The organism is Cellvibrio sp. OA-2007, assembly GCF_000953825.1.
GTDB lineage: Bacteria > Pseudomonadota > Gammaproteobacteria > Pseudomonadales > Cellvibrionaceae > Cellvibrio.
Genome location: NZ_BBUL01000088.1, coordinates 1 through 57671, shown reverse-complemented (window position 1 = coordinate 57671; position 57671 = coordinate 1). Strand labels below are relative to the sequence as shown.

The 57671-nt window shown below is 47.3% G+C and carries 47 protein-coding genes (1 of these 47 running past the window's edge); 37 read left to right on the top strand and 10 right to left on the bottom strand.

Annotation, left to right across the window (positions count from 1 at the left end; genetic code table 11):
* The 10 genes from AWU77_RS09555 to AWU77_RS09510 form a co-directional block, all read left to right on the top strand.
* Window positions 1-962 carry the 3' portion of a TonB-dependent receptor gene (locus tag AWU77_RS09555; RefSeq protein ID WP_062062332.1) on the top strand. Its footprint begins 2083 nt before the window's first position, so only the last 962 of its 3045 coding nucleotides appear in the window; its start codon lies off the left edge, out of view; the stop codon is at window positions 960-962.
* Between the two features lie 112 nt (window positions 963-1074).
* Window positions 1075-3327 (top strand): polysaccharide lyase 6 family protein, encoded by a 2253-nt coding sequence (locus AWU77_RS09550; RefSeq protein ID WP_062062329.1) that lies wholly within the window; start codon window positions 1075-1077, stop codon window positions 3325-3327.
* Window positions 3328-3378: 51 nt separating this feature from the next.
* A complete protein-coding gene (locus AWU77_RS09545; protein ID WP_062062326.1) occupies window positions 3379-5616 on the top strand; it encodes an alginate lyase family protein in 2238 nt (745 codons plus the stop codon).
* A 43-nt stretch (window positions 5617-5659) separates the two neighbouring features.
* Complete coding sequence (locus AWU77_RS09540; RefSeq protein WP_062062323.1) at window positions 5660-6007, top strand: cupin domain-containing protein; 348 nt, start codon at window positions 5660-5662, stop codon at window positions 6005-6007.
* Window positions 6004-7284, top strand: coding sequence for an MFS transporter (locus AWU77_RS09535; RefSeq protein WP_062062320.1), 1281 nt, complete (start codon window positions 6004-6006; stop codon window positions 7282-7284). Before AWU77_RS09540 ends, AWU77_RS09535 begins: the two co-directional genes overlap by 4 nt.
* Before the next feature lie 40 nt (window positions 7285-7324).
* Window positions 7325-8257 carry a sugar kinase gene (locus AWU77_RS09530; RefSeq protein ID WP_062062317.1) on the top strand — a complete coding sequence of 311 codons (933 nt, stop codon included), beginning with the start codon at window positions 7325-7327 and terminating at the stop codon, window positions 8255-8257.
* A 208-nt stretch (window positions 8258-8465) separates the two neighbouring features.
* Complete coding sequence (tpiA, locus tag AWU77_RS09525; RefSeq protein ID WP_062062314.1) at window positions 8466-9290, top strand: triose-phosphate isomerase; 825 nt, start codon at window positions 8466-8468, stop codon at window positions 9288-9290.
* A gap of 18 nt (window positions 9291-9308) precedes the next feature.
* Window positions 9309-10388 (top strand): class II fructose-bisphosphate aldolase, encoded by a 1080-nt coding sequence (gene fbaA / locus AWU77_RS09520; RefSeq protein ID WP_062062311.1) that lies wholly within the window; start codon window positions 9309-9311, stop codon window positions 10386-10388.
* Window positions 10389-10581: 193 nt separating this feature from the next.
* Entirely contained in the window at window positions 10582-11613 is a 1032-nt protein-coding gene (locus tag AWU77_RS09515) for a class 1 fructose-bisphosphatase (RefSeq protein ID WP_062062596.1), read from the top strand.
* 42 nt (window positions 11614-11655) lie between these two features.
* Window positions 11656-12513: an amidohydrolase gene (locus tag AWU77_RS09510; RefSeq protein WP_193747522.1), complete on the top strand. Its 858-nt coding sequence runs from the start codon at window positions 11656-11658 to the stop codon at window positions 12511-12513.
* A gap of 151 nt (window positions 12514-12664) precedes the next feature.
* Here the strand turns inward: AWU77_RS09510 and AWU77_RS20910 are convergent, their stop codons facing one another.
* Window positions 12665-12970: a lytic polysaccharide monooxygenase gene (locus tag AWU77_RS20910; RefSeq protein ID WP_304413294.1), complete on the bottom strand. Its 306-nt coding sequence runs from the start codon at window positions 12968-12970 to the stop codon at window positions 12665-12667.
* Between the two features lie 826 nt (window positions 12971-13796).
* Between AWU77_RS20910 and ppc the strand changes: the two genes are divergently transcribed.
* The 19 genes from ppc to AWU77_RS09405 all read left to right on the top strand — a co-directional run bounded on the left by ppc (window position 13797) and on the right by AWU77_RS09405 (window position 37545).
* Complete coding sequence (gene ppc / locus AWU77_RS09495; protein WP_062062299.1) at window positions 13797-16415, top strand: phosphoenolpyruvate carboxylase; 2619 nt, start codon at window positions 13797-13799, stop codon at window positions 16413-16415.
* 296 nt (window positions 16416-16711) lie between these two features.
* Window positions 16712-17971: a methyl-accepting chemotaxis protein gene (locus tag AWU77_RS09490; RefSeq protein ID WP_062062296.1), complete on the top strand. Its 1260-nt coding sequence runs from the start codon at window positions 16712-16714 to the stop codon at window positions 17969-17971.
* 9 nt (window positions 17972-17980) lie between these two features.
* Window positions 17981-18343, top strand: coding sequence for a response regulator (locus AWU77_RS09485; RefSeq protein WP_062062293.1), 363 nt, complete (start codon window positions 17981-17983; stop codon window positions 18341-18343).
* Between the two features lie 28 nt (window positions 18344-18371).
* On the top strand, window positions 18372-18677 hold the full coding sequence (locus tag AWU77_RS09480; RefSeq protein WP_062062290.1) for a lipid asymmetry maintenance protein MlaB: 306 nt from the start codon (window positions 18372-18374) through the stop codon (window positions 18675-18677).
* Between the two features lie 12 nt (window positions 18678-18689).
* Window positions 18690-20891, top strand: coding sequence for a chemotaxis protein CheA (locus tag AWU77_RS09475; RefSeq protein ID WP_062062287.1), 2202 nt, complete (start codon window positions 18690-18692; stop codon window positions 20889-20891).
* Window positions 20888-21397 carry a chemotaxis protein CheW gene (locus AWU77_RS09470; RefSeq protein ID WP_062062283.1) on the top strand — a complete coding sequence of 170 codons (510 nt, stop codon included), beginning with the start codon at window positions 20888-20890 and terminating at the stop codon, window positions 21395-21397. The genes AWU77_RS09475 and AWU77_RS09470 overlap by 4 nt, the downstream gene beginning before the upstream one ends.
* Window positions 21398-21437: 40 nt before the next feature.
* Window positions 21438-23105 carry a methyl-accepting chemotaxis protein gene (locus tag AWU77_RS09465; protein WP_062062280.1) on the top strand — a complete coding sequence of 556 codons (1668 nt, stop codon included), beginning with the start codon at window positions 21438-21440 and terminating at the stop codon, window positions 23103-23105.
* Window positions 23106-23231: 126 nt separating this feature from the next.
* Window positions 23232-24065: a protein-glutamate O-methyltransferase CheR gene (locus tag AWU77_RS09460; protein ID WP_238582366.1), complete on the top strand. Its 834-nt coding sequence runs from the start codon at window positions 23232-23234 to the stop codon at window positions 24063-24065.
* A 5-nt stretch (window positions 24066-24070) separates the two neighbouring features.
* On the top strand, window positions 24071-24568 hold the full coding sequence (locus tag AWU77_RS09455) for a chemotaxis protein CheD (protein ID WP_062062274.1): 498 nt from the start codon (window positions 24071-24073) through the stop codon (window positions 24566-24568).
* Window positions 24569-24696: 128 nt separating this feature from the next.
* A complete protein-coding gene (locus AWU77_RS09450) occupies window positions 24697-25743 on the top strand; it encodes a chemotaxis response regulator protein-glutamate methylesterase (RefSeq protein ID WP_062062271.1) in 1047 nt (348 codons plus the stop codon).
* Window positions 25740-26963 carry an EAL domain-containing protein gene (locus AWU77_RS09445; protein ID WP_062062268.1) on the top strand — a complete coding sequence of 408 codons (1224 nt, stop codon included), beginning with the start codon at window positions 25740-25742 and terminating at the stop codon, window positions 26961-26963. Before AWU77_RS09450 ends, AWU77_RS09445 begins: the two co-directional genes overlap by 4 nt.
* Window positions 26964-27221: 258 nt before the next feature.
* Window positions 27222-27629, top strand: a complete 408-nt coding sequence (locus AWU77_RS09440) for a VOC family protein (protein WP_062062266.1) — start codon at window positions 27222-27224, stop codon at window positions 27627-27629.
* An 82-nt stretch (window positions 27630-27711) separates the two neighbouring features.
* Window positions 27712-28599 carry a hypothetical protein gene (locus tag AWU77_RS09435; protein WP_238582365.1) on the top strand — a complete coding sequence of 296 codons (888 nt, stop codon included), beginning with the start codon at window positions 27712-27714 and terminating at the stop codon, window positions 28597-28599.
* A 72-nt stretch (window positions 28600-28671) separates the two neighbouring features.
* Entirely contained in the window at window positions 28672-30189 is a 1518-nt protein-coding gene (locus AWU77_RS09430; protein WP_152625325.1) for a hypothetical protein, read from the top strand.
* 148 nt (window positions 30190-30337) lie between these two features.
* Window positions 30338-32692, top strand: a complete 2355-nt coding sequence (locus tag AWU77_RS09425) for a YfiR/HmsC family protein (protein ID WP_193747521.1) — start codon at window positions 30338-30340, stop codon at window positions 32690-32692.
* 207 nt (window positions 32693-32899) lie between these two features.
* Complete coding sequence (locus AWU77_RS09420; protein WP_062062257.1) at window positions 32900-35092, top strand: TonB-dependent siderophore receptor; 2193 nt, start codon at window positions 32900-32902, stop codon at window positions 35090-35092.
* 35 nt (window positions 35093-35127) lie between these two features.
* Entirely contained in the window at window positions 35128-35922 is a 795-nt protein-coding gene (locus tag AWU77_RS09415; RefSeq protein WP_062062253.1) for a citrate/2-methylcitrate synthase, read from the top strand.
* Between the two features lie 5 nt (window positions 35923-35927).
* Window positions 35928-36761: a hypothetical protein gene (locus AWU77_RS09410; protein ID WP_152625324.1), complete on the top strand. Its 834-nt coding sequence runs from the start codon at window positions 35928-35930 to the stop codon at window positions 36759-36761.
* A gap of 61 nt (window positions 36762-36822) precedes the next feature.
* On the top strand, window positions 36823-37545 hold the full coding sequence (locus AWU77_RS09405; protein ID WP_062062247.1) for an SDR family NAD(P)-dependent oxidoreductase: 723 nt from the start codon (window positions 36823-36825) through the stop codon (window positions 37543-37545).
* A gap of 77 nt (window positions 37546-37622) precedes the next feature.
* On the opposite strand, the gene AWU77_RS09400 is transcribed toward AWU77_RS09405, so the two are convergent.
* The 5 genes from AWU77_RS09400 to AWU77_RS09380 all read right to left on the bottom strand — a co-directional run bounded on the left by AWU77_RS09400 (window position 37623) and on the right by AWU77_RS09380 (window position 45762).
* Window positions 37623-40160, bottom strand: coding sequence for an EAL domain-containing protein (locus AWU77_RS09400; RefSeq protein ID WP_238582364.1), 2538 nt, complete (start codon window positions 40158-40160; stop codon window positions 37623-37625).
* A 109-nt stretch (window positions 40161-40269) separates the two neighbouring features.
* The gene (locus AWU77_RS09395; protein WP_084618243.1) at window positions 40270-42081 is read right to left on the bottom strand and encodes a thiamine pyrophosphate-binding protein; all 1812 of its coding nucleotides are present in this window, start codon (window positions 42079-42081) and stop codon (window positions 40270-40272) included.
* A gap of 276 nt (window positions 42082-42357) precedes the next feature.
* Entirely contained in the window at window positions 42358-43218 is an 861-nt protein-coding gene (locus AWU77_RS09390; protein ID WP_062062244.1) for an ABC transporter ATP-binding protein, read from the bottom strand.
* An 86-nt stretch (window positions 43219-43304) separates the two neighbouring features.
* On the bottom strand, window positions 43305-44282 hold the full coding sequence (locus AWU77_RS09385) for an ABC transporter permease (RefSeq protein ID WP_062062241.1): 978 nt from the start codon (window positions 44280-44282) through the stop codon (window positions 43305-43307).
* An 82-nt stretch (window positions 44283-44364) separates the two neighbouring features.
* The gene (locus AWU77_RS09380) at window positions 44365-45762 is read right to left on the bottom strand and encodes a CmpA/NrtA family ABC transporter substrate-binding protein (RefSeq protein ID WP_375600837.1); all 1398 of its coding nucleotides are present in this window, start codon (window positions 45760-45762) and stop codon (window positions 44365-44367) included.
* A 601-nt stretch (window positions 45763-46363) separates the two neighbouring features.
* On the opposite strand from AWU77_RS09380, the gene AWU77_RS09370 reads away from it, so the two are divergent.
* Window positions 46364-47449, top strand: a complete 1086-nt coding sequence (locus AWU77_RS09370) for a tetratricopeptide repeat protein (protein ID WP_238582363.1) — start codon at window positions 46364-46366, stop codon at window positions 47447-47449.
* Window positions 47450-47466: 17 nt separating this feature from the next.
* Here the strand turns inward: AWU77_RS09370 and AWU77_RS09365 are convergent, their stop codons facing one another.
* From AWU77_RS09365 to AWU77_RS09355, 3 genes are all read right to left on the bottom strand, one after another.
* Entirely contained in the window at window positions 47467-47952 is a 486-nt protein-coding gene (locus AWU77_RS09365) for a DUF3833 domain-containing protein (protein WP_238582362.1), read from the bottom strand.
* A 194-nt stretch (window positions 47953-48146) separates the two neighbouring features.
* Window positions 48147-48998, bottom strand: a complete 852-nt coding sequence (gene ntrB / locus AWU77_RS09360; protein ID WP_062062225.1) for a nitrate ABC transporter permease — start codon at window positions 48996-48998, stop codon at window positions 48147-48149.
* A gap of 15 nt (window positions 48999-49013) precedes the next feature.
* Window positions 49014-50342 (bottom strand): CmpA/NrtA family ABC transporter substrate-binding protein, encoded by a 1329-nt coding sequence (locus AWU77_RS09355; RefSeq protein WP_062062222.1) that lies wholly within the window; start codon window positions 50340-50342, stop codon window positions 49014-49016.
* A gap of 527 nt (window positions 50343-50869) precedes the next feature.
* Between AWU77_RS09355 and AWU77_RS09350 the strand changes: the two genes are divergently transcribed.
* From AWU77_RS09350 to AWU77_RS09330, 5 genes are all read left to right on the top strand, one after another.
* Complete coding sequence (locus tag AWU77_RS09350; protein WP_062062219.1) at window positions 50870-51685, top strand: DUF1080 domain-containing protein; 816 nt, start codon at window positions 50870-50872, stop codon at window positions 51683-51685.
* 96 nt (window positions 51686-51781) lie between these two features.
* Window positions 51782-52267, top strand: a complete 486-nt coding sequence (locus AWU77_RS09345; RefSeq protein WP_062062217.1) for a glutathione peroxidase — start codon at window positions 51782-51784, stop codon at window positions 52265-52267.
* 19 nt (window positions 52268-52286) lie between these two features.
* Window positions 52287-53384 (top strand): aspartyl protease family protein, encoded by a 1098-nt coding sequence (locus AWU77_RS09340; protein WP_062062214.1) that lies wholly within the window; start codon window positions 52287-52289, stop codon window positions 53382-53384.
* Window positions 53385-53491: 107 nt separating this feature from the next.
* The gene (locus AWU77_RS09335) at window positions 53492-54007 is read left to right on the top strand and encodes a DUF2059 domain-containing protein (RefSeq protein WP_062062211.1); all 516 of its coding nucleotides are present in this window, start codon (window positions 53492-53494) and stop codon (window positions 54005-54007) included.
* A gap of 74 nt (window positions 54008-54081) precedes the next feature.
* Window positions 54082-54681 carry a DUF998 domain-containing protein gene (locus AWU77_RS09330; RefSeq protein WP_062062208.1) on the top strand — a complete coding sequence of 200 codons (600 nt, stop codon included), beginning with the start codon at window positions 54082-54084 and terminating at the stop codon, window positions 54679-54681.
* A 131-nt stretch (window positions 54682-54812) separates the two neighbouring features.
* Here AWU77_RS09330 and AWU77_RS09325 read toward each other — a convergent pair whose 3' ends face one another.
* Entirely contained in the window at window positions 54813-55964 is a 1152-nt protein-coding gene (locus AWU77_RS09325; RefSeq protein WP_152625321.1) for a hypothetical protein, read from the bottom strand.
* A gap of 250 nt (window positions 55965-56214) precedes the next feature.
* Between AWU77_RS09325 and AWU77_RS09320 the strand changes: the two genes are divergently transcribed.
* Both AWU77_RS09320 and AWU77_RS09315 read left to right on the top strand, forming a co-directional pair.
* Window positions 56215-56676, top strand: coding sequence for a GNAT family N-acetyltransferase (locus tag AWU77_RS09320; RefSeq protein ID WP_062062203.1), 462 nt, complete (start codon window positions 56215-56217; stop codon window positions 56674-56676).
* A gap of 203 nt (window positions 56677-56879) precedes the next feature.
* Window positions 56880-57611, top strand: a complete 732-nt coding sequence (locus AWU77_RS09315) for a sulfatase-like hydrolase/transferase (protein ID WP_084618241.1) — start codon at window positions 56880-56882, stop codon at window positions 57609-57611.
* Window positions 57612-57671: the final 60 nt, after the last annotated feature.

Sequence of the window (57671 nt, the reverse complement as noted above, 5' to 3'; positions counted from 1 at the left end):
ACTCGCTGGTCGCGGTCACTGGTGGCGATGTAACTGAATTCACCAATGAGCACAGCGTCACTACCGTGCTGCCAAGCTCTAATATCACCTTCTATCTGGAAGATGATTTATTGTTGCGCGGTGCACTTTATCGCGCTATGTCCCGCCCTAATTTGCAAGACATGGGTTCTGGTCGCTTGCTGGTTGAAGGTAGCGACAATATCACCAACCCCAACGACTTGATTGCTCGTGCGTCGGGCGATAATCCATTTTTAGAGCCATTGTTATCCGATAACGCCGATATATCGCTGGAGTGGTACCCGAGTAAAGATTCATCTATCTCGGTGGCTTACTACTACAAAAATTTCAAAGCGAATTTTCGGGAAGTGTTGATTCCTACTACAGTAACTATTGAAGGAGTAAATATAGAAACCGAATTACTCACCGGCACCTATACTGATGATTCGGCACGTCTTACTGGTTGGGAATTAGCAGGTCAGCATAGTTTTACTTGGCTACCTGCCCCGTTTGATGGTTTTGGGGTAAAGCTCGCCTATAACTATGCCGATTCTGATTTCGAAAACGAAGATCCGATCTTTGGTGCGCAATACGATGAGACTGGTGCAAAAATCGCAGAGGCTTATCCATTTGCTGAACCCGCCAATTTATTTGGCTTCTCTAAAGAGGTGTTTTCTGGCTCGGTATTTTGGGAGAACGAAGACTGGGAAATCCGCGCGCTTTATAAATCGCGCTCGCGTTACTTCCAACCTAATGAAGACCCGGCATCAAACCGTTATGTAGAGCCGTTTGAATATGTGGATGTGTCTATCTCTTACGACATTTTGGATAACCTGAAAGTATCTTTACAGGGCATCAATGTGTTGGAAGAGCCGCAATACTTCACTCGCGCGGTTGATGATTTGAATGCGGGTATCTCGGCTTCGGGTACTAAATACTATTTGAAATTAAAAGCTACTTTCTAAACTGGTTGTTGTTTTTGCTCGTGGAAGTTGGGTGAAACACGGATCGATTAAGGTGCGTGTTTCACCATTTTTATTCAACCCCAGCGCTACACAATGTTGATGAGGTAATGCAATGCAATGGTTCGGAAAAATCTTTAGTGTTCTGGTGCTTGGTTTGTCACTGAGTGGTCAGCTATTGGCAAAAGATGTTCTGGTTGAAAGCCAAAGCGCGTTTAAGTCAGCACTGAAAAAAGTAGTGCCGGGCGATGCCATAGTATTAAAAAATGGTGTCTGGTCTGATTTTGAAATTGGTTTTTTTGCTGAGGGTACGGCCCAGCAACCCATTACCTTGCGCGCTGAAACACCCGGCAAGGTAATCATCTCCGGGCGTTCCAACTTACGTTTGGCTGGAAATTATTTAATTGTAGAAGGGTTGGTGTTTAAAAACGGTTACACCCCGACCGAAGAGGTAATTGCGTTTAAGCGCAACGACAGCCATTTGGCAAACAATTCCCGTGTCACCCAAGTGGTGATTGAAAACTTTAATAACCCCGATCGCGACTCCTCCGATTATTGGGTTGCTTTATATGGCAAGCACAATCGCTTTGACCATAGTTATTTAGCCGGCAAGCGCAATTTGGGTGTCACTATGGCAGTGCGTTTGGATAGCGCTGATAGCCAGCAGAATCATCATCAAATTGACCACAACTATTTCGGTCATCGCCCAATTCTTGGATCCAATGGTGGCGAAACCTTGCGCGTTGGCACAAGTACCTATTCACTGACCGACTCTCATACGGTCATTGAAAATAACTACTTCGATCGCTGCGACGGCGAAGTAGAAGTTATTTCAATTAAGTCGGGCAAAAACGTTATCCGCAACAATGTATTTTTTGAGGCGCGCGGAACCCTGACCTTGCGTCACGGTAATGGCAATTTAGTTGAAGGTAATGTGTTTTTCGGCAATGGCGCAGCGCACACCGGTGGTATCCGCGTTATTAATCGCGACCAAATTGTGCGCAATAACTATTTGGAAGGTTTAACTGGAACCCGTTTCGGCAGTGGTTTTGCAGTAATGAATGGCACAGTCAATGCGCCTATCAATCGCTATGGCCAAGTGGTTAATGCTCAGATTGAAAATAACACGTTTATCAATGTTGATAATATTCAGTTAGGTGCCGGTAGTGATGCGGAGCGCAATGCGCCGCCGGTAAATAGCCGTATGCAGAAAAATTTGGTGTTCAATGATACCGCTGCCGACGTATTTAAAATTTTTGACGACATGAGTGGAATTGCCTTTGCGGAAAATGTTCTGCACAACGCAGACTCAGCGAGTTTAAAACAAGGCTTTGGCAGTAAAAAAATAACCATGAAGCGCAATGCAGCCGGGCTGTTAATGCCGCAAGGTGATGCGTATAAAAATATTGGTGCGGCTGCGTCATTGCAACCTATTAAAAAATCAGCAGTAGGGCCGCAGTGGTATGAGAAAAAAGCGGATCGTGTAGAGTTTGACTCAGGCAAAGTGATTGCTGTGGACGCAGGAGTGGAAGACTCTCTGTTTAGTGCTATAGCGGCAGCGGAAACCGGTGACCAATTAGTGCTAGCGCCTGGCCGTTATAAAATTGCCAAGCTTTTGGAAATTAATAAGGTGCTGAGTATTCGCGCTAAAAAATCTGGCACTGTAGTGATCTTGCCGGGGCGTACTACCTTATTTGAAATCCAAAATGGCGGCTCCTTAAAGCTGAGCAATCTTACTATTGATGGCAGTGAAAGCCCGGATTCGGCAGGCAATATTCTGATTCGCACACTGAAAAGCGGAATGTATGTCAGTTATCGTTTGCTTGTTGAAAATACCAAAGTGGAAAATTTAAACATCAATCACTCCCATCATTTTCTAAATGCGGGTAGTCGCAGTCTGGCAGAAGAAATTCGTATCCAGAATTCAGAAATTAACAAGATTACTGGCGATCTGTTGAAGTTGGATAAAGAGATTGATGACCTCGGTAACTACAATGCGGAAACACTCATTGTGGATAAGAGCCGTTTTACCAATATCGAGGGTGCATTGCTCAGCATGTATCGCGGTGGTACCGACGAGAGCACCTTTGGGCCGCATCTGCTTTTTACCCAGAACCATGTTGAAAAAGTGGGGCAGGGTAGTCGCAATAAGCTTCAGGCGTCACTTTATTTACACGGTGTGCAATACACGCGTATTGGCAACAATCAGTTTGTGGGTACGGCAGGCATTGTGATTGAGCATACGGTTGGCGATCCAGATACCGAAATTAACGCCAATCGTTTCAGCAAGGTCCCCGCACTCAAGGTAAGTGAGTTGCACACCAAGGGCGACTCCACTGTGAAATATGTGGGTAATCGCGAAGAGTAAAGTTGGGCTAATCCCTATTGCCTCGGTCGTTAAATAAACGTGGATTTCTTTATGAAAAAAGCAACGATAACAAAGCATAAAAGCCTGCTTTCTCGCCTCGGGTTAATTGCACTTTTTGTTTGCTATGGTCTTGCTGAATATGCACTTGCGGATGATGCGAAAGCGCATCCAGCGTTGGTCATCACTGCGCAAGATGTCAAAGAAATGCGCGCAGAAGTGACGCATGCTGGGCGTTTTCAATCCGAATTTCAAGCCAAAAAAACGCAGCTTGATATAAAACTAAACGAACCCAAACAAGTGCCGGTGCCGCGCGATGCCGGTGGTGGCTTTACCCATGAAGTGCATAAAAACAATGCGCAAACTATGTACGATGCGGCAATTGTCTATCAATTAACGGGCGATAAAAAGTACGCAAACTATGTGCGCGACCTATTGTTGATGTACGCCGATTTGTACCCGACTCTGCCTCTACATCCGCAGCGTAAAACTGATTCGGTTATATCGGCGGGAAAACTGTTTTGGCAGAACCTGAATGAATCGGTTTGGTTGGTTTATACCATTCAAGCTTACGATGCCGTAATACCTGCACTCACAGCGACCGAACGCAAAAAAATTGAAGCGGGAATTTTGCGCCCGGTAGCACTGTTTTTATCCGAAGGTTCACCGCATACCTTTAATACCATTCACAACCACGCGACCTGGGCAACCTGTGCGGTGGGCATGACCGGTTATGTGTTGGGTGAACAGGAGTGGGTGGAGCAAGCGCTTTATGGTGCGGATAAATCCGGTAAAGGCGGTTTTCTTCGTCAGCTAGATGAATTGTTTTCGCCGCAGGGTTACTACACTGAAGGTCCCTACTATCAACGCTATGCACTGCTGCCTTTTGTGACTTTTGCCAAAGCGATTGCCGTGAATGAACCGCAGCGAAAAATATTTTCCTATCGCGATGGCATAGTGTTAAAAGCGGTCAACACCACCATTCAATTGAGTTACAACAATTTATTTTTCCCTATTAATGATGCGATCAAAGATAAGGGCTTGAATACGATCGAATTGGTGAATGGTGTTGCTATCGCTTATTCCGCAACAAAAGATGCGGGCTTGTTAGCGATTGCCAAACAGCAGGATAAAATTATTCTCACTGGCGATGGTCTGCGTGTTGCGCAGGCATTGGATCAGCATTTGGAGCAGCCTTACGCATTTTCATCCATGGTCTTTCAGGATGGTGCCAAAGGCGATGCTGGTGGTTTGGTGGTGATGCGCGAACAGGATCAAGCTTTGGTATTTAAAGCAACTGCTCAAGGTATGGGGCATGGCCATTTCGATAAATTAAATTGGCTGTTTTACGACAAAGGTGCAGAAATTGTATCCGATTATGGCGCGGCGCGTTTTTTAAATGTCGAAGCAAAATTTGGTGGGCGTTATTTGCCCGAAAATAAAACTTACGCCAATCAAACCATCGCCCATAACACCTTGGTGGTGGATGAAACCAGTCATTTTAACGGTGACACTGATGTGGGTGATCGCAACCACCCAGAACTGCTCTATTTTGCCAATGAAGGTGCGTTAAAAATTACCGCTGCACGGGTAGACAATGCTTACCCGGATGTTGAATTTGTGCGCACTATGGCACAAGTCAGCCATAAAAAATTAGCCCAGCCGGTAGTGTTGGATGTATTGACGGTGAAGTCTAATAAGGCGCATCAGTTAGATTTGCCCCTGCAATATAAAGGGCACTTGGTAGAAACCAATTTCAGCTTAAACACGGCTACTCAAACGCTGGCGCCGCTGGGGAAAAAATTTGGTTATGAACATTTGTGGTTGAAAGCCACAGCCACCGCCGAAAAGCCGCTGAGTCAAATCACCTGGTTAAATGATAATGGTCGCTTTTATACACTCAGCACACTTGCTCAAGCAGATATGAAAGTACTGTTTACGCAAATTGGAGCGAATGATCCGAATTTCAATTTGCGTACTGAAAATGCTTTTGTGCTGCGTATTCCCAGTGCAAAAAACACTGTGTTTGCCAGTGTATTTGAACCGCATGGCGAATATAACCCGGTCAGTGAATTTACCACTGCTGCCAATAGTAAGGTCAGCTCTATAGCTCATCAACAACAGGGCGATATAGATCAATTGAGTGTTGAATTTAACAATGGTTTGAAATTGTTACTGTTGCTAAACAATGCTCGTAAATTTGATGAGCAAAAAATAAATAAAGTTACAGTTAAGGGTAAGTCGTATTCGTTTCGCGGACGTTTCCGTCTGGTAGACCTTACCGAAAACTAAAAATACCAACAATTAACAGTCTTTCCACGAAGGGGATAATTTTATGACAACAAGTAAAGATTTCATATTTAGCGAAGAAACTCCCAAGGTAGATTTGGGCGGCGGCATGGTTCGCCAAGTGCTTGGCTACAACAAAGATTTAATGGTGGTGAAGGTCTGGTTTGCGGCGGGCACTGAAGGTTATGTGCACAGCCATGTTCACTCGCAAGTTGCCTATATCGCCAAAGGTGTTTTTGATGTGAATCTCGGCGGTGTTATCAAGCGCATGAAAGAGGGCGATAGCTTTTTTGTTGCACCCTATGTTGAGCATGGCGCGGTGTGTATTGAAGAAGGTATTTTGATTGATACGTTTAGTCCTTATCGCGAAGATTTATTAGAGGCAAAAGTATGAGTCAAAAAACCGTAAAAAACTTACGCTGGCTGGTTATTACCTTAGTGGGGATTGCTACGGTTATTAACTATATTGACCGCACTGCGCTCTCCGTAATGTGGCCGGGTATAGCCGAAGAACTGGGCATGGGAAAGCAGGATTACGCCAATATTATTACGGTGTTTATGATTTCCTATGCAATTGGCCAATCGCTGTTCGGCAAGATTTTTGATGCCTTGGGTACTCGCATTGGCTTTTTATTGTCGATTGTAGTCTGGTCGGTTTCGATTGCATTGCATGCTGTTGCCAGTTCGGTAATGAGCTTCAGTATTTTTCGCTTTTTCCTCGGTTTGGGTGAAGCGGGTAACTGGCCTGGTGCAACCAAAGCGAATGCTGAGTGGTTTCCGGTGCGCGAGCGCGCTTTGGCGCAGGGGATTTTTGGTGCTGGCGCCTCTATGGGGTCGATTATTGCACCACCGCTCATTGCATTTATGTATGCTTTTCTCGGTTGGAAAGCGACCTTTTTGATTATTGGTGGCCTTGGTTTTCTGTGGATAATTCCTTGGTTAATTATTTATAAATCCTCACCAGACTCGCATCCTTGGATTACTCCTGAGGAGCGTGAATATATTTTGTCTGGTCAGAAAGTTACTGATACCACCGAACAAGAATATGTACCGGGTTGGTTGGAATTATTAAAGCATCGTCAAAGCTGGAGTGTTATCTCAGCACGCTTTTTTATCGATCCAATCTGGTGGTTATTTGTGGCCTGGTTGCCGTTATACCTGAATGAAAAATTTGGTTTTGATGTAAAACAAATCGGTATCTTTGCCTGGGTGCCCTATGTGGGCGCTGCTATTGGTGCGCTGTTTGGTGGTTGGTTAGTTGGCCATTTGATCAAACGCAATTGGTCAGTTAATAAAGCGCGTAAATCAGTGATTAGTTTGGGATGCGTGATTATGTTGCCCGCGTTGATTTTGACCTCTATGGCCAATACACCGTTGCTGGCAGTGTTATTAATTGCCGTTATTTTGTTCGGGTTTCAAGCGGCCATTAGCAATATTCAAACTATGCCGAGTGATTTCTTCTCGGGCAAAAGCGTGGGTTCTTTGGCGGGCATGAGTGGTACCTCGGCTGTACTGAGTGTGATTATCAGCATCCAGTTGGTACCTATGCTGACTGCCGGTGGAAATTACGGCCCCTTCTTTGTACTGGGCGCGGCGCTAGTGCCATTAGTATTGGCTTCGGTGTTTCTTGCTGGGCGTATTGAGCCAGTGGCAAAACCCGACAGCAAATAGTCAATGGTGTGCGGATTAACGGTTGAGTAAAGAGTTATTTATGAGTCAGATATTTCTCATGGGCGAGTGCATGGCAGAGTTGCAAGAGATCGAACCCGGTCACTTGCGTCAGTCATTTGCAGGCGATTTTTATAATACTGCGGTGTATTTAAAGCGTGCCTTTGCCCACATAGATACTTGCCTGTTAACCGCAGTAGGTAATGATAAATTAAGCGAGGCCATGCTCGCACACTGTGCAAAAGAGCAATTGGATTGTGCATCAGTAGTGCGTTCGCCGACCCGTATTCCAGGGCTCTATTGGATTAATACCGATGCGGAAGGCGAGCGCACCTTTACTTACTGGCGTGAAAATTCTGCCGCACGACAACTTATGTCGCTGATGGATGAAGTGGTCCGCGAGCGCTTGCTGCACGCAGATTGGTTTTTCTTTTCAGGCATTTCACTGGCTGTTTTGGAGCCGCAGGATCGCCCATTATTTTGGGCGCTACTGGCCGATTTAAAACGCGCTGGTGTAAAAATTGCCTTTGATCCTAATTACCGCGCGCGGTTGTGGCCAGATGCGAATACCGCCAAACAAAACTTTGAAAAAGCATTTGGCTTTTGCGATTTGTTGTTACCCGGTGTCGATGATTTTGTGCAGCTCTATGGTTTGGCCGAGGTGAACCAAATTCGCGCTTTATTAAGCCAATTTCATATCGCTGAAGTGGTATTGAAAAATGGTCCAGCTGAAATTTGTTATATCGCTGGCGATGCCCTAGACATTTATCCGGTCACGCCTGCCAGCAAAGTTGTTGATACCACCTCTGCCGGCGATTCATTTAACGGTGTGTTTTTGGGCGCGCGTATGTCGGGCAGGTCTGTAGCGACCGCTATTGAGTGGGCGGCACGCACGGCAGGTTTGGTGATCCAACACCCTGGTGCCATTATTCCGGAAAAAGTATTTACCGATTTTTGGGTTGGCCTCACTGCTTAACAATCAATGAGTGATGTGTTGCGTAGCAATAGATCACTCATCGATTTTATATGTAGGGTTTTATCCAAAAAGTTCTGTTCGTAAGTCAATTTTACGTTGGATGTTAGCTTCAGTCGTGCATTGCACAGCTGCGGGTAACTATTGCCGATCACTTTGTACTGAATAACCTTGTTCCGAATCAGTATTCGGTATTGTCAGGAAGAAAAAGATGAATGCTCAACAGCACAAGCGTAAGCCTATGGTTATCGCCAATTGGAAGCTCAATGGCGGTATAGATTTAATTTGTACCTCGGTGGCTTCCTTTATCGGCAAGCATTTTGAAACGCAAATTGCGATTTGCCCGCCCTATATTTATATGCGCGATATGCTCACCTTTTTGCAGCATTCAGAGATCAGTATCGGCAGCCAGAATGTCAGCAAGTTTGAATCGGGCGCTTACACAGGTGAGACCTCGGCGCAAATGCTAAAACAGGCGGGTTGTAAACTTTGTTTGATTGGCCATTCAGAGCGCCGCGCTATGTTTCGCGAAAATAATCAGAGCTGCCAGATTAAAGTGCAAACCGCACTTAATCATGGCCTGTTGCCGGTGTTGTGTATTGGTGAAAACCTGGAAGAGCGCGATGCCAATATCACTAAAGACGTTATATTCCGTCAACTCAGTGAAGGTTTGGAAAATATTAATCTGGACGGCAAAGATTTATGTATCGCCTATGAGCCAGTTTGGGCAATTGGTACCGGGCTTGCTGCGACGCCGGAAATGGCGCAGGAAGTGCATCAATTTATTCGCCGTGAATTAGCGGTGTTATTGGGTGAAGCGACGGCTGAGCGTATTCGTTTGTTATACGGCGGCAGCGTTACTAAAACTAATGCCAAAGAGCTGTTGGCGCAAACCGATATCGACGGTTTGTTAGTGGGCGGTGCAAGCCTGGACCCAGGCCATTTTTTAGCGATTTGTCAGCAGGTATCCGAGCAGGCCATTGCCAAAGGTAATCAGCCGGGTAGTGCGCCACAATCTGCAGCTTCAGTTAATTAATCGGGACAGGTGATCATGATGAGTAATCTTGTGAATGTAGTACCTGCCGGTGTCGCAACCGGTGATCAAGTGCAAATGTTATTTCGTATTGCCAAGCAGCAGGGGTTTGCATATCCCGCTGTCAATGTTGTGGGCACTAACTCGATCAATGCGACCTTGGAAGCGGCTAAAAAAATTAGCTCGCCCGTTATTGTGCAGTTATCCCAAGGCGGCTCGGCATTTTTTTTAGGTAAGGGTTTGTCCTTGCCTGGTTTGGAAAGTTCGGTATTGGGCGCAGTGGCTGCGGCTAAATATGTGCATACCGTTGCTGAAGCCTATGGCGTGCCAGTAATTTTGCATACGGATCACGCGGCGAAAAAATTATTACCCTGGATTGATGGTTTGCTTGATGCGGGTGAAAAATTTTTTGCTGAAACCGGCAAGCCTCTATTCAGCTCGCATATGCTGGATTTATCGGAAGAGTCGCTGGAAGAAAATATTGATATCTGCTCGCGCTATTTGGTGCGCATGAGCAAGATGGGCATGACCTTGGAAATCGAATTAGGGTGCACCGGTGGTGAAGAAGACGGTGTAGATAATTCTGGTATGGATAGCTCGGCGCTTTATACCCAGCCTGAAGATGTGGCCTATGCCTACGAGCGTTTAAGTGCAATCAGCTCGCGTTTCACTATTGCTGCGTCATTTGGCAATGTGCACGGTGTTTATAAACCCGGCAATGTAAAACTCACTCCGGAAATTTTGAAAAATTCACAAACCTATGTGAGTGAAAAATTTAATATTCCGCACAATAGTTTGGATTTTGTTTTTCATGGCGGTTCAGGTTCTGACCCGGCTGAAATCGCCGAGTCAATTACTTATGGGGTAATCAAAATGAATATAGATACAGATACCCAATGGGCGGCCTGGCAGGGAGTGATGGATTATTACAAAACCAATCAAGATTATTTGCAGGGGCAGATTGGCAACCCCAAAGGTGCCGATGCACCGAATAAAAAATATTATGATCCACGAGTTTGGTTGCGCAGCCTGGAAGAAAGCATGGTGTTGCGTTTGCAGCAATCGTTTCGCGATTTAAATTGCGTTGGTCGCTATAGCTAAATCAGATCCGCTGTTTGAACGGGTCTATATCAACCCCTTGTTAACCCAATGAAGCATTATTTTTATGATTAATTCAGCGCAATACGCAATGCATTCTATTAGTAATGAACTGGCTAAGCGGTCAGCGGCCAATAAACAGAATCCAGCGATTGTTGCTAGCTCAATTAATCGCAATTTCAGAAGGTATATGCCAATGCAAGACCTGGAAAATTGTCTCAATCACGATAAGGCTAGCGCCGAACTGAAGAGTGTTGTTACCACACTGATTGACGTCACCAAAGAAATAGCATTCGCAGTTCGTCAAGGTGCATTGGCCGGGGTACTGGGTTCGGCGCAAGTGGAAAATGTGCAAGGCGAGACGCAAAAGAAATTGGATGTCATCGCCAATGATTTATTGAAATCCGCATTGAGCGAAAATAGTTGTGTACGCGCCTTGGCCTCTGAAGAAGAGGAGCATGTGGTCGCGCTGCATCAATCGGGTAAATACATTGTTGCGTTTGATCCGCTGGACGGTTCATCGAATATTGATATCAATGGTCAGATCGGCACCATCTTTACTATCTACCCGGCATTGGAAAATGTTGCCGCAGATAGCCCCGCACAATTTTTTCAACTGGGCAAAAATCAGTTGTGTGCAGGTTATGTTCTTTACGGTGCATCCACTTTATTGGTGTTGACCAGCGGCGGTCCAACGCGCTGTTTTACCCTTGACCCACACAGCAATGAATGGGTGTTAACTAATGCGCAGCTGCAGGTTCCGCAAAACACGCAAGAGTTTTCCATCAATATGGCAAATCAACGCTTTTGGAGCGACAACTTCAAACGCTATGTGGCGGATTTACTGCTCGGTGAAACAGGGGTGCGCGGCAAGCGTTTTAATATGCGCTGGAATGCAGCCATGGTGGGCGATGTGCACCGGGTATTAACCCGTGGCGGTATTTTTATGTACCCCAATGACAACCGCAACCCGCGTCAGCCTGCCAAATTGCGTTTGCTTTATGAAGCGAATCCTATGGCGTTGTTAATTGAAAACGCAGGCGGCAAAGCTTGCAGTGAAGCGATGAATAAAATCCAGCGTATTTTGGAAATTACCCCTGAGTCGCTTCATCAGCGGGTGTCGGTTGTACTCGGCTCGGCCAATGAAGTCGATATTTGCAATACCTATTTATTTAAACGCGACCAGCAGGCGGAGCCGGTGTTGATCGAGAATGATGAAGCCTATTAAGTTTTTAATCGCTGTGACCGCGCACCGCAGAGATAGATTGAATTGATTGTTGATTCTCATGTTCACATCTGGGCGCCCCACTGTGCGGCGCGCCCATGGCCTAACCCAACGGCGGCAAAACCGCACACGGCGTATCCCGGTGTCAGTGATTGTGGCATGACCAAACAAATGCTGGTTGCGGCAATGGACGGTGCAGGAGTAAATCGCGCGATTTTAATCCCGCCGTCTTGGGAGGGGCATTACAACGATTTAGCCTTGGATGCAGTGCAGTCACACCCTGATCGCTTCGCCATAATGGGACGCATTTTTTTAGAGCAGCCAATGAATGATGAGCAGTTTATTCTATGGCGGCAACAGCAGGGGATGTTGGGCGTGCGCTGCATTTTTCACAGCCAGCGCTATCAACAATTATTGCGCGCTGGTGCTTTCGATTGGCTTTGGCCTATGGCCGAACGTCATCACGTACCGGTCACACTTATGTTGCCTGGTTTGGAAAATGCCTCGGGGATTATTCAGAAGTTATTGGCAAAACATCCGGCATTAAAATTATCGCTAGATCATTTAAATATCCAGCGTTCAGATGCAGACCATGTTGCGCAACAAGTAGAGTGCTGGTGCGCTTTGGCAAAATATAAAAATTTTGCGGTGAAAACCAGCGCGGTTCCCAGCTGGTCGCAAACAGCCTATCCGTATCGCGACACGCAGGATCATTTAAAACGTGTGTTCGAGGCTTTCGGCCCACGGCGAATGTTTTGGGGCAGTGATTTTTCGCGGTTGAATGCGACTTATCGCAGTGCAGCCGACCAATTTATCGAAACCATAGACTGGTTGAAAGGCAGTGATTTGGAATGGGTAATGGGGCGCGGTATTTGTGAGTGGCTGGATTGGTGCACTGAGTAAATGTTTACTGAATTAAAAAATCTACTGATTAAATTTTTCGCTGATTAAGAGTGACGACCGTAACTCTTAATTTTTTCTCCCCACACAGCAATTGTTGTGTGGGTTTTTTATTTATCAACCATAAAAAAACGGCAGCCAAGCTACCGTTTCTTCAATCACTGTTTAGCCAACATTGGCTGTTGTGCTGCACTTGCTCTGGTTTGTTGTACACAGTGTTGCTGTTCCAGGTTGGCAGGCCTGCACAGGTGTTATCAGAGACGCTAGACGAAGATGCGGAAGTAGACGGAACCGAAGAGCTGCTTGGCGTTACTGCAACAGAAGATGAGCTATTAGGCGCGCCGCTATAAACCACATCGATACATTGGTAAAAGCCTTCCAGAGCATCAGAAGCGGCGCGCTGCCAGACACTGTACACAACATGGCGACCGGTGCGCTGCAGCAGACAAACTAAAGGCACTAAATGATTTGAAACGGGAAATAGCCGGTTGATTGTTGATTATTTTCACTTTCACTCTCCATCTTTTATCAAGACTGTCGGATTGTTGGAATTATTCAAAAACAAAAGCCTGTTTTTGAGCGAATAAAAAATCACACAGCTCATGTGTACAATTTTTATCCGGAAATCGAGTCTACGGCCCTCGCAACAAAACGCTAGCTTGACTTTTCGCCAAAGTGGCGTTTTTACGTTCGACTTTACGACAAAATGAAGCGCACAAGTACGAAGGGGAACTGAGGTGCCAATTAAGCCGAGGGATGGCGTTTAATGACTATTATTCAACAACAAGGAAGGTTTTTTACGGAGCGCCCACGAATTGAACACTGTTGCGCGAATCAGCGCTAACAGGGGTTGAGAACTATTACCAAGCGTTCACTCACAGAGTTATCCACAGCTATTGTGGATAAGCGCAAGAATCGCGATGCGCTCGGTGATAGGCACAGTCTTTGCTCAGCGTGTTACATCTAGCTGAATGATCAATGGCAGGTTTGTGATAATGCTTGAGGGTGTGAGCGGGGCATGCGAAGCTGGTCAGCCGTGTTAATTTACCGTTTATTCTTAGTTTTAATTCAGTGGTCAGCTTTGGTGCGCTTGCAACAGGCTGTGCACCTTTGTAATCTGCGCGCCCGCCGGGAAGCGCTGAATCATTCACTTAGCGAATTTTTATCAATAATCCGGCTATTCCTGTCGTCAGTATTTACCCTCATTCGGAGGGATGGCGTAGAATGCCTGCCGTTTTGATGATTCGTTAATGCGTTTTTAATCCTCGATTTGTTGGAGAAACTCCATGTTAAAGCTACCTGAAACCCTGCGCGAAAATGTCCGCCTACTTGGGGAACTATTAGGGGAGACAATTCATGCCCATGAAGGTGTTGAACTGTTTACCAAGGTAGAAGGTATTCGCCAATTAGGGAAAGCCATTACTAAAGCTGAAAATGGTGATTCTGCGCCTCTGGTTGCTATGTTAAGCAGCTTGGATGATCAGGATATTCTGCCGATCGTGCGGGCGTTTAATCAATTTCTGAATCTGGCGAACATCGCCGACCAAGAGTATTTTTCCAGCGCCGAAGCCGAGCGCGATGACAGCCTGCAAACTATGATTCAAGAGTTTGCCGGTCTTCACGGCAAAAAAGATGCACTCGCACAAATTATTAATAAGCTGCGTATTGAACTCGTTCTCACCGCGCACCCCACCGAAGTAACTCGCCGCACCCTGATCCGCAAGTACGATCAAATTGTTGATACCTTGGCCGACCGTCAAAATGGCAGCCTGCTGGCATTTGAGCAGGACAAATTGCGTGGTCGTCTACACCGTTTGGTCGAAGAGATCTGGGCTACCGATGAAATCCGTACCACTCGCCCGACAGCTGTAGATGAAGCCAAATGGGGCTTTGCCGTGATCGAAAACAGCCTCTGGCAGGCGGTGCCAGATTTTATCCGCCACTTGGATCGCATGTGCACACGCCATTTGGGCGAGTCCCTGCCGGTGGATATCCGCCCGGTTAAGTTTTATTCGTGGATGGGCGGTGACCGCGACGGCAACCCCAATGTAACCCACAAAATTACCCGCGAAGTATTGCTGTTGGGCCGCTGGATGGCAGCCGAGCTCTACTCGCGCGATGTATACAGCTTGGGTGGTGACCTGAGTATGATCGAGGCGAGCGACGAACTGCGCGCTTTGTACCCTGAGAGTACTACCCCTTATCGCGATGTGATGTTTGATTTGCGTCGCCGTATTCAATCCACCCTGGAGTGGGCCGAAGCGCGCTTGCAGGGGCGCTCGGTAGAAGTACCGGCCGATCTGATCACCAGCCGTGAAGATTTATTGTCGCCGTTGATGCTCTGCTTCCGCTCGCTGCATGAAGTGGGTCTGCCCCATATCGCCAATGGTCCATTGGTCGATACGATTCGCCGTATTCACTGCTTTGGTATTAATTTGGTGCCGCTCGATATCCGTCAGGATGGCGACCGCCATGTGCAAGCGATTGATGAGTTGGTGCAATACTTGGGCTTGGGCAATTATCGCGAATGGGCAGAAGAAGAGCGTCAGGCGTTCTTGCTGGAATCACTCAATAGCAAGCGCCCGCTGTTGCCGATTAGCTGGCCGATGAGTGACGAGACAGCAGAAGTATTGGCGACTTGCCGTGTGGTGGCACAAGAACCCCGTGAAATTCTCTCGCACTATGTGATCTCCATGGCACAGCAGCCATCCGATGTACTGGCTGTAGCGCTCTTGTTGAAAGAGTGTGGCATGACCTGGAACATGCCGATTGTGCCGCTGTTTGAAACGCTGGATGACCTTGATCGCGCGCCGATTGTGATGGAGCGTTTGTGGAATCTGGAGTGGTATCAGCAGTATTCCGCAAATCAACAAACCGTCATGATTGGTTATTCCGACTCGGCTAAAGACGCAGGCAAACTGGCCGCAACCTGGGCGCAATACAAGGCACAGGAAAAACTGGTGGCATTGGCCGATAAGTTCGATGTATCGCTGGTGCTGTTCCACGGCCGTGGCGGCACTGTTGGGCGCGGCGGCGGCCCGGTAGAGAAAGCCATGGCATCCCAGCCGCCGGGTTCGGTCAAGGGCCGTATCCGGGTGACTGAGCAGGGCGAGATGATTCGCTACAAGTTTGGTCTGCCACGGGTTGCCTTTAGCAGTTTGTCTTCTTATGTAGTGGCCACTTTGCGCGCGACTATGGCGCCTAACGCAGCGCCCAAAGCAGAATGGCGCGATCTGATCGAACGCATGGGCACTGCCAGTTTGGAAGCCTATCGCGCAGTAGTTCGCGGCCATAAAGACTTCGTACCTTATTTCCGCAATCTTACGCCAGAGCAGGAATTGAGTTTGTTGGCGCTGGGCAGTCGTCCGGCCAAGCGCAAATCGACCGGTGGGGTAGAGAGTTTGCGCGCAATTCCCTGGGTCTTTGCCTGGACGCAAGTGCGCCTGAATTTGCCCGCCTGGTTGGGTACTCGCCAAGCGTTTGAATATGCATTAAAAAATGACCCTGAATTGTTGCAAGATATGGTAAGCAACTGGCCGTTTTTCTCCAGTTTCCTCGATCTGTTGGAGATGGTAATCGGTAAAGCCGATGGCCCTATCTGCACCTATTACGAACAGCAGTTGGTGCCGGTGGAGTATCGCGGTTTGGGTCAGGAGTTGCGCGGGGATCTGCAAGCGCTTGAGGGCTTGATCAACCAATTGAAAAAGCAAGATGTGCTGCTTGCCGATGAGCCTATGCTGCGCCAGTCGCTGGAAGTACGTAAGCCCTACGTTGACCCGCTCAACTACCTGCAGGCGGAATTGCTCAAGCGCTATCGCAGCAGTGAAACCATTAGCCCCGACCTCGAGCGCGCGCTCAAAGTTACTATGGCAGGTATTGCAGCAGGTATGCGTAATACGGGTTGATTGCCTCTCTTTTGGGCCAGCACCGGTAACTCAGGAGTTGGCCATGCCATAAATTTCAATGGTTTAAAACGGCGCATCGGATAAGTTTCCGGTGCGCCGTTTTTTTATTGCGTCTATTGTTAAATGTAGTATCCCCCTTTCACATACCTCTGTCTGAGTAGATTCACTCAGGCGTGCCGTTTTGACACCCATATAAACCCCGTCTATACCTAGTTAACCTACATAGCAGCAACGTGTGCAGCAATAACAACGAACACTACTCTGCATCTTGCGATTGAATTTGATGGACTCTACCAATGAATACCAGTTATCCAAATGGGAAGTCTCCCAGTTTTAATTCATTTTCAGACACTCAGCGCGGCTCATCTCACTTGCTAGTGCTGGGGGCAATCGCGGTTCTGGGAGTGTTAGGGTTGTTGCTCGTTTTTCTCGCCTCGTTCGCGATGTTTTGGAAAGCCTTGTTGGTATTGCTTGTGCTGGCTGCCGCCGGGATTGCTGTGTCGCAAGTGATACAAGCCTCCAAGCGCGAAGATGAAATGCAAAGTTCGTTGGCGCAAGCGCAAGGTGGGCAGCAGCTCGCGCAAATGTATCGCCCACTATTGGAAAATTATCAGCATCTACTAAAAGAAATCTTACCGCTATGGCAGCGCCAAACTGAATTGGCGCGCCACCAGTTAGAAAATAGCATCACTGAATTGGTGGGGCGTTTCTCTGATATTCACCAGCGCCTACAGGCGGCAGTGGCAAGTTCATCTACCACAGCGATCAATATGAAAGGCGATACTGGTTTGAGTGGAGTGATTCATTTTGCCAACGATGAATTAGGTCAAATCACCCATACCTTGCGCCAAGCGATTGAGCAGCGCGATGAATTGCTCTCGGAGATTTCCGGTCTCTCCAAAATTACCGTGGAATTAAGTGGCATGAGTGCAGAGGTTGCCGGCATAGCATCTCAAACCAATTTGCTTGCGCTCAATGCAGCGATTGAAGCTGCGCGGGCTGGCGAATATGGACGTGGATTTGCCGTGGTAGCCGATGAGGTTCGCACTCTGTCCACGCGTTCGGGTGAAACCGGTGCGCGTATTGGTCGCCGTATTGAACAAGTTAACTCCACCCTGCAAACCACACTTGATCGAACTGCCGAATATGCCGCTGAAGATAACTCGCGCTTGGTGAAATCTGAATCCTCAATCGCGCAGGTGCTTGAGCAGTTTCAGCATTCCAGTGAAAGCATTTTGCAATCGGCGCAAGTGTTAGAGCACGAAAGCGCGGCAGTGCAAGCCAGTGTGGAAGAGGTCTTGGTAAATTTGCAATTTCAGGATCGTGTCAGTCAAATTTTAGGCCATGTGATTGATGATATGGAAAAACTGGTAGGCGCTATCGCCGATCAGGAGACTCGTCTGCGTCATGGCGAACCGGTGATTGCAATCGACACTGGTCAATGGTTGCGCTCGCTGCAAAAAACCTACACCACTTTAGAACAGGTTGATGTGCATCGCGGTAGCGGTTCCGCACAATCCAAAGGCGCCAATAATTCAGAAATAACGTTCTTTTAGGAGTAGTGAATGTCCAAAGTAATTCTCGTAGTTGATGACTCTGCCAGTGTAAGGCAGGTGGTAGGAATTGCCCTGCGCGGCGCTGGTTACACTGTTGTGGAGGCGAGCGACGGAAAAGATGCACTAACTAAACTGGATGGGCAAAAAATCAATTTGGTCATTTCCGATGTGAATATGCCGAATATGGATGGCATTACCTTTTTGAAAGAAATGAAAACCAAAGCCAATTATAAATTTACGCCGGTGATCATGCTCACCACAGAAGGTGCGGAAGATAAAAAACGCGAAGGCCAGGCGGCAGGTGCCAAAGCCTGGATTGTAAAACCTTTCCGCCCTGAACAAATGTTGCAAGCGGTTTCGATGCTGATCTGACCGGTGTTATCTCTAATAGGAAACGGCCATGAATATTTCGCGAAAAAAGAGCAAGGATACCTCGACACTGATCTTTGAGGGCGACCTTACTATTTATTACGTTGCACAGATTAAAGATGAATTGTTTGCCGATTACGAAAAGTTGGCAGACAGGGTTGCGTTTGATTTGTCCTCGGTGGGTGAGATAGACACGGCGGGTGTGCAGCTGCTGCTGTTTGCGAAAAAGTTTTTTTCTTCTGTGCGTAGACCATTGTTTATCAGCAAAAGTAATGAGTCGGTAGAAAGTGTACTGACTGCGCTGGATGTAAACACGCAATTTGCAATCGAATCATAAAGGAACTACACCATGAACCTCGACGGTGCTTTGCAGACATTCTTCGCAGAGGCGGAAGATTTTCTCAACTCTATGGAGGCAGCACTGCTGCGCATGGATGAGGGCGATACAGATATGGAGACCATCAACGAAATTTTTCGTGCAGCGCATACGATTAAAGGCTCGGCGGGTTTGTTCGGGCTCAATGATATTGTCAGTTTTACCCATATTGTTGAAAACGTGTTGGATCGCGCGCGCGACGAAAAAATTGTTATCAGCAGTGATCTATTAAGTATTTTTCTACCTTGCCGCGACCACATTGCTGTGCTGGTAGAAAATGCGCGGCAGGAGCAAGAAAACGATGCAGCGTGCCTTGCGCAAGGCAAGGCATTGCTCGATTCATTACAGCCTTGGTTGGAAGCAGCACCACAACAAGTTGCGGCAAATGTACCAGCCGCGAGCGTTGCAACCACACATGCAAGCAACAGTGATGTGGAAACCAATCACGAAGCTTGGCATATCTCCGTTCGCTTCGGCCCGGATTTGCTGCGCAATGGCATGGATCCTTTGTCGATTTTGCGTTATCTACGCACATTGGGCGAGATTAGCCATATCACCACAATTACCGAGCATCTGCCCGCGTTCGATGATTATGACCCTGAGCAATTGTATCTCGGTTTTGAAATAACTCTCATAAGTAATGCCTCTCAGCAGCAAATCGAAGACGCTTTCATGTTCGTGCGAGAAGAGTCAGAGTTAAAGATTATTCCGCCGCGAAGTAATATCGAGGCCTATGTCAATTTAATTAAATCCCTACCTGAAAACACCCAGCGCTTGGGGGAAATTTTAGTAAAAAGTCACGCGATCACTTTTCAAGAGCTGGAAGCGGCATTAGCAACACAAAAAAGTCAGGCGAAAAGCAGTGGCGCAGTGGGAATGCTGGGTAATATTTTAATCGAGGAGCAGTCGGTTCCAGCGGAAATTGTTAATGCCGCACTCGATAAACAAAAGAAAGTCAGCGAGAAAAAAACCAGCGGCGAAAATCGTTTTATCCGCGTTGATGCAGAGCGCTTGGATATTCTGATTAATCTGATTGGCGAGTTGGTTATCAATCGCCAACGGGTCGATTTGCTGTCCTCCAAAATGGGCAATCCCACGCTAATTGAAGCGGTAACTTCAATGGGGAATTTTACCGAGGCAATCCGCGATGCAGCACTTACATTGCGCATGGTTCCCATTGGCGATACGTTTCAAAAGTTCAAGCGTGTCGTGCGCGATACCGCAAAATCAATCGGCAAAGAAATTGAATTGGAAATTGAAGGTGCTGAAACCGAACTTGATCGCTCAATGGTGGAAAAGTTAAATGATCCACTGATGCATATTGTACGCAACGCCATGGATCACGGTATTGAAGCTATAGCGGTACGTCAGGAGCGAGGCAAATCCAGTTCTGGCACCATCAAGCTGACCGCACGCCACGATGCGGGCAACATAGTGATAGGCATTCATGATGATGGCGGCGGTTTGGATATTGAGCGCATTCGAAAAAAAGCGATTGCCAACGGCATTCTTGAAGAGGGTGAGCATCTTACGCGTCAGGAGCTGTTTCAATTAATTTTCCACCCGGGTTTATCTACTGCGGAACAGGTTACTAATTTGTCCGGGCGCGGGGTGGGGATGGATGTTGTAAAGCGCAATATTGAAGAGTTGCAGGGCGGCATTGAAATAGAAAGTGAAGTTGGCGTTGGCACCAGCTTCAGTATTCGCTTGCCCTTGACGCTGGCGATTATCGATGGCTTTCATGTTACTGCTGGCCACATCGATTTTATTGTGCCGCAAAACACCATTCTCGAATGTGTAGATTTAAATTCGCTGATGCATGTGCAAGGTCAGAACTGTGTGAATCTGCGCGGTGAACAGGTGCCTTACATTCGCTTGCGGGAAATTTTTTCACTGGAACCCAAAGATCACAGCCGTGAAAAAATTGTGGTGGTGCAATTTGGCGAGAAGCGTGCAGGCATAGTGGTAGATGAGCTGCATGGCGAGATTCAAACCGTAGTAAAACCTATGGGGCCTATATTTCAGGCGCTCAAAGGCATTGGTGGTTCCAGTCTGTTAGGTACAGGGGCAGTGTCACTCATCCTCGATGTCCAGCAATTGATTGGCTTTGCTATTAATCGTGAACATTTACGCAACAACGCTTTTTCAGTGAGCGCGCAGGAGCAGGAACAATGAATCAGCCCAGCAGACAAAAAAAGGCTCAGTCAGTAGAGGTGATCAAACAATACCTGACGTTTCGAATTGGCAATGAAAACTATGGTTTGGAATTGTCGCAAACGCGGGAGATTATTGAGTACAGCGGCATTACTGAAGTGCCACTGATGCCTAATTTTCTTCGCGGTGTGATCAATCTGCGCGGTGAAGTGGTGCCGGTGATTGATTTGGCGGTGCGGCTGGGGCGCAAACCTATCGAAGTACAAAAACGAACTTGCATCATTGTGGTTGAGTTACAGAACAGTGAACAGAATCATGTGTTGGGTTTGCTGGCAGATTCGGTCAGTGAAGTAATTGATATGAATGATGACAATATTGAGGATGCCCCTTCATTTGGAGCCAATATTCGCGCTGATTTTATTCAGGGGATCGCCAAGCGCGATGATGAGTTCGTCGTGCTGTTAGATGCTAATAGCGCTCTTTCCATCCGCGAGCTGGCGCACTTGGTTGAAGCGCAGCTGCAATAATTTTACATACCAATAACTCAGCGGTTTTGAGGGAGTAATCATGTTTAGCAATCTCACGTTAAAATTTAAAATTATGGTGCTTAGTATTTTGATTGTACTGGGGCTATCTACTTTAGGGCTCACGGCATATTTGCAAATCAGTTCTTACAACAAGGTGGTTGATGAAACCTCAGCAAGCGTTCAGTTAAGAGCCGATTTTTTAGCGGAAATTGAACGTGCAGCTATTGGGTTTAAAACCCAAGTGCAAGAGTGGAAGAATATTCTATTGCGTGGCAATGATCCGGATATGTTCTTAAAATATGCAGAAGGATTTAATAAGGAAGAAAAGGCCGTGCAGGGGCTTCTAGCCAGTGCGATGGCGCTGCAAAAGGATGATCAAGAATCGGTAGCTGCAATTGTTGCATTGCAAAAAGAGCATGCTGAATTGGGTGGGCGCTATCGTGAGGCGCTGCAAAAATTTGATCAGGAAAATCCTGAAACAGGTAAGTTAGTTGATAGAGCAGTTAGCGGTATGGATCGCGAAACCAGTAGACAAATGGAAGAGCTTGCCACTAAAACACTGGCAGATTTTGAGCAATTCTTAAAAGATTCAGATGCTAAAACTGAGCAGATTTACAGCAATACTGTGCGTTTGTTGTTGATTATTTGTTTGGTGGCTTCGGCAATTATTATTGCAGTGATGACGCTCATTTTTCGCGATATGTTCAAGGTTTTGGGTGGTGAGCCTGCTTATACCGCCAGCGTGGTGTCGCAGGTCGCCGATGGTCACCTCAATATTGATATACAACTAAAACCGGGTGATAACAGCTCACTGCTTGCCAGTGTTGCCAATATGAGCAAGCAGTTGGCGGAAATTATCGGCGATGTACGTAGTTCTGCAGATGCACTCTCATCTGCCTCCGAAGAGGTAAATGCCACAGCACAATCATTGGCAAAAGGCGCGTCAGTGCAAGCGGCGAGCGTGGAAGAAACCTCTGCGTCTATGGAAGAGATGTCAGCCTCTATCTCACAAAACAGTGAGAACGCAAAAATTACCGATGGTATGGCTCAAAAAGCTGCGCGCGATGCTGCAACCGGTGGTGAAGCGGTAATGGGCACCGTTGAGGCAATGCAAAAGATTGCCGAGCGCATCAGTGTGATTGATGACATCGCCTATCAAACCAATTTGCTCGCGTTGAATGCGGCAATCGAAGCTGGGCGCGCTGGTGAACACGGCCGTGGTTTTGCCGTAGTCGCGTCGGAAGTGCGCAAATTAGCGGAGCGTAGTCAGGTGGCCGCGCAAGAGATTGGCACACTGGCATTGGATACAGTTAAGCGGGCAGAAACGGCCGGAACTATGCTCAAAGACATGGTGCCCGCTATTCGCAAAACGGCTGATTTGGTGCAGGAAATTGCCGCTGCCTCGTCTGAGCAGAACGCTGGTGTAGCCCAAATAAATGGAGCTATTGGTCAGGTAAGTCAGACCATGCAGCAAAACGCAGCCGCATCAGAAGAGTTGAGTTCTACTTCGGAAGAAATGAGTGCGCAAGCGATTCGCTTACAAGAGTCCATGACCTACTTCAAATTGGATGGGCTCAGTAAAAGCACATCATTCAAAGCGTCTGCGAAAAAGAATCTGCCACCGGAAAATAAGCCCAAGTCCGGGGCAGCTAAAAAAGTACATATTAGTGATGATGAGTTGGACAAAAATTTTGTGCGATTTTCGTGAGATGGAGTTATTGCCAACCAGAATGTATGCATTTGTTTTGCGGTAGTAAATCAGGCGCTTCACATTGGTTGGCAATAAGCGGCGCACAATAAGGTGGCTGACTGTGCGTCGATAAAAGTTAATAAGATGAGTCTCGCTATGGAAATGGACAACACTACTCCCATCCCTTCAGACAAAGAGTTCCAGCTGTTTCAGCGGCTAATTCAAGATAAGTTGGGAATTTTTTTACCCGCCCAGAAAAAAGCGCTATTGAGTAATCGTTTGTGGAAACGTCTGCAGGCATGTCAGGTTAAAGGATTTAGTGATTATTATCGTTTGATTCAAAGCCCGCAGGGAAAAACCGAGTTGAATCTTGCGTTAGAGTTGATCACTACGAATGAAACCTATTTTTTTCGCGAACAAAAACATTTCGATTATTTGCAACAGGAAATCTTACCTGCATTGAGGCCGGGTCGTAATTTTCGGGTGTGGAGTGCTGCATCGTCTACTGGGGAGGAACCTTATAGTATTGCCATGCTGCTGAAGGATCGCTGTCAAAGCGAGTGGGAATTGTTGTGTTCGGATGTCAATCGCACGGTGGTCGAACAGGCAAAAGTGGGTATTTATCCTGAAATGCGCACCAAAAATATTCCACCAGAGTATTTGCGCCGTTTTTGTCGTAAGGGGGTTGGGCCGCAGCAGGGCAATGTGCGGGTAACCGCTGAGTTGCGCGAGTCGGTACATTTCTTCACGTTAAATTTGCATGAGGATTTTCCAGATATAGGAAATTTTGATTTAGTGTTTCTACGCAATGTGCTGATTTATTTTGAAAACGAAAACAAAACAAAAATTTTGGAAAGAATTGCGGAAAAATTAAACCCTGGCGGAATTTTGTATGTTGGGCATTCGGAGAGTTTACATGGCATCAGCGCGCGATTTGCGCCGGTTAAGCCCGCTATTTATCGTTTGGTCGGGCGGTGAGCCTTATGGCCGTTGCGCCACTTATAAAGCCATTACACAGCGTCCATCCAGGTGAGTGGTATTTCGGTGGTGAATATGAGCGGTTACATACAGTGTTGGGTTCATGCGTCGCGTTGACCGCATGGCATCCTAAATTGAAAATTGGTGGCTTGTGTCACTATTTACTCGCGACTGAACCAAAGAAAAAAAATATTCCAGTCCAAGGGGCTGTTGGCGATTGTCGCTATGCCGTTCATGCTTTGGCGCAGATGAAAAAGTCAATGTTGGCACATGCCGATATTGCTGAGTATCAGCTTGGGCTTTTTGGCGGTGGTGATATGTTTGCCTATCGCACCTCAACTTCAATCGGGCAGGACAATATTGCCTATGCCTGTCAGTGGCTGCGGCGCGAAAAACTTCAACCCATTCAAACAGATGTTGGCGGCGACATCTCCCGGTCGCTGATGCTGGTTATGTCTACGGGTGAAATTCAGTTAAAACATTATCAAATGAATCAGCGTTGAATCATTGAAATAACGGTGTGATCGTCAATACTTGGTTAATTGCAGTCTGGCCGTCGCAAGTGCTGTGTTTGGTCTTCAATGTTCGGTGAACTGGTCGATTCATTTAACGCGCTGAAAGTAGAGAGATTATGACAATTGATGTGATGGTAGTAGATGATTCAGCCGTTGTGCGCCAAGTGCTGAGTGGTGTGCTGAATGAAGCAGCGGATATTAATGTCTATGCCACCGCCTCTGATCCTATTTTTGCCCAGCAACAAATGCAAAAAAAATGGCCCGATGTCATTTTGTTGGATATTGAAATGCCGCGCATGGATGGCTTGACCTTTCTCCGTCAACTTATGCATGAGCGGCCGACACCGGTAATTATTTGTTCCTCCTTAGCGGAAAAAGGCGCTGAGCTGACGTTGCAGGCCTTGTCGGCAGGTGCGATTGATGTCATTACCAAGCCCCAATTGGGCGTTAAAGATTTTCTTCTTGAAGCAAAACATTTGCTTTGGCAAACGGTGAGAGGTGCGGCTGGCGCACATGTCGCGCGGCGTGGAACTGCTGTCAGCGCTAAAAAAGCTGCTCCCTTGGCACCGGCTTCAGATTTAGTCAGTATGGCCGCGACCACGGATACGATCATCGTGATTGGTACGTCAACCGGCGGCACTCAAGCATTGGAAGAAATTCTCAGCAAAATTCCCCGCACTTGTCCGGGCATCGCGGTGGTACAGCATATGCCTGAAAAATTTACCGCAGCGTTTGCCAAGCGCTTGGACGGGCTCTGTGAGGTGGATGTAAAAGAGGCGGAGACAGGTGACCGGTTGATTCCCGGGCGCGTATTAATCGCACCGGGTGGACATCATCTTGAAGTACAGCGCTCGGGTGCGCAGTATGTCGCCAAAGTATTTCGCGGCCCAAGTGTGAACCGGCACTGCCCTTCAGTCGATGTGTTGTTTCGTTCAGCGGCGCGCGCAGCCGGGCGCAATGCAATGGGTATTATCATGACCGGAATGGGCGATGATGGCGCAAGAGGTTTATTGGAAATGCGGCAGGTTGGTTGTAGAACTATCGCGCAAGATGAACAGTCCTGTGTTGTGTTTGGTATGCCTAAAGAGGCAATTAACCTCGGGGCGGCAAAGGAGGTTATGCCCTTATCGCAAATACCTGCAGTTCTGGGGGGCAAGGCATGAAGTCAGCGATTTCCGAGTTGAGTGTGTTAGTTACTGACGACAGTCTGACCCAGCGTCAGTACGCAAAAGAGTTGTGTCAGGATTTGGGCGTGAATGATCTTCATGATGCGGCCAATGGTGTTGATGCGCTGCAGGTGCTTGCTGCGCGCAGTGTGGATGTGGTGCTGATTGATCTTGAAATGCCGATTATGGACGGTGTTGAGCTGATTCGTTCGATGGCACAAAACAAGTGTACTAGCAGTGTGATTATTCTCAGTGCCAAAGACCCTATTTTAATCGCCAGTGTTGGCACTATGGCCGAAGCCGATGGTTTGCATGTGCTCGGCACTTTCCAGAAACCGCTGCTACCCGATGCACTAGAGTGCAGTCTGTTGCGCTTTATTCAGGATGCAAAAAGCAAAGCATCCGAGCCCAAAGTTGCGCCGGAAAATGATGTCACTGCGGTTGAGTTGGGGCAGGCACTTGCCAATGGTGAGTTGACCTTGGCGTTTCAACCCAAGCTCACAGTGCAGGGGTTGATGTTGAAAGGAGTTGAAGCCTTGGCGCGTTGGCGTCATCCACAAAAGGGCACCATCTCACCTGGTGTGTTTATCCCGCTGGCTGAACGCCACGGCATGATTGATATGCTCACCCGGCATCTATTGCAAGTTGCCTTTCAGCATAAACAGACTTGGCAAAATTATGGTTTGCGTTTCAATCTTGCGTTTAATTTATCGCCGCTGTCATTAGCGGATTCCGATATGGTTGATTGGTTATGCAAGCTCGCGGAAGACTATGGTATAGCCCCTGCGGATGTAACATTTGAAATTACCGAAAATGCTTTGTTGGGCGAATTGGCCAGTGCCATTCGCACTTTGGCACGCTTGCGTTTGAAAGGTTTTCATATTGCAATTGATGATTACGGCACTGGTTTTGCGAATGCGCAGCAATTATCCCGTGTGCCTGCGACCGAATTAAAAATCGATCGCTCACTGGTGCATCGCTCTGCCGCTCGCCCACAACAGTTAACGATTTTGGCTAGCACGGTTGAGTTGGCTAAAAATTTAAATCTGACAACGGTTGCGGAAGGAGTAGAGACGGAAGAGGATTTTCACATTATCCATTCGTTGGGGGTCGATTTGGTACAGGGGTATTATTTTTCTAAACCCTTATTTCCCGATGACTTATTGGCGTTCATTAAAACCGGCTTAAGCCAATTGCGACGGCAACAGCGCAAATAGATATCTTTGAATCCCGGCTAGCCCGGGATTTTTTATGGCCGCAATTTGCGCCACTATGCCGGCATGGGCGAGAGTTGGGTGCGATGGCTGTTCAGACAGGATACAGCTAAAGCGGGGCAGCATAAGCACGGGCCATCTGGCTTGGGTAAAAACCATCGTTTTTACAAGGCGGAAGGTTATACTAAAACCCTGTTGCCCTTGCCCGCCCGGCGGATAGCCCAGTTGAGTGGTGTGGCGTTAACGTAAAGCGAGTGATTCATGACGTCTGGCGCGCCGGTTTTACAAGCAGTTCACCATGTTGCACTGATCTGTGTGGATTATGAAAAATCCAAACACTTTTACGTCGATGTTTTAGGGTTGCAGATTATTGCAGAGCATTATCGCGCGGCGCGCGCCTCGTGGAAGTTGGATTTGGCTTTACCAGATGGCACGCAGCTGGAATTGTTTTCCTTTCCCAATCCGCCGGCACGCCCATCGCAACCTGAGGCCTGTGGTTTGCGTCATCTGGCATTTGTGGTGCGCGACCTGGATCAATATATCGCCTGGTTAGCGTCTCACCAGATTAATGTGGAGCCGGTGCGTATTGACGAGTACACCTTAAAGCGGTTTACATTTTTTCAGGATCCAGACGGTTTACCGTTGGAGCTGTATGAGTTACCTGAGTAAGGTTCTACCCAATAACTTTTTTACATGAGAAAAGCCTGTGTTGAAAAATTGGTTGCTCGGTAGTTTGTGTTGGATTGGTCTCATGGCTACTTCCGGGGCGGTTAACGCGCGAGAAGTAGTCATTGCATTTGATCACACATTGCAAACGTCCACCTCGCTGGATGCTATGGCGCGTTCACAAATGCTGGTGCGAAATTTGGCAACAGCAGGTGTTCCGCAAGCGATGTTTTTAATTAAAACCAAAGGTATTGATCAAAAAGACAAAGCGCGTTTGGCTCTTTACAGCGATAAAGGGCACCTATTGGTAAACGCCGGGCATGGCCACAGTTTGGTAACCAAAAGCGATCTCTATGCTTACGAAGTTGGCATCCTTAAAGCTAATCGGGTGCTGCAGGCTTATCGCGGTTATAAAAAACATGTTCATTTTTCTTATCTACACGAATACGGCGATGTGAATCTTCAAAATGGGCTGGCGAATTTTTTGCAGGCGCGCGGTTATCAACCTGCATTTACCGGTATAAACCCTATGCGCGGGGTAGATCAATATCTGGACCAGTTGTATCAGAAAAAAATTCGCGCTAATCGCCCAGTGAATATGGCCACACTGGAAGATGCCTATGTCGATTTTATTGCGCAGTCGCTTGCGCAGCAGGATGCCAAAGCGTTTAACCTGTTGGGTTATTCGCCAAGGCAAGTGCTGGTATTGCAAGAAAATGATTTGGCTGCCTATTTTATTGTTGCCCTGGTAGATCGCTTGCACGAGCAGGGTTGGACAATGATCGCCGCTGAGCGCGCCATGAATGACCCGATTGCCAACCCGATTGCAGCCAACCGCTGGGGGGCGAATAACTATTTAAATTCCATAACACGCCTGCGCGATGAGCGTGTTGTTTATGCACGTGTCTTGGGGGAGCGCAAAACAATGGTCGATTCTTTCTTGCAGACTAGAGTCCCAGGGCTAGTTGAATAGAACTGGCAATGGCTTGTTGAAATTTATGTTTACTGTTAACCACGATTGATGATGAAGAGCTACGAGATCAACATGTTGAAAAAAATCGCGAGTGTTTTAGTTGTATCCACCATCAGCTTGACGGCTGCTTTTGCCGGGGCGCAGCAAAAGTCGGTGATTTTTAAGAGCGGATTTGAAAATGACGCAGAGCAAAAAAAGTGGGCGCTGATGTATGGCGCAACTTTTTCCAAAGAGCAGGCGCGCACGGGCACTGGGGCATTACAGTTTGAGCAAGGTGAGGCGTCGGTGCGTTTGCGTACTCATTTAAGCGAGCAGGGCACATTGGAGTTTTGGATCAAAACCTCATCGCCTGCGGCGCAATATAAAATCAATGTTCTCGTCGCGAGCAACCAAAATAGCGATAGCGGTTGGGTGCGGGTGGGGCAGATACAGGGCAGCAATGATTCAGCCGAATATCATGCAAAGCGTATTTCAATTGACGATCCGGGCAAAAAATATCTACGCCTTGATTTTGAGGTGACCAATGGTCAGGCTTGGATCGATGACTTGAGCTTGGAAAAAATTTTGCTGGACACTGCACTGCAAAAAAATCAGGAAAAAGTGATTGCTGAAGTGTTGGGCAAATTGCGTGACGACAAAAACTATCAGGTGCAAGCCGATGCATTGCGCACGCTGGGTAAAAACTACGCTGCGCAAATTGATGTGCAGCGCCAGTATTTGGAGTATGCCAATGGCATTTACTCCAGTGTGACTCTGGTGTTAGCAACCTCTGAACGCGGCAAGATGGCCAATCCACTCGGCTATCAAACGTTTAAAGGTATAGTGAATGATGTGCGCTTGGTGGCATCGCCACTGCAAAAAGCGCGTATGGACTCACTCTTGCGCCCCTTGGGTGATATAGCTACTGCAACACTCAACGTAATGACACAAGGCGCTTATGCTGCGTTTGCCGAACCCTTTAAAACTATTGTTGCCACTGCATTTGATAAGGTCGCCTACGAGAATGCGGGTATTGACCGCAAGGCGCGTAAATTTGCAGAAGCTAATGGCTTGAAAACCTTCACTAAAGTTGAAGGCTTTATGACCGAGGTAGAAAAAGAACTAAATACGGTGCTTGCACTGGACAAAGATTTGGTCGATATCCAGCGCGAAGTGGATAAGTTTCGCAAAGACTTGGATAAACACCTGAAGGAATCACTAATCGCCGGAGGCATGGGGCGTGGGCAAGAAAATTATAATCGCGTGTTGAGCAAAGATGAGCCTACGCGCAGCGCAGCGTTACAAGAAATTAACAATTACTTTTTGGTGCAGGCTGAGAGCTATCAAAATCACTCAAGCTCCAATACGGAATTTGTGCAATTCATGATGAAAGCGACGGGCACTATGGAAGAGACGCAAGTCTTTAAAGAGCGGTTTAATCAAATTGCCTCTTCGGTCATTACATTTTATGACAAGTTTGATCGCTCGGTAGCCAAAGATCAGAACCCCTTTACCGATGAAAAAGATCGTGCACTCTGGGAATCCCATGCGGTAAAAGTGCGCAGTTATATCCAGGAGTCTAAGGCAGCCTTTGCCAAGGCTTATATGTAGTTCGCCTTGTGTTGTGCGTTCGCACTGATTAAAGGCTCCTGCGGGAGCCTTTTTGTTTTTTGCGATGGGGGGAATTTGCAAGACCTATCAATAGCTGAATGAACAGGCTATGCTTCAGTGGTTGAAAATAGCGATAAGACTTACTCCGATGTTAATGAAAACCTTCCTGTCAGTCGTCGTTTTGTGCCGCCCTTGGTTGCAACCGCTGGGCAGGGCGCAGACAGTGCTATTTGCGTTACTTTCCTCTGCCATCTTGCTTCTGCTCAGTGCCAGCCCAGTATGGGCGCAGGGGCTCAACAAAGAAAAAATTACCGCCTCCTATTTATACAACTTCGCTAAAAATATTGAGTGGCCCAATCAAGCCACAATGACCTCATTCGATCTCGCGGTTTATGGTGCGAACAATCCTGCGCTAATGGCAGAGCTGGCGGTGCTACGCGATAGAGTCAAGTTGCGCAATTTACCCATTCGAGTTACCCAGGTGAATCGGGTGAGCTCCCTCGCGCAATACCATATGGTATATGTTGAAAAGGTGAACGCCAAAACTATAACGGATATTTATGATGCGCTAGAAGGCAAGCCGGTATTACTGGTGACTGAGTCCTATAATAATAAACAATTGGTGATGATTAACCTGATTACTACCGATAATGACCGGCTTAAATTTGAAGTTAATAAATCCAATATTATTAATCACGGTTTAACACCTTTACCGGAATTAATTTTGAATGGCGGCACTGAAATTGATGTTGCCAAATTGTATCGTCAAGGGCAGGCGTCTTTGGTTGCGCTGCAAAAACAATTGCGTGGGCGCGAGAAAACGCTGAATGAATTAACTACTGCCATTAAAACCCAGCAGGCAATGAACGCCAGTTTGCAGGCGCAAATGGCTGAGTTGAATCAGGGCATTGAAAAAAGTGACGCCTTGATTGCACAACAAAAAATACTGCTGCAAGACCAGCAAACTCAAATTGAAACGAGTAAACAAGAGCGTGAAGCGCTGTTGCATGAAGTGGATTTGCGCACTCAAGAATTGGATGCGCAGCAAGCGCACTTGCGTACGATTTTGCAAGAGATTGATGCGCGAGAAAAACGGCTCACTTATTTAAATTCGAAAATTAAAACCCAAGAGGAAACCATCCTCAAACAAAAAAATGCCATTGTAGATTTGGATGAGCTGGTCGATTCGCAAAAAGTGGCACTGCGCTATTTATGGGGCTCAGTGATTTTGGGCGCGCTATTAATTATCACTGTATTGATTGCCTATACCATCAAGCGTCGCGATAACCAGCGCTTGGCGGCACACACGCAAGATCTGCAAATAGCCCGCGACCGGCTCGCCATTGCCAAGCGCAAAGCAGAGGATGCGAGTAAAGCCAAAAGTGAATTCCTATCCTTGATGAGCCATGAGTTGCGTACTCCCTTGCAGGCTATCATTGGTTATACCGAAGTGGTGATTGAAGAGTTAAAGCTGGCGGATGATGAGCATCATCTGAAAGATTTAAGTCGCGTTATTCTCAACAGTGAGCGCTTGCTAAAACTAATTAATGGCGTGCTGGATCTGGCTAAAATTGAATCCGGGCGAATGGATTTGGATTTAACCGAAGTAAAATTATCAACGCTAGTTGATGAGGCACTTGGAACAGTGACGTCACTCGCCGAAAAAAATGCTATACAACTGCAAGTAGATGCCGATGATGGTGAGTTTTTGCCCTTGGCCGATCCGGAAAAACTACTCCACATATTGATCAATTTGTTGGGTAATGCGATTAAGTTTGCCCCCGGTGGTCAGGTGAGAATTAAGGCTTATCATCAACCGCAGCAAATTTATATCAGTGTGGCTGATACAGGTATTGGCATATCCCAGGAGCAGCAGGTCGCAATCTTTGATCCATTTAAGCAGGCCGACTCGGGTACCACGCGCAAATTTCAAGGCAGCGGTTTGGGCTTGTCCATTACTCGCCAGTTGTGTGAGTTGATGGGCGGTAAGATTCGCGTTGAAAGCGAGTTGGGCGCGGGAGCCAAATTTATTGTGGAATTGCCGCTACCAATGAAGCCTGCGACAGTGCAAACGCAACCCGCTATTGATGAAGATGCACCACCACTTGCTGTTGCTCCGTTAGTTCCCGCTGCAACGGGTGAACAAGTGGTGATGATTGATGATGACCCAGCGTTTCTCGACATAATGGCGCGCACTATTCGCGCAGAGGGTTATCAAGTCCATACCGCCAGTGATGCCGAAAGTGGATGGCGCCTAATTCAATCGATTAAACCCGATGTCATAACGCTTGATTTATTTTTACCCGATCAGCACGGTTGGATTTTATTTGAGCGAATTAAGGCCGATGCTGATATATGCGATATTCCCGTTATTGTGATATCCATGATTGAGGAGCGTAAGCGCTTTAATCGCCAACCGGCGGAAGAATATTTAACCAAACCGGTCAGACGCGAAACGCTCAAGCTGGCTATTGAGCGTCTGGCTCCGCGCAAGAATCCCTGATCTTTACGGAAACTCACATTTTCCCGCTTTGCTTTAATGCAAAGGTGAACTATCTTTAGTCATCCTTAGTGCTAAAAGTACTTAGTCCCTCTTTGTAGATGATCAGCTTTTTAGTTGCGGCGTATCTTGGTGGCGAGTCTACATTGCCAGTAAGTTGAGTGATATTGTCAGCGGAATGACACCAACTCTGTTGAATAGGTTGTCATTATGCGTGCGAAAAAAATACGAACGACTTTATTGGCGTTGGTGTTTGCCTCTTGGGCAAATAGCCTGTGTGCTGAAACCGGGGATACTATTTCCTCGGGTGACTTCTATAATCTCTCGTTGGCCGAATTGGGTCAGATTGAAATCTCTATTGCCACGGGCAACAGTACACCGTTGGATCGTGCACCAGCGACAGCGACAGTTATCTCCGCAGAAGAAATTCTTGCCATGGGGGCGCGCAATCTCAATGAGGTGCTGGAGACAGTCCCTGGATTGCATGTCTCGATTTCTTCTTTGAGCCGGTTGGATTCGGTTTATTCCATTCGCGGCATTCATACCGGTTTAAATCCTCATGTCTTGTTGATGTTGAATGGCATACCTGTTCAATACAACGCTCAGGGCGGGCGGCCCACTTTGTTTCGTTTGCCTGCCGCCAGCATTGAGCGCGTCGAAGTTATTCGTGGCCCCGGCTCAGCAATTTACGGTGCGGATGCTTTTTCGGGGGTGATTAACGTTATTACTAAAGATGCATCAGTAATAGATTCAACTCGCGTGGGCGCAACCTCTGGATCTTTTGGCAGCCGTGAATTGTGGTTGGAGACTGCAACTAATTGGCACGCTGTGGATGTTGCATTCACTATGGCATACCAAAACTCGGACGGTGATAAGGAGCGCAGAGTAAGTGCAGATTTACAGTCTACGCTCGATTCCCTTTTAGGAACCAATGCCTCGCACGCTCCTGGTAGTTTATCCACTCGCTATGAAGTGCTAGATACGCATTTGGCGTTGAGCAGTGCGCAATGGCAGTTTAATTTTTGGAATTGGTTGTCGCGGGATGCTGGTGTTGGTGCAGGCGCTGCGCAGGTGCTTGATGCCGCCGGTAGTGATGACAGCGATTTATGGATGGCCGATTTTACTTACCGTTTTGATAACGACAATAGCGATTGGGACAAGAGCGTGCGGCTTAGTTATTTCCGCTATGACCAGGAATCTATGTTTACTTTGTTTCCTGGTGGTGCGGTATTGCCCATTAGCAAATTGACTGGCAATCAGGGAAATATTGATTTCTCCCAACCTAATGTGAGTTGGACATTATTTTCTGATGGCTTAATTGGCAATCCGGGTGGAACAACGGAAGATGCGCAATTGGATTATGTCGCCATCTTTAATGGCTGGGATTCGCATAAGGTTCGTAGCGCAGTGGGTGGGCGGGAACAATCGGCCACACCGCGTGAGCGCAAAAACTTTGGCCCTGGAGTGCTTACCGGATCAGAGATGATGGTTGATGGAACCTTGATAGATGTGAGCGGTACAGAGTACGCATTTTTATCCAACTACTCCCGTTCTATCGGCTATTTATCACTGCAAGATGAGTGGCAGATTACGAGTGACCTGCAATTGACCAGCGGAGTGCGCTACGATCATTACTCGGACTTTGGTTCTACCACCAATCCGCGCGTGGCTCTCGTTTGGGCCACCAATGAACGTCTAACGACTAAATTAATGCATGGCCGTGCATTTCGCGCGCCGTCGTTTACTGAAAAGGCGAGTAAAAATAATCCCGTATCTTTGGGGAACTCTGCTGTAGGCGCAGAGCGCATCGCCACCACCGAGTTGTCATTTAATTTTTATATCTCTGAACGTCTTGGAACCAATCTGACATTATTTGATTATCGCGCTTCAGATTTAATTGAATTTGTTCCCACTGACCTTGCCAACAAAATTGCTAAAAATGCCGGCGATCAACAAGGTGATGGTTATGAGCTAGAGCTAAACTGGCGCCCGCTTGATACTTTCTCGCTCGCCTCCAGCTACTCCTATCAAAATGCACAGGATCAAAGTACTGGCTTTCCTGTGCATGAGGCGCCAGCAAAACAATTCAAATTAATGATGAATTGGGAATTCTTGCCCGAGTGGTATTTGCATAATCAATATGCGTGGGTGGGCGAGCGCAGCCGTCGTCAGGCGAACCCCACTCTTCAAACTCCAGGTGATAGCCGCAGCCCAATAGCCAATTACAGCTTGTGGGATATGAATGTGCGCAAAGCTAATTTTTTACCCAATCTGGATTTGATGATTGCGGTGCGCAATGTCGCAGATACAGAGGCGCGCGAGCCGAGTAGCGGTGAAATTCCAGAAGATTATTTGTTGGAATCGCGCAGTATTTGGGTGGAGTTTAGTTATAGGTTCAATTAATTCTACATATTCCTAATCAGCGCGGGACTGTGCTAATGCAAGAGCAAAAAACCAATCAGGTGCGCAGCAGAAATGAAGCTTTTACCGAGCGAGCCAGTACGAAAATTTATCTTGAGCAACCCAGCAATGATAATCCCTACATCGCCAGTGCGGCATTTTGCCATGGTTATGATCTCAATGAGTTGATGGCAAAGCGATCGTTTACCGATGTGTTTTATTTGTTATTTCGCGGTGAGTTGCCAGCGCCGGAAGAAACTCAAATTTTGCAACAACTGATGATTGCGCTCATCAATCCCGGCCCGCGTCATCCGGCTACCCGCGCCGCGATGAATGCAGGTATTGGCAAAACCGAGCCTGCTCACATACTCCCGATCGGCGCCGCGCTGCTCGGCGGCGATCATCACGGCGGCGGCTTAGTGGAAGACGCGATGCGTTTTTTGCGCAAGCAACACAATACCGATGCTACTGCGTGTGCGGTGGATCATCTGCAATCCTCAACATCTATTCCTGGGTTCGGCGCTTATTATGGCGGTGTTGATCTGCTTGCATGCAAGCATGCCGCGCAGCTCGCGCAACTACCCGGTGCAGGTAAAGCCTTGCATTGGGGCAACCAGCTGAGTGGTGCGCTTGCAGCAAATGGTATGGGATGGTTAATGCCCGGAGTTGCCGCTGCGGTCTTATCGGATTTGGGCTTTCAGCCTAAAGCGGGTGTTTGTTTGTATCAATTAATGGGCGCGCCGGGTTTGGTTGCTCATGGGCTAGAGTTAGCAAATAAACCTATCACCGCCATGCCGTTTGTCTCCGATGAAAATTATTTTATTGAGCGGTGATTAGCGTGAATCAAAAAACATTTAGCGATCAGCGCATCATTAAAATACTTGATGCCCGCCGCGGGAAAATAGTCAGCAAGACAGGAGGATGGTTTCCCGGTAAAGGCGTTTTTAGTCATGGCTATTCCATGATGGATGATTTGGTAGGAAAAAAATCTTACTTCCAGATTGTGGTATTAAACGCGACCGGAAAAATGGTTTCCCCGGAATTTGCTCATTGGGTAGAGGTGGGTTACTCCTGCTTGAGCTGGCCTGATCCGCGTATTTGGTGCAATCAAATTGGGGCGCTTGCTGGTAGTGCGCGCGCATCGGCAATTGCAGCTACCGCTATGGGCGTGCTGGCGACAGATTCGCGCACCTATGGCGTCTATCCATTAAAGGAGGGTGTGCAATTTATTCAGGCTGCCTTGGTGAGTCATCAGCAAGGGCTATCGGCTGAACAGATAGTGGCAAGTGTACCTGCGCGTGGTGGTAAGCCGTTAATTATTGGGTATATTCGCCCTATTGCGAAAGGTGATGAACGCATTCGTGCCATGGCAAGCATCGCGGAAGCTTATGGTTTTCCAACCGGCCCGCATCTGCAATTGGCAATGGAAATTGAGCGTGTTTTGCAGGAAAAATATGACGAGGGAATGAATATTAATGGTTATGTATCGGCTGTAATGGCGGATCATGATTTTTGTCCCGATGAGGTATATCAAATATTTACTACGCTGGTCGCCAGCGGTGTAACGGCTTGTTATTTGGATACCTACCATCAAGCGCCTGATACATTTTTACCGCTGCGCTGTGATGATATTGATTATCAAGGTGTTGCTATTCGCTCGGTTCCTGATTAATTCCATTTTTCTTTTTCTTTTTCTTTTTCTTTTCCGCAATTTTTTCAACAGAGAAATCATTATGCAAAAAACAGCGTTAGTTACTGGCGGCAATTCCGGTATTGGTTATGCGACGGCAAAACTGTTAAAAGCCAAGGGTTACGATGTGACTATTTGTGGGCGCAATAGTGAGCGTGTCGAGCGGGCTGCAGCGGAATTGGGAGTAAAAGGCATAGTGGCGGATATGGGCTGTGCCAGTGACGTAATTAAATTGGCAGGGCACTTTGAGGGGAAATCGCTGAGTGCGTTAGTTAACAACGCAGCAATTGCGCGTTTTGCTCCGCTTGCCTATTGCACAAGTGCCGACTTTGACGAGTTTATGAATACCAATGTTCGCGGCCCTTTGGATTTAATTAAAGGTGTTTTGCCGGCGCTACAGAAAGCGAGCGGCAGTATTACCAATGTGTCGTCGGCCGTGGTCAATAATGGTTTGGCGAATGCGGCGCTTTATGCGGCAACCAAGGGTGCATTAGAGGCGTGCACCAAAAGTTTGGCGATTGAATTTGCCCCTATTGGGGTGCGTATTAATGCTGTTGCACCGGGCGCAATTGATACGCCGATTATTACCAAACTAGGTCTTGATGAACAAACGCAAGCGGCAGTAAAAGCCCATATGGAAACCACTATTCCATTGGCTCGCTACGGTCGTGCCGATGAAGTGGCGGAAGTGATTGTCGCGCAGTTGGAGTCAAGTTATACCACCGGTGCCATTTGGGCTGTTGACGGTGGTGTGAATGTGACTTGATGCGAGCCTGATTGCTGAGTGAGTGCTGCGTATAATTGCATGAGTTAATTCAGCTGCAATTATCGCAGTACCTTCGTTTAGCGTGAGGTTTTGCTAATAGTTTGTTCGGTAAATAGTTGGGTGATTGGCAGCGGATGCCCGATGTGATAGCCCTGCACAAAATCTACGCCCATGGTTTTTAAAATGTCGAGAATGGCCTCGTTCTCTACATATTCTGCCACCGCTTTTTTGCCCAGAGCCTGAATGACCTGAATCATGGAGCGCACTAGCGTTTGGTCAATCGTATCGCGGTGTAAGTTTTGAATAAACGAACCATCGAGTTTAATGTAATCCGCCGGTAAATCTTTCAAGTAAGCAAAACTACTAAAACCAGAACCAAAATCATCCACTGAAAAGCTACAGCCCAACTTGTGTAGTTCGGCAATCACCCGCTGGGTGATGTGCAGGTTAAACAAGCTTGCACTTTCAGTGAGTTCAAAGGTGATGCGCTTGGGGTCTACTTCCGTCTCTTTTAAATTCTCCAGAATGGTGGGCACCAGATTTTCATCTTTAAACGCCTGGGCTGAGAGATTAATGGCGATATGGTTTAGTTCAGGGTGCGCTTTTAAGTTGCGTATGGCTAGTTTAATAATCCAGCGATCTAACAAATGCATTTCACCCGCCGCTTCCAGTGCGGGAATAAAATTATTGGGGCCAATAACTTTGCCATCGGTTTCTACCAGGCGAACCAGTGCTTCGTAATAGGATACTTTATTCTTTTTGATATCAAAAATAGGCTGAAAGTAGAGCGTCATCCGGTCATCGGCGATTGCGGCGCGTACTTTTTGCGACATATTAATCGAGTGGCGCAGCTCATCGCTTTCACTGTCGAGCGGATTGTATTGATGAATTAAATTGCGCCCGCGCCCTTTGGCGACATAGAGCGCTATATCGGCGCGCATCAAGTGCTCTTCCGCATTATTGGTACTACCATCAATTAGTGTGAGGCCGATACTACTGCCGAGGTTGACCCGCTGTTCATGCATTTGAAAACTGAACTCGCTAATAATCTGCTGAATGCTACGGGCAAACTCGTGTGCTTCGGTGCTGTGAATGTCGCGCAATAAGATGGCAAATTCATCGCCGCCTAAACGGCAGAGGATATCGGCGCCGCGAATGCGTTTACTCAACAGGTGCGACATTTCGCGCAGTACTTCATCGCCTTTTTGATGGCCGAAGGTATCGTTAATAACTTTAAAGTGATCCAGATCCAAGTACACCAGCGCGTGCTGGCGTTTATTGCGCACCGAGTCGGCGGTTAATTGTGCAAGTGTGGTTTCAAAAAAGTGACGGTTGTACAAACCGGTGAGCGAATCGTGCATGGCTAAATATTTAAGCTGCTCTTGCGATTCGCGCCGCTCGGTGATGTTGTCCAAACAAACAGTCAAATTGCCCTGTTGTTTGCTATTGCTGGAGCGGCTGATTTTTAATTGTGCCCATAATTTCTGGTGGCGATTATTGCTCAGGCAAATTTCAATTTCGGGGCAGGGCTTATTCTGTAGCAGGGCTTTGCGAATTTTATTTTGGAACAGCGAAAACTGCGCTACATCTTCTGGTGCGATAAAATTTTCCAGTGGCTGGCCGATGCATTCGCTAATGGGGTAGCCCATCATGGTTTCCCATGCGCGATTGAGGTAGCAGATTACAAAATGCTCATCCAGCTCCATCACCACTGACTGTAAATCTTCGAGCAGTTGATGGTGGTTTTGGTAGAGTTGGCGGTAGGCCAGCTCGCGTTCTTGCAGGGATTTCACGCGCGCGGCAAATTGCGCGTTGCTCACTAGAAAATCATCGCGATGAATGGCGATATCACAGACTTTACGCAACTGTTCCGCGCGAAATGGTTTAGGTAAAAAATCGACCGCACCGAGCAGCATTAATTCTTCGGCCTGATCGATGGTGGTATGCGCCGTCATAATCACCACCGGCTGGTTGGGATCAATACTGCCAATTTCAATTAAGATGTCGCGTCCGGATAATTTGGGCAGCATCACATCGAGCAAAACCAAATCGTGTCGTCGTTGTACCCAGGCGCGCAGGCCGGTGTCACCTTCGTAGGCAACTTCAATCTCAAACGAGGGCGAGAGTACGCGTTTGATCAAATCGGCGGTGTCGGGTTCATCCTCTACTACCAGCAAGCGCGGTTTGTCAGTGCTGTTGTGTTGCCGATGAGCCAGTTTTTGCACGGCGGCAGGCAGTTGTTTGATGTGATCGAGGGGGAGTAGTTGATTGATGCCATATTCGCGCGCGGTGACTTCGGCGATGCGCTCACACCAAGTGCTGGCGATAATAATAATCGGCAGATCAGCGCGGCATTCTAGAATGCCGCTGCGCACCAAACGCGATAAGCGCCAGCCATCCATATCGGCGGTGTCAACATCTACAATCAATACATCAACTGGCTGTTGGCGCAGGGCGCGTAGCGCTTGTTGTGCGGAGTCGACGCAGGTGTACTTATTGAGCCCAGCCGAACGTAAACTACCGGTAATGGCAGTCATCGCGTGGGCGTCGTTATTAACGATAAGGAGGTTAATAGGCGAGCTGGATTGATTGGATTGGGTGTTATCAGTTAACACTCGTCGGTCTCCGCATTAATATCCTTTCAGCCTAGCATAAACTGCGAGCTCCTTTTCGCCTAGGTAGGTTTTGCGTTACAAGTTTCCCCAATAATCAATCAGTTTAGTATTAACCTCCCGGTGTTGCCGAGCCATTTACCGCCAGACCTTTGATGCGGTCGCCCATGGGTGGAATTTCATTGCGGTCGATGCGGACATCAAGCAGGGTGGGGCCATTTTTTTGAAATAATGCGGCGTAATCCAGCGCGTCTAATTGTTCTGGTGAATCGATCACTATGCCGTCTACGCCCATCGCCTGCGCCATGAGTGCGTAATTGACATCATTTAATTCCCAGCCGATAGATTCTTGCTGCCCGAGCATTTGCCCGTGCATCACCATGCCCATCGCTGAATCATTTAATACTAAAAAAACCACAGGCAGCTTTTGCTGGGCAGCGACGGTGATTTCCTGTGCGCTCATCAAATAAGAGCCATCGCCCACAATACATAAGGTAGGTGCACCGGGATTGGCAATGGCAGATCCAATCGCGGCGCCAATCGACCAGGCCATGGAGCCGTAGCCCATGGCGATACGATACAAACCTTCACTATTTGCGCGCGTCAGGTAGTGGGTCGCCCAAGACCAGCCGTTACCGGCATCGACAAATATGCGAGTGTTGTCGGGTAGCGCGCGGGAGAGGTGGGACATCAACCGCTGGGGCTTTACCGGGCTGGCGTTGGAATAGCATTTTTCAGCATCGTTGAGCGTGAAAAAACCGCCGTTGGCATTTTCAGTGGCCGCACCTGGCAGTGTCTGCCAGCGGCGCCCCCATTTGCGCGCTTCGTGCACGCTCTTTACCAAACGATCAAAGATCACATCGATATTGCCGAACACATGCAGGTTCGCCATGGGCGAGCGGGTGAAGTGTTCGATTGATGAGTCGATATGCACCAGCTTGGTGTTGAGCAAATCGTCTTTCCAGCCGCTAGTGCCCAGCTCGCCCAGCTCGGTACCCACCGCCAGAATTAAGTTCACCGCCGGGTTTTGCAGCAGATTTTTAGCGCTCTCGTGCCCAGCAAAACCAAATACACCGCGATAGAGCGGGTGATGTTCATCGACCCAGGTTTTGCCCATAGGGCCAGTGACAAATGCCGCGCCGGTCAGCTCGATAAACTCCATGATTTGTTTGCTGGCTTTGCCTACGCCATTGCCGATATACATCACGATGTTATCGACCTTGCCGAGCTTTTCGCACAGGCGGGCAATGGCGGAATCGTCGGCCATGGCGAAATCGTGCACTAACAAGTCGCTGTGGATATGGGCATTGATGGTTGCTGGTGCGCGCAACACATCGGCGGGAATACTGATATGTACAGGACCGTTGGGTTTGCGATGCGCCGCCATGATTGCCGAGACCAATTTGCTCTCAAGCTGTTCGTGATGAGATACCAGGGTATTAAATTGGGTGACGTAGCGGAACATGCCCACAGTATCTATAGCGGTGCAGCTGGATTCCTGCAGTGCGCGTTTACCAAACTTGGGCAGTGGCGTTTGCGCGGTAATTACCAGCATAGGCACTTCATCGGCCAGTGCCGAGGCGACACCGGTAATCAGGTTGGTGGCGCCGGGGCCAGTAGTGGCGCAGACCACACCCATTTTGCCGCTTTCGCGCGCGTAGCCATCAGCCATAAAGGCAGCGCCGCATTCATGGCGCGCAACGACCAAACGCGGCCCTCCATTGCGCTCGCTGCGTGCCAATGAGTTAAGCAGGGGTTCAATCGCCCCGCCCGGCACGCCGAATACCTTATCTATACCCATTTGGGCGAGGTAATCCACAAGCAAGTCGGCATAGGTGGTGGTTAGTTCGGGGGTTGCTGCGGGGGCAGCTGATTGCGTTGGAGAGCTGGAGAAATGAGCTGGGTTGTGGATGAGTTGCAGCATGGAGTTCGCGCCTTGTTTCCAGAAGTGCGTGATCCGTCACGGATGAGTGTCATCAAATATGCTGCACAATATATACCAATGATGAAAAATGCGCCAGACAAAAAAATAATCACTGTGAGCAATATTTATTCGCTCTGTTTGCCGGTGAAAAAGTTGGCTTAGGTCAAATATTTTCGTTGGGGGTATAAAAAAGCCCCAGCAAGCTGGGGCAAACAGAGGACAGGAGTGCATGCCATTTGGGCATGGCGCTGCACTTTTGTAAGAATTGGTGCACTATCAGGCGACGCTTTTGGATTTTTCTGCAGTGCCTTTATCCTGTTTTTTTTCGGCGCGTTTGGCGTCGATCGATTCAATTTTTTTTTGCTTCTCATACAAAAAGCGCAACACCGATGAGCGATAGTGGTTGTACTCGGCATTGTCGGCCAGCTCCAGACGATTGCGCGGGCGCGCGAGGGGCACATCCAATATTTCGCCCACTGTCGCGGCGGGGCCGTTGGTCATCATCACTATGCGGTCAGAGAGCAGCACCGCTTCATCAACATCATGGGTAATCATAATGACGGTGTTGCCCAATTCGTTTTGGATTTCCATCAGCGAGTCTTGCAGGTGCGCGCGGGTGAGGGCATCCAGTGCGCCGAAGGGTTCATCCATCAGCAATACCTGCGGCTCCATCGCCAGTGCGCGGGCGATACCTACACGCTGTTTCATACCGCCGGATAATTCATCGGGGCGTTTGTGCAGTGCGTGGGTCATGTGCACTAATTCCAGATTGTGCTCAATCCACTCGCGCATTTCTGCTTTGGTTTTTCTGCCTTTAAATACACGTTTTACGCCTAGCTCTACATTTTCATAGGCGGTCAGCCAAGGCAGCAGCGAATGGTTTTGGAATACCACCGCGCGCTCGGGGCCTGGCTCGTTAACTTCGCGGCCATTTAGCATTACGCCGCCAGTGGTTGCTTGATACAAACCAGCGACAATATTTAACACAGTAGATTTGCCGCAGCCGGAGTGGCCAATCAGCGAAACAAATTCACCTTTTTTAATTTTTAAATCCACATTTTGCAGCGCGCAAAAGGGGCCTTTGGGGGTGGGAAATTCAATGCCGACTCTACTTAATTCCAAATGGATCTGGCTCATGCTGGATTCCTCTGTAACAAACTGAAATAAATAAAATAAGGTGCTCAGGATTTAATAGGCAATTAACGTACCCAATCATGCAGTGGTTAACGAACCACTGCGCTCTTATCCCAATTGATATAGGTTTGCAGCATCAAAATTGTGCGGTCGAGTAAAAACCCAATCAGACCTATCACTAAAATGGCCAAACAGATGCGGCTTAATGAATCGGAAGAGCCATTTTGAAACTCATCCCACACAAATTTGCCCAAACCTGGATTTTGCGAAAGCATTTCAGCGGCGATCAACACCATCCAGGCGATACCGAGAGAAATACGCAGGCCGGTAAACATCATGGGAATGGCGGAGGGCAAAACAATTTTCACTACGTGAGTAAACCAGCCCAAGCGCAATACGCGACTGACATTAATTAAATCTTTGCTTACGCCTGCAACACCGACTGCGGTGTTGAGCATGGTGGGCCAGAGCGAGCATAGGCTCACAGTTAAGAGCGAGATAATGTAGGACTTGGAGAACATAGGCGCGTCAGATACATACACAGCGCTCACTACCAGTGTGACCAATGGCAGCCATGCTAGTGGCGATACGGGTTTGAATAACTGAATCAGTGGATTGATCGCGTTGTACAGTGGCTGGCTCAAGCCGATCATAATACCTACTGGAATGGCGATAATCGTTGCCACTAAAAATCCCGATAATACGGTTACTAAACTGGTTTCAATTTTGTCGAAAAAAGTGGGGCGGCCACTGAAGGGGCGCTCATCTAATTTTGCCTCAGGGTCTTTGGCGATCAGCTCGGCATTGCGCTTATCTTGACGCTCATAATATTTTGCTTCGCGCGCTTGTTCGGCGGTGTACTCATCCACCAAATTGCCCCATTGTTCAAATACTTGTTTTGGCTGAGGGAAATCGCCCAGCGAGGTTTTAATGTTCGGTGCAGCGGCGTGCCAAACCATTAAAAACAATGCGATACCAATCATTGGCATAAGAGTTTTAACAATTAATTCTGGCCATTTAATGCTTTTTAATTGTTCTATTTTTACTGAAGCGAGAGTGCTGTTCATAATCTTTCCTCTGCATGCCCGCTTAATTGTATGTGCAACAATAAGCGGGCTTATGTTTTTACATGCTTAACAAAACTGCTAATTAAATTTGTTCGTCGCCTTTCAAACCAATCTCAAATTGTTTGAGGTAATCGTTTGGCTTGGTAGCGTCAAAAACTTTTCCGTCGATAAATTTGGTGTCTTCCGGTTTGCGGAAACCATCGGTTTTATCCAGTTCGGGGAAATCAGCAGCAGACATTTTTCCTTCGGCAATCAAATCTTTCACTGCTTGGCGATACACTTCTGGCAGGAATATTTTTTTCGCAGTTTCGGTGTACCAGCTATCAGGTTTTGGCTCGGCAATTTGGCCCCAGCGACGCATTTGAGTTAAGTACCAGATGGCGTCTGAGTAGTAAGGCATGTTGGCGTTGTAGCGGAAAAACACATTGAAGTCAGGTTGTTTGCGTACATCGCCGCGGTCGTATTCAAAAACGCCGGTCATAGAGTTGGCGATAACTTTGTAATCTGCGCCCACGTAGTGCGATGCGGAAATCATTTTGGCAGCAGCAGAGCGATTGGCGTTGTTGTTTTCATCCAACCATTTGGCGGCACGAATTAATGATTTCACTACGCGAATATGGGTGTTTGGGTATTTGTCTGCCCACTCTTTGGTAACACCAAATACTTTTTCAGTGAAGTTGCTGTGAATATCGTTGTTGGTAACAACCGGTACCCCAATACCGCGAAATACGGCTTGTTGGTTCCATGGCTCGCCCACCATATAACCTTTAATAGTGCCCGCTTCCAAAGTTGCAGGCATTTGTGGTGGCGGTGTTACTGAGAGCAAAACATCGGCTTTAATTTGGCCGGTGATATCGCCTTTAGCTGGAGCGTAAAAACCAGGGTGAATTCCGCCTGCGGCTAGCCAATAGCGAATTTCATAGTTGTGGGTTGAGACGGGGAATACCATTCCCATGGGGAATGTTTGGCCTGCATCTTTGGCTGCCATAACAACTGGTTTTAATGCATCAGCTTTAATTGGGTGAACTAATTTTCCATCGGCGCCGACTGGAACATTTTTCTTCATTTTTTTCCAAACATCGTTGGCAACTGTTAAACCATTACCGTTTAAATCCATTACAAATGAAGTCACTATGTGCGCGTTGGTGCCGAAGCCAATAGTAGAGCCAATCGGTTGGCCAGCCAGCATGTGTGAGCCATCTAATTCGCCAGTAATAACGCGGTCAAGTACCACTTTCCAGTTAGCTTGCGCTTCCAGTTCAACGCTTAAACCTTCGTCGTCGAAGTAGCCATTTTCATAAGCAACGGCCAGAGGAATCATGTCGGTTAATTTAATAAAGCCGAATTTTAAGGTGTCTTTTTCCGCGGGTCCGGTTTCGGCATGTGCGCTGGTCAGCAATGAAAACGCAGTGGCAATTGCCAATGTGGTTTTTGCAATCGGTCGCAATAAGCGTGAAATTTTATCTGTTGTTGTAGTGATTTTTTTCATCTCTTACTCCTGGCATCAATTAAAAAATTATCTGCAAAAAAATAAAGTAAAAATTTGTCTGGGTGGCTGCTCTAAAAAAACAAAACGTAAAAATAAAAGTGTGTGTAAAAAATGGTGGTGTAATGAATCAGTACACAATGGCTTATTCAAACACTGTGCCAAGATCGGCAATGCACTTTAACGGCGCAGTGTTTTTGCACTTATCGTGGCTTTTTATTTGGTTTTGCGCGCTGCTGGGTCATGAAAAAACTTACTGCTTTTTTTTGGTGCCAGAATCTGTGTTGCGAGTGAGCACGTGAAGTTGCCGAAGCTGAATACACATGCACTTATTTTGCGCAGCGGTGCGTTGATATCATTCAGTGCGTGCAACCATGTGTGTTTTAGATCGGCCAGCGAAGTTAAGTGAAAAGAAAAAAAGGCTTGTATCTCGCGGAGTTAGCGTGACATTTGTGACGCGCACAAGCGCCAAATACCCCCTATACTCAAGTGGAGTATTCAGCCCCCGATGAGCCTCAAAAGAATGAAATTATTCCGATTCCTAGTCATTTTCAGTTGTTTGACACTCTGCGCCTGTACTTCTGTGGTGCAAAAAATGCCATTTATGGCGGATAAAGGTGTTTTGGCACGCGAGCTGTCGGGCGAGCTGATTTTAGGGCGTCCCTATTTGCCCGAAGAGTTGCCCAATGCAGATCTATTCGGCATGACAAAAGAAATGCAGCTCTTTGCGGAGGCTGCCACTGCTCAGCTCAAGCGCAGCGATGCCAAAGCCGAAGCGTTGCATAAAGCCTTGATGACATCGGTTAGTTACGGCGGGCGCGGGATTACCTACAGCGCCTATGACACCATTACTGGCATAGAAGCATTCGAGCGGCGTCAGGCTAATTGCATCAGTTACACGCTCTTGTATGTGGCAATGGCGCGGCATGTGGGGTTGAAGGCTGAAGTCAATGAGGTGATCTTGCCACCCACTTGGGATATGCGCGCGAGTGATACCTATCTGCTGATGCGCCACGTCAATGCCAAAGTATTTATGCCGCGCGTGAACAAGTCCTATATTCGTATTATCGGCACGGCGGATGTGAGCGATATAGTGGTGGACCTGGAAATGCGGCGCTATCGCTCTCACTACAAACAGCAGGTGATCGACAAGGACTTAGTGGCCGCCCAGTTTTATTCTAATCGCGGAATGGAATTAGCAGCTGAGGGCAATGTGCGTGAAGGTTTTTTACATTTGCGTAAAGCGCTGCTGATGAGTCAGGAACCGAGTTATATTTGGAGCAATTTCGGCAGCTTTTATCGCCGCCAAAAGTTACTGCCGGAAGCAGAGGCGATTTACTTGCATGGTTTAAGCATCAATCCGCGCGATTACAATATCATGCACAATCTTGCTGGCCTGTATAAAGATATGGGCAAATTGGAACAGAGTGAATATTACCAAAAGCGGGTGCGCCAATATCGCAATGCCAATCCATATTTTATGTATAAACGCGCCGAAGAAAAGATGAATAAAAATGATCTTCAAGGCGCTTTAACCTTAATCAAAAAAGCAATTAAGAAGGAGGGCAATGAAGCGCGCTTCTATCGGTTAGCCGCGGACATATACGATCAGTTGGGTGATACAGATAATGCACAAAACATGCGCGATAAGTTATATCAATTACGAACGATACGGTTTTAATGTTATGACCTGGGGAGTTATTTTTTTACAATCACCAATTGAATACTGCCAACCTTGAAGCCCCATTTGCGCAACGTAGATTCATTGAGTAAGGTTTTGTTATCAACTTGCCACATCCAATCATCTACCTTGAGTTGCAGTGGTGAGCCTTTGTAATTGATCTCCAGCACATAGTTTAATTGCATGGCGTTGCCTTTGACTTGCGCCTTGCCTGTGCCAATCACATCCCCTGCGGTTGCGGCGTAGCCGTTGGTCGTTGGGGTGAGTGTCCAGTTGCGGTACTGAATTTCGCCGTCATCAAAAATAAATTTCTCTTCCAGGGTGCCAATACCGTTTTGCCAATAGGCATTGATGCTTGCGTTGAAGTAACGCGTGACTTTTCCGCTGCGATCTTTCAGCACACCGTGGGCGCTCAACTGGCCGTTAAAAAACGCTTGCGGATCAAGCTGTGGTTGATTGCTGGCGTATTCGTCGATGGATGTGGTTGAGCATGAAGAGAGCATAAGCATCAGGCCTGATACGAATAGCATTTTCCAAGGTTTGAACATGGATGGGTGCCTTGATTCAGTTAAGTGTTATTACAGTATACGCAAGGTTTCAACAGCAAGATCAGTGCGCATAAAAAACGCCAGCATTGGCGATGCTGGCGTTGCGGTTAGTTGTGCTGGATGGTGCCGCTGGGTGATTGTTTTGCGTGTTACTGTGCCGTTCCCCGTGTGACCAAATAGCCCACCAGACCTACAAGCCGATCCAGTGCATATCCAATCAGCCCTACATAAATCAACGCGAGAATGATGTCGCTGATGCGCGATGAGTTCCAGGCATCCCAAATAAAGAAGCCAATACCCACACCACCCACCAGCATTTCGGCGGCGATAATTGCCAACCAGGACAAACCTATGCCGATGCGCAAACCCGAAAATATATAAGGCGCTGCGGCGGGCAACATGATTTTGTAAAAATACTGCCAGCCATTTAAACGCACCACGCGTGCAACATTGCGGTAGTCGGCGGGAATATTTCGCACACCAACCGAGGTGTTGATAATAATTGGCCAGATAGAGGTAATAAAAATGACAAACAACGCGGACGGATTGCTGTCTTGAAATCCTGCAAGGGACAGCGGCAGCCAGGCGAGTGGTGGTACGGTGCGCAAGACTTGAAAGAGTGGATCCAGCCCGCGCATTGCCCACTTTGACTGGCCAACCAAAATGCCCAGCGCAACTCCGGCTATCACCGCCAGCGTATAACCAATCGCCACCCGCTTGAGGCTCGCTAATAATTGCCAGCCCATTCCGACATCGGTGCCGCCATTGTCGTAAAACGGATTTTCAATCAGGTAGCGTGTCTCCTCAAACACAGTGCTGGCAGAGGGTAGACTGGAGTCCGGCTGCGAGCAGGTAATTTGCCAGAGTGCGACCAATAAACTGATCACAACCAGTGCCGGTGTCACTCTGACTAAAAAATATTGCCCAATTGCTTTTGCCCGCTGCGCAATGCTGCGCGATTCGTCGGTAAATCCGCTGGTGGTGATGCTGGATTCGGCCATGGTAATTACTCCGCGTTATGCCAAGGTTTTAATCGCAAGGCTATCGAGATAGGCTTTGGGATTAGCAGGGTCAAACACTTTTCCATCAAAGAATTTTTCTACACCGCGTGAGGTGCTGGTAGGAATTTCTGCAGCGGGAATTTTTAACGTGGTTGCTGCGGCACGCCATAAGTCTTCGCGGTTAACTTTATCGACCAGTGCGTTAATATCGGTGCTGGCCGGTAAATAGCCCCAGCGAATATCTTCGGTGATAAACCAGGCATCGTGGCTCTTGAAAGGGTAAGAGGCAAAGTCTTTCCAGTAACGCATTTGCTCCGGGCTGTTTTCCACCACGCGGCCAGTGCCGTAGTCGAAATTGCCTTTCATGCGTTCAACCACATCATTAAACGGCGCACCGATCCATTTGCGGTCAGAACAAATTTTCGCAACTTCTTCGCGGTTTTCGGCTTTCTCGCAAAACATTTGCGCTTCCATTACCGCCATCAACAAGGCTTGGGTGGCGTTGGGATTTTTTTCAATCCAATCGCTGCGCATAGCAAAGGCTTTTTCCGGGTGGTTGTGCCACAACTCGCCAGTTGTTAATGCGGTGTAACCAATTTTTTGATTAATTAATTGTTCATTCCACGGTTCGCATACACAGAAAGTATCCATGTTGCCGACTTTCATATTGGCCACCATTTGCGCCGGTGGTACTACGATGGTGGAAATATCTTTGTTGGGGTCAATACCTGCCGCAGAGAGCCAATAGCGCATCCATAAATCATGGGTACCGCCGGGGAAGGTAACTGCAGCATTCACGGCTTTACCGCTGGCTTTTTTCGCGGCAACGGCTTCTTTAAAACCTTTTGCCTGCACATCCACTTTTAAACCTGCATACTCTTTGCCAACTGAAATACATTGACCGTTTAAATTCAGCCGCGCGAGTATGGACATAGGCACCGGCTGATTGTTTGCCGTCATTGCGCCGGTAGTAATCAGGTAGGGCATTGGCGATAAAATATGTGCGCCGTCGATGCCATTATTTTGTGAACCTAAAACAAGATTGTCGCGCGTGGTGCCCCAGGAGGATTGTTTTAATACTTCCACGCCGGTCATGCCGTACTTGGCAAAAAAACCTTTTTCCTGCGCAACAAATAACGGCGCGGCATCGGTCAATGCAATAAAGCCCAGTTTTGCTTTAGTGGTTTCCAGTGCCGCCGGTGCAGCGTAGGCAAGGCTGCCCAAGCCGGGCAGCATGCCAAGCACAGCGGCACTACCTGCTGCGCCAAGGCCAGTTTTTAATAACTGGCGGCGATTTAATTGCAATGTTTGATCGTTGCTATCGGGGGAGTTTTTTTTGTCCATGAAATAATTCTCGCAGTCAGTATGGTTTAGGTATCAGGTGATAGACGGACAATCCTTGCAGTATCGATCCTTACAACATTTACAGCGGTGTGTGAGCTCAAAATCGCTAAGGCATAATTAATGCCAATCACCAACTAAAAATTCTGAAATCATTTTCTCGGTTATTTTTCCCGTGTTAAAAAGGGTGTGTGCATTTTTGTGGTGCTCAGTTTTTTGCGGGAGTTGAAGCGGTGATTTTTTTGGATGCATTTTTGTTGGCTAAATTTCTTTAAAATGGTGCAGATTTCGAGTTTTGAGCTGAGTGGTTTTGCGCTTGGGTTTATCCTGCTCGGGAGTGTTTGCACGGTTGCTGTGCTAAAGACTATCCAATTACCTGTGGTTGCCCGAATTTGGCTCAGGGTAAAGGTCTGTAATTGTTAATCTGTATAGGTGGACGCGCCGCAATTCAGCCTTTAGCCTGCTGCAGTCAGGCGTACCACTAGGGGATAAAAACCCACAACTCTATAAAGATGAAATGAGGATAAGCGATGAAATTGGGCGGTTTATTGTTATGTGCTTTACTGGCCAGTGCTCCGGTGTTTGCGGGCAGCGGCGAGTGGAAATCCCTGTTTAATGGTAAGGATCTCAGTGGTTGGGAGCCTTATGTTAGCTTTCAGCCAGAAACCAATGAATACAATTTGGTATCCCGCCATCAGCCCCATGGTTTGAATAATGACCCTAACCATATCTTCTCCGTGGTTGATGGCTTGTTGCGGGTGTCGGGTGCGGAGTGGGGCGGGCTGACCAGTGTGGAGGAGTTTGAAAACTTTCACCTGAAGTTCGATATCAAGTGGGGCAAACAAAAATGGCATCCGCGTTTGGATGTAGTGCGTGACAGCGGTCTGTTGTACTTTGCTGTCGGCGCGCAAGGTGCACAGAGCGGCCACTGGATGCGCAGTCATGAATTCCAGGTGCAAGAGGGCGACAGTGGTGATTACCACAGCCTCGATGGTGTGATTATTGATGTGCACGCGGGTGATGCGAACGAAGGTGATTGGAAATTCTATCGCTACGATCCCAAATTGCCGCTGCGCAAAAATATAGCTGCGCGCGTATTAAAACTCGGCAATTATGAAAAACCCAGTGGCGAGTGGGATACCATGGAAGTCATCGCCGACGGCAAAACCCTGATTCACAAAGTTAATGGTCACGAAGTGTTTCGCGGGTTTAATTCACGTCACAAGGTGGATGGAAAATTTGTTCCACTTGCGCGCGGAAAATTGCAAATCCAATCGGAAGGAGCGGAAACGTTTTATCGCAATATTCAAATTAAAACGCTGGATAAACCCGCCGCTGAATACTGATATGCTACGCAAACGGAGGGCGGGGGCTGCTTTAATGCCGCCCGCCCTGCAGTCTGGTTTATGCTTGCTTTCACCAATAACTCTCACAGGTGACCTATGAGCCCTTTCTACAGTTTCACTGCTGAATCTTTGCGCGGTGCGCCCGTTAGCTTGTCTGACTTTGCTGGCAAGTTGGTATTAGTCGTTAATACCGCTAGCCAATGCGGCTTTACCCCACAGTATGCTGGGCTGGAAGCGCTGCATAAAGAATTTAGCGAACAGGGCTTGGTGATTCTTGGCTTTCCTTGCAACCAATTTGGCGGGCAGGAACCGGGCGATGCAATTCAAATCGCGCAGACTTGCCAGATTAATTACGGTGTGAATTTTCCCATGTTTGCCAAGGTGGATGTAAATGGCAACAATGCTCATCCTCTATTTAAATGGCTCACCGCAGAATTACCTGGCTGGTTGGGCAAATCAATCAAGTGGAATTTTACTAAATTTATTATCGGCCGCGATGGCACACCCATCAAACGTTTTGCCACTATAACCAAACCGGAAAGAATGGCTGAATTTATTCGCCAACAATTACTAAAATCCTGACACCTACTCCAATTCAACAATGAATAATAAAAAGGTTATACTTGTCGGCGCATTGGCGTTTACGCTGGGTTTTTACCTCAGCGAGTATCGTCATGCCAATAACAATCAACACCCGCAAATGAGTGTAAGCGTCGTTGCAAATGACGCGCCGTCTATATCGCCAATACATTCTTCTGCGCAAGCTGCTAGCTCGGAACCGTCTGCCAGCGCCGCTGAGTTTTTACCCGCCCGACCACAAACCCCCATTGAGCGTGCTAATCAATTAATTGCCAATGGCGCTTATGGTGAAGCGGTTCGCCTATTAAATAAATTGCTTGAACAGAATCCACAATACACAGAAGCTCTGTGGCTGTTGGCCCGTGTCTATGAGCAGCAGGGACAGCACAAAGAATCGGTCGCCAGTTGGTTTCGCTACATCAACACCGAAGTGGACGCACAAAAAATTGACAATGCACTCGCCTATTTAGCCAAGTATTTAATTCGCCTCACGGAAAATCCTTCTATTTTTGGTGAGAGCTACGAATGGTTAATGGCGCAAATTAACGACCTGATAAAACTCACACCTGACAATGGTGAATTACATTTACAGCTCGCCAAAATGAATCTAAAAATTGAAGATAAAGAGCAGGCGCAATACCATGCGCTGATGGCTGCTAATCAGCCAGCAACCCGCGCGCGTGCCGAGGGCATACTCGCCAAGTTGGATGAAGGCTCAACGGCTGACGATAATGCAGTGCCTGAAATAAGCGTGCAGCTAACTCGCTTCGGCGACCAATTTTTGGTGCCAGTCACTATCGAAGGTGTGCAAGTAAAGTTATTACTGGATACCGGCGCATCCATCAGCGGCCTCACTGCCAGTTTTGTCAATCGCCATTATTCCTTTGTTAAATCTCCCAAGCCCATTCAACTCAACACTGCAAGTGGTACGGTCGAGAGTTATTTATTTTTAGTGGATACTTTCACCATCGAAAGCGTTACCTTCAACAAACATATGCTTGCCCGCCTGCCGATGGATAATAGTGATCAATTCGATGGCTTACTCGGTATCGATATTCTTGGTCGTTTTGATTTTGTAATTGATCAGAATAAAGCGGTATTGCGGTTGAAGAAGCGGTAGTAAAACCTACTTGGCAGGCTTTGCCAATCTATGCCATATTGCACTCGCCATTTATCTGGCATGATTTCGGCTTTATTTTTTTAAATTACTCTGAAGGGAATTTATTTATGAATTTTAATAAAGTGGTTGTATTATTTTGTAGTCTTGTTTTTTCATTGAATGTATTTTCAAGTGAACCGGCCACTACTGCATCTGTAGAGAAATTGTTAGAGTTAACAGAGGCATCGAAAATGGTCGATGCGGTTTATGCTCAGATTGATAGCATGTCTTCTGGTATAGCAACTCAAATGGGTCTTACTGAAAAAGATAGACCTGAATTTGATGCGTATATGAAAAAAGTGAGTGCGCTGGTTACGGAGGAAATGAGCTGGGAAAAAATGAAGGAGCCAATGATGCAGGTGTATATTAAACATTTCACCGAGCAAGAGATTCAGGGAATGATAGAGTTTTATAATTCTGATATCGGTAAATCTACAATCAAAAAAATGCCGTTGGTGATGCAGGATTCAATGGGGGTTAGTCAGAAAATGATGGAGGGAGTTTTTCCAAAAATTAAAGTACTAATGGATGAGTTTTCTACTGAAATGAAAGCAAAAAAGGCTAAGCCAGAAGCGAAAGAGTGAAGTGTAATCTCGTAGCGATTTTTATAGGGTGGAAACATAATGTTTCTACCCTTTTTATATAGAGGGGGAACATAATGCCTCAATATATGGTGGCGGGTGTTATTGCACCGCTATGGATGTTACTAGGCGTCATTTTTGTGGCGCGTTTGTATCCCGGTTATGGTCATCGCCAACAAGTCATGAGTGAGTTAGGTGCACGCGATCGTGCTACCACAAAAATTCATCCGTGGATTAATAATTACCCAATTGGATTTTGGTTTGTATTGTTTGGTGTGGCGTTATTGAAAATGGAGTCCACTGATAATCTTTTATTTTTAACCGGCATCTTGATGGTGGTGCAAGGTGTATCGCATTGGGTAACAGGATTGTTTCCTTGTGATGAAGATTTGGGTATACCTAAATCATCAGTGGTGCAAATAATCCACAATCTTGCTGGTTTGGTTATGTACTTTTCTTTACTCGCTGCGTGTTTGCTGTGGGTAATTAGACAACATGATTTGCCGCAATGGTTCACATTCTATTCTGCAGCGAGCGCCGCAATATCTGTTGTTACATTGGTGCTGATGCTACGTGCACTTAAAACCAACATTAATGTGGGTTTATATCAGCGTATAAATTATGGTGCGTTAGCGGCTTGGGTGATGGTGATGAGTGTGATGCTAATGTCGGTGTAGTTAGACTGCCAATTAAACTAAAAAGCCGCATTGCATGGCGGCTTTTTAGTTTCTAATAATCAGCAATTATCTATTTGCTACACTTTCCGCACCTCATCCCTGAGTATCATTAATTTAATGCTAATCATTAGCTATTTTTGTGGGACGCCAAAGCCAAGGAACCAAGAGAAGTCCAGTGGCTTATAGCCTGCAGGTAAAGGTGTGGGCAGGCCGACGCTATTCGCTCCCGGCAGTGGGCCGCCTTGAGGGGTTTTGCCTGCGGCATTGCGCTGTGCATAGGAATGGCAGGTGATACAAGATGCTTGGTATGGCGACACCTGCGCATTAAACTCCACAAACGAGTTCCCCAGGTTGCCGTTGCTTGCAGCGGGTTGGTTGTATTGGGTTTGTGTTCCTACCAAACGGTAATTTTGGAATGACTTATCTAACTTGCTACCTGCAGCCTTGAATAGCGCCTGTAGCTTGGGTGTGGTTTTGGTTTTTGCCCCAGTGGACTTCGCTGGTGTTGAGCCCCAATGATCTAAGCAGGCATTGTAGAGGCTAGGGTTGCAGCGGTTGGGGTTGGTGCGTTTATCTTGCGGTTCAAACGTAGCCCAGAGCCAATTGGGATACAATTTTGAACTGATATGAATCCCCACCAGAGCGTAACATTGGCCATCAATGATTTCTTGGTAGTGAGTTTTGCTTGGTTTGGTGCAATCGAAGGTCACATCGGTGAAGGATGATGCGGGCACCCAATCTGCTTTGACCTCTATTGCCCCAGTTGGAAAATCAATAACACCGCCTGCTTGCAAATAGGTCTGTTGCCCCGCAACGGTTAATAGTCCTTTGCTTTTACCGTAAGCTTCTTCCGCCGGGCTAATAGTCACTTCTTCGCAAAAAACCGGTGATGCCGATAGATTTTTAGGGACAAAATTTTCCAAGCCGGACTCTGAAGCTGTTGCGGAGGTTGTCATTGGCGCACAGCCGCCAGTACGTTTTGGTGAGTCGTGTGTCGTGGCAAGATTGGCTGTACGCAACGCGCTTCCGTGCAAACGTTGGGTGGGGCAATCATTGGGATTCTTTAAGCAAGCTTGGGATTTCCATGTTTCCCAAGTCAATTGATTGTTTTTTACTTTGCAATTAATTGCGACAAAAAGTCGCCATGCAGTCTCTTCTTGTGTTGCTGCGGGTTTAGCGGGCAAGGCGCATGCATCGATTGCAACATCAAGTTCTGTTGCTGAAGTTAATGATGTGAAACACCCCAAATACACGCCTAGCGAGAGCAAAACAGATTTAGACATAAAATTTATTTTCATTGTTGTGTGTCTCCACGGTTAGTTAGAAAAACGATTCCATATTTTCAAACAGCTCATGGAGCCTAGTTGGCAAAAGCGAGTCCCGCTATTACGCCGTATTACACGAAAGACGAAATAGATTTAATTGTCGTTTAAGTAAACTAAATATTTAATTTAAGCTAATTGATGCGACAAAAACCGAACATAAAAAATGCATTTAAATTTCTTCTACTAAAAAATTGAAAAAGAAAGTCATATGAAAATTATTAATTTAGCCGACGCGCCTGAACATATTCCCACCATTGCCGCTTGGCACCATGCCCAGTGGGGCTATTTAAATCCGGGTGGCACACTTGAATCCCGGATCGAAAGAATGCAGCGTTTTTTAAAAGGCGCGGTTATGCCCGCAATGTATATCTGTGAAGATGGTAAACATTTAGTAGGTACTGCAGCATTAGTAGAGAGCGATATGGACAGCCACCCGGAATTATCCCCATGGCTCGCGAGCGTCTATGTAAACCCGATTTATCGCAAGCGCGGAGTGGGCGCAGCTTTAGTGAAGCATGTTGTCAGTCAAGCCAATGCGCATGGTTTCAACCCGCTTTATTTGTTTACACCGGATCAAGCCAAATTTTATCGCGAATTAGGTTGGCAGTTTATCGCGCAGGAATCTTATCGCGGTGGCGAAGCGACTTTGATGAAGATTGGGGTTCTGTGACAAATCCGCATATCAAAAACGATAAGGTTTTCTTTTACGATGAAATTCATCGAATGTTGTAATAGTTCTGTGCCTATGAGTTGTCGTGATTTGCTGTGCAATCCGATCCGTTGCACAATCTTTTCACTCTCTTGTGTACTAAATTGACTATCTTTTGATATTTTCCAGTCTTTAATGGGCGCAATGCTATAGCGAGAAGTATTATGAGATATGTCTATTTAATCGTAGCTAGTACACTGTTAATCAGTTGTGGCGGTGGAGGTGCAGCTTCTGCACCATTACCTACGTCATCTGCTCTGGTAAGTAGTTCATCGATTGCCAGCAGTGTTTCATCTGGAATGATTTCATCGGTGCAACAAAATTCGTCCAATGCTAGCGTGGCGGAAACCAAAACCAATGTGTTATTAATTATTGCCGATGATCTTGGGTTGGATGCATCCAACCAATACAGTCTATCGCAGCAGCGCCCTGCAACACCTACGCTCGATGGCTTGGCAGCACAGGGCATAGTGTTTGATAACGTTTGGGCGACACCGGCTTGCACCACTACGCGCGGCAGCATTATTACCGGCCAGCACGGAATAAATAGTGGGATTAGTTTTGTGCCTGCGATTCTCGACCCGCAAAGCCAAACCCTGCAGCGCTATTTACGCAACCAAAGTGCCAGCGCAAATTATAAAACCGCCGTGATTGGCAAATGGCATCTCGGCGGTTCCTCGCCTGTTAATTCCCACCCCACCGACAGCGGTGTGGATTATTACAGCGGTAATATTACCGGCGTGCTGCCCGATTATTTTAATTGGCCGTTAATTAGCAATGGTATTAGTACAACCAGTACCGAATACCACTCCACCAAAGTGACTGACTTGGCCATTAATTGGCTGGCGCAACAGCAGCAGCCTGATCCCCTCCGCCAACTTCGGACAGTTCACTAACATACATTTCTTGCCTCAAAGCGCTCTGGGCTAATAAAGCCAATAGCGCTGTGACGGCGG

What these genes read in the sequence shown, in the direction of transcription:
- AWU77_RS09550 (WP_062062329.1), top strand. Translation starts at nt 1,075, where the DNA reads ATGCAATGGTTCGGAAAAATCTTTAGTGTTCTGGTGCTTGGTTTGTCA.
- AWU77_RS09545 (WP_062062326.1), top strand. Translation starts at nt 3,379, where the DNA reads ATGAAAAAAGCAACGATAACAAAGCATAAAAGCCTGCTTTCTCGCCTC.
- AWU77_RS09540 (WP_062062323.1), top strand. Translation starts at nt 5,660, where the DNA reads ATGACAACAAGTAAAGATTTCATATTTAGCGAAGAAACTCCCAAGGTA.
- AWU77_RS09535 (WP_062062320.1), top strand. Translation starts at nt 6,004, where the DNA reads ATGAGTCAAAAAACCGTAAAAAACTTACGCTGGCTGGTTATTACCTTA.
- AWU77_RS09530 (WP_062062317.1), top strand. Translation starts at nt 7,325, where the DNA reads ATGAGTCAGATATTTCTCATGGGCGAGTGCATGGCAGAGTTGCAAGAG.
- tpiA (WP_062062314.1), top strand. Translation starts at nt 8,466, where the DNA reads ATGAATGCTCAACAGCACAAGCGTAAGCCTATGGTTATCGCCAATTGG.
- fbaA (WP_062062311.1), top strand. Translation starts at nt 9,309, where the DNA reads ATGAGTAATCTTGTGAATGTAGTACCTGCCGGTGTCGCAACCGGTGAT.
- AWU77_RS09515 (WP_062062596.1), top strand. Translation starts at nt 10,582, where the DNA reads ATGCAAGACCTGGAAAATTGTCTCAATCACGATAAGGCTAGCGCCGAA.
- ppc (WP_062062299.1), top strand. Translation starts at nt 13,797, where the DNA reads ATGTTAAAGCTACCTGAAACCCTGCGCGAAAATGTCCGCCTACTTGGG.
- AWU77_RS09490 (WP_062062296.1), top strand. Translation starts at nt 16,712, where the DNA reads ATGAATACCAGTTATCCAAATGGGAAGTCTCCCAGTTTTAATTCATTT.
- AWU77_RS09485 (WP_062062293.1), top strand. Translation starts at nt 17,981, where the DNA reads ATGTCCAAAGTAATTCTCGTAGTTGATGACTCTGCCAGTGTAAGGCAG.
- AWU77_RS09480 (WP_062062290.1), top strand. Translation starts at nt 18,372, where the DNA reads ATGAATATTTCGCGAAAAAAGAGCAAGGATACCTCGACACTGATCTTT.
- AWU77_RS09475 (WP_062062287.1), top strand. Translation starts at nt 18,690, where the DNA reads ATGAACCTCGACGGTGCTTTGCAGACATTCTTCGCAGAGGCGGAAGAT.
- AWU77_RS09470 (WP_062062283.1), top strand. Translation starts at nt 20,888, where the DNA reads ATGAATCAGCCCAGCAGACAAAAAAAGGCTCAGTCAGTAGAGGTGATC.
- AWU77_RS09465 (WP_062062280.1), top strand. Translation starts at nt 21,438, where the DNA reads ATGTTTAGCAATCTCACGTTAAAATTTAAAATTATGGTGCTTAGTATT.
- AWU77_RS09460 (WP_238582366.1), top strand. Translation starts at nt 23,232, where the DNA reads ATGAGTCTCGCTATGGAAATGGACAACACTACTCCCATCCCTTCAGAC.
- AWU77_RS09455 (WP_062062274.1), top strand. Translation starts at nt 24,071, where the DNA reads ATGGCCGTTGCGCCACTTATAAAGCCATTACACAGCGTCCATCCAGGT.
- AWU77_RS09450 (WP_062062271.1), top strand. Translation starts at nt 24,697, where the DNA reads ATGACAATTGATGTGATGGTAGTAGATGATTCAGCCGTTGTGCGCCAA.
- AWU77_RS09445 (WP_062062268.1), top strand. Translation starts at nt 25,740, where the DNA reads ATGAAGTCAGCGATTTCCGAGTTGAGTGTGTTAGTTACTGACGACAGT.
- AWU77_RS09440 (WP_062062266.1), top strand. Translation starts at nt 27,222, where the DNA reads ATGACGTCTGGCGCGCCGGTTTTACAAGCAGTTCACCATGTTGCACTG.
- AWU77_RS09435 (WP_238582365.1), top strand. Translation starts at nt 27,712, where the DNA reads ATGGCTACTTCCGGGGCGGTTAACGCGCGAGAAGTAGTCATTGCATTT.
- AWU77_RS09430 (WP_152625325.1), top strand. Translation starts at nt 28,672, where the DNA reads ATGTTGAAAAAAATCGCGAGTGTTTTAGTTGTATCCACCATCAGCTTG.
- AWU77_RS09425 (WP_193747521.1), top strand. Translation starts at nt 30,338, where the DNA reads ATGTTAATGAAAACCTTCCTGTCAGTCGTCGTTTTGTGCCGCCCTTGG.
- AWU77_RS09420 (WP_062062257.1), top strand. Translation starts at nt 32,900, where the DNA reads ATGCGTGCGAAAAAAATACGAACGACTTTATTGGCGTTGGTGTTTGCC.
- AWU77_RS09415 (WP_062062253.1), top strand. Translation starts at nt 35,128, where the DNA reads ATGCAAGAGCAAAAAACCAATCAGGTGCGCAGCAGAAATGAAGCTTTT.
- AWU77_RS09405 (WP_062062247.1), top strand. Translation starts at nt 36,823, where the DNA reads ATGCAAAAAACAGCGTTAGTTACTGGCGGCAATTCCGGTATTGGTTAT.
- AWU77_RS09395 (WP_084618243.1), bottom strand. Translation starts at nt 42,081, where the DNA reads ATGCTGCAACTCATCCACAACCCAGCTCATTTCTCCAGCTCTCCAACG.
- AWU77_RS09390 (WP_062062244.1), bottom strand. Translation starts at nt 43,218, where the DNA reads ATGAGCCAGATCCATTTGGAATTAAGTAGAGTCGGCATTGAATTTCCC.
- AWU77_RS09385 (WP_062062241.1), bottom strand. Translation starts at nt 44,282, where the DNA reads ATGAACAGCACTCTCGCTTCAGTAAAAATAGAACAATTAAAAAGCATT.
- AWU77_RS09370 (WP_238582363.1), top strand. Translation starts at nt 46,364, where the DNA reads ATGCCATTTATGGCGGATAAAGGTGTTTTGGCACGCGAGCTGTCGGGC.
- AWU77_RS09365 (WP_238582362.1), bottom strand. Translation starts at nt 47,952, where the DNA reads ATGCTCTCTTCATGCTCAACCACATCCATCGACGAATACGCCAGCAAT.
- ntrB (WP_062062225.1), bottom strand. Translation starts at nt 48,998, where the DNA reads ATGGCCGAATCCAGCATCACCACCAGCGGATTTACCGACGAATCGCGC.
- AWU77_RS09355 (WP_062062222.1), bottom strand. Translation starts at nt 50,342, where the DNA reads ATGGACAAAAAAAACTCCCCCGATAGCAACGATCAAACATTGCAATTA.
- AWU77_RS09350 (WP_062062219.1), top strand. Translation starts at nt 50,870, where the DNA reads ATGAAATTGGGCGGTTTATTGTTATGTGCTTTACTGGCCAGTGCTCCG.
- AWU77_RS09345 (WP_062062217.1), top strand. Translation starts at nt 51,782, where the DNA reads ATGAGCCCTTTCTACAGTTTCACTGCTGAATCTTTGCGCGGTGCGCCC.
- AWU77_RS09340 (WP_062062214.1), top strand. Translation starts at nt 52,287, where the DNA reads ATGAATAATAAAAAGGTTATACTTGTCGGCGCATTGGCGTTTACGCTG.
- AWU77_RS09335 (WP_062062211.1), top strand. Translation starts at nt 53,492, where the DNA reads ATGAATTTTAATAAAGTGGTTGTATTATTTTGTAGTCTTGTTTTTTCA.
- AWU77_RS09330 (WP_062062208.1), top strand. Translation starts at nt 54,082, where the DNA reads ATGCCTCAATATATGGTGGCGGGTGTTATTGCACCGCTATGGATGTTA.
- AWU77_RS09325 (WP_152625321.1), bottom strand. Translation starts at nt 55,964, where the DNA reads ATGTCTAAATCTGTTTTGCTCTCGCTAGGCGTGTATTTGGGGTGTTTC.
- AWU77_RS09320 (WP_062062203.1), top strand. Translation starts at nt 56,215, where the DNA reads ATGAAAATTATTAATTTAGCCGACGCGCCTGAACATATTCCCACCATT.
- AWU77_RS09315 (WP_084618241.1), top strand. Translation starts at nt 56,880, where the DNA reads ATGAGATATGTCTATTTAATCGTAGCTAGTACACTGTTAATCAGTTGT.